Source organism: Rhodococcus sp. YH3-3, from assembly GCF_001653035.1.
GTDB classification, from domain to species: domain Bacteria; phylum Actinomycetota; class Actinomycetes; order Mycobacteriales; family Mycobacteriaceae; genus Rhodococcus_F; species Rhodococcus_F qingshengii.
On the sequence record NZ_BCWH01000002.1, the window covers coordinates 1 to 56,705 of the forward strand.

58 protein-coding genes (1 of these 58 running past the window's edge) are annotated in these 56,705 nt (G+C 62.1%); 33 read left to right on the plus strand and 25 right to left on the minus strand.

Going from position 1 to position 56,705, the window contains the following annotated elements:
• From YH3_RS12645 to YH3_RS12655, 3 genes are all read right to left on the minus strand, one after another.
• Positions 1-572: ABC transporter substrate-binding protein (locus YH3_RS12645; protein WP_154100295.1), on the minus strand; the 572-nt coding region annotated here is incomplete at its 3' end.
• 60 nt (positions 573-632) lie between these two features.
• A complete protein-coding gene (locus YH3_RS12650; protein ID WP_037126877.1) occupies positions 633-1,406 on the minus strand; it encodes an ABC transporter ATP-binding protein in 774 nt (257 codons plus the stop codon).
• Between the two features lie 11 nt (positions 1,407-1,417).
• Complete coding sequence (locus YH3_RS12655) at positions 1,418-2,290, minus strand: ABC transporter permease (RefSeq protein WP_064443518.1); 873 nt, start codon at positions 2,288-2,290, stop codon at positions 1,418-1,420.
• Between the two features lie 234 nt (positions 2,291-2,524).
• Here YH3_RS12655 and YH3_RS12660 point away from each other — a divergent pair, with 234 nt between their 5' ends.
• The 3 genes from YH3_RS12660 (at position 2,525) to YH3_RS12670 (ending at position 5,385) form a co-directional block, all read left to right on the plus strand.
• On the plus strand, positions 2,525-3,415 hold the full coding sequence (locus YH3_RS12660; RefSeq protein WP_030537156.1) for a LysR family transcriptional regulator: 891 nt from the start codon (positions 2,525-2,527) through the stop codon (positions 3,413-3,415).
• Positions 3,412-4,338, plus strand: coding sequence for a LysR family transcriptional regulator (locus YH3_RS12665; RefSeq protein WP_030537157.1), 927 nt, complete (start codon positions 3,412-3,414; stop codon positions 4,336-4,338). The genes YH3_RS12660 and YH3_RS12665 overlap by 4 nt, the downstream gene beginning before the upstream one ends.
• Before the next feature lie 186 nt (positions 4,339-4,524).
• A complete protein-coding gene (locus tag YH3_RS12670) occupies positions 4,525-5,385 on the plus strand; it encodes an acetylxylan esterase (protein WP_030537158.1) in 861 nt (286 codons plus the stop codon).
• Between the two features lie 60 nt (positions 5,386-5,445).
• On the opposite strand, the gene YH3_RS12675 is transcribed toward YH3_RS12670, so the two are convergent.
• Together YH3_RS12675 and YH3_RS12680 are read right to left on the minus strand one after the other, a co-directional pair.
• A complete protein-coding gene (locus YH3_RS12675; protein ID WP_030537159.1) occupies positions 5,446-5,934 on the minus strand; it encodes a hypothetical protein in 489 nt (162 codons plus the stop codon).
• A 67-nt stretch (positions 5,935-6,001) separates the two neighbouring features.
• Positions 6,002-6,901 (minus strand): LysR family transcriptional regulator, encoded by a 900-nt coding sequence (locus tag YH3_RS12680; RefSeq protein ID WP_047272478.1) that lies wholly within the window; start codon positions 6,899-6,901, stop codon positions 6,002-6,004.
• Positions 6,902-7,020: 119 nt separating this feature from the next.
• Here YH3_RS12680 and YH3_RS12685 point away from each other — a divergent pair, with 119 nt between their 5' ends.
• Positions 7,021-8,247, plus strand: a complete 1,227-nt coding sequence (locus YH3_RS12685) for an MFS transporter (protein ID WP_064443519.1) — start codon at positions 7,021-7,023, stop codon at positions 8,245-8,247.
• A gap of 39 nt (positions 8,248-8,286) precedes the next feature.
• Positions 8,287-9,750: an amidase gene (locus YH3_RS12690; RefSeq protein ID WP_064443520.1), complete on the plus strand. Its 1,464-nt coding sequence runs from the start codon at positions 8,287-8,289 to the stop codon at positions 9,748-9,750.
• Position 9,751: 1 nt separating this feature from the next.
• Here YH3_RS12690 and YH3_RS12695 read toward each other — a convergent pair whose 3' ends face one another.
• A complete protein-coding gene (locus YH3_RS12695) occupies positions 9,752-10,168 on the minus strand; it encodes a VOC family protein (RefSeq protein WP_003943122.1) in 417 nt (138 codons plus the stop codon).
• Positions 10,169-10,491: 323 nt separating this feature from the next.
• Between YH3_RS12695 and YH3_RS12700 the strand changes: the two genes are divergently transcribed.
• The 8 genes from YH3_RS12700 to YH3_RS12735 all read left to right on the plus strand — a co-directional run bounded on the left by YH3_RS12700 (position 10,492) and on the right by YH3_RS12735 (position 22,519).
• Positions 10,492-13,830: a DUF4132 domain-containing protein gene (locus YH3_RS12700; protein ID WP_193777161.1), complete on the plus strand. Its 3,339-nt coding sequence runs from the start codon at positions 10,492-10,494 to the stop codon at positions 13,828-13,830.
• Positions 13,827-14,915 (plus strand): AAA family ATPase, encoded by a 1,089-nt coding sequence (locus tag YH3_RS12705; RefSeq protein WP_003943024.1) that lies wholly within the window; start codon positions 13,827-13,829, stop codon positions 14,913-14,915. Before YH3_RS12700 ends, YH3_RS12705 begins: the two co-directional genes overlap by 4 nt.
• Positions 14,870-17,122: a DUF5682 family protein gene (locus tag YH3_RS12710; RefSeq protein ID WP_154100296.1), complete on the plus strand. Its 2,253-nt coding sequence runs from the start codon at positions 14,870-14,872 to the stop codon at positions 17,120-17,122. Before YH3_RS12705 ends, YH3_RS12710 begins: the two co-directional genes overlap by 46 nt.
• On the plus strand, positions 17,119-18,336 hold the full coding sequence (locus YH3_RS12715) for a VWA domain-containing protein (RefSeq protein ID WP_003943008.1): 1,218 nt from the start codon (positions 17,119-17,121) through the stop codon (positions 18,334-18,336). Before YH3_RS12710 ends, YH3_RS12715 begins: the two co-directional genes overlap by 4 nt.
• The gene (locus YH3_RS12720) at positions 18,333-20,258 is read left to right on the plus strand and encodes a hypothetical protein (RefSeq protein ID WP_064443522.1); all 1,926 of its coding nucleotides are present in this window, start codon (positions 18,333-18,335) and stop codon (positions 20,256-20,258) included. The genes YH3_RS12715 and YH3_RS12720 overlap by 4 nt, the downstream gene beginning before the upstream one ends.
• Before the next feature lie 198 nt (positions 20,259-20,456).
• The gene (locus YH3_RS12725; protein WP_003943230.1) at positions 20,457-20,975 is read left to right on the plus strand and encodes a MarR family winged helix-turn-helix transcriptional regulator; all 519 of its coding nucleotides are present in this window, start codon (positions 20,457-20,459) and stop codon (positions 20,973-20,975) included.
• A gap of 121 nt (positions 20,976-21,096) precedes the next feature.
• Positions 21,097-21,597, plus strand: coding sequence for a hypothetical protein (locus tag YH3_RS12730; RefSeq protein WP_064443523.1), 501 nt, complete (start codon positions 21,097-21,099; stop codon positions 21,595-21,597).
• Between the two features lie 10 nt (positions 21,598-21,607).
• Positions 21,608-22,519, plus strand: a complete 912-nt coding sequence (locus YH3_RS12735) for an NmrA family NAD(P)-binding protein (RefSeq protein WP_238592606.1) — start codon at positions 21,608-21,610, stop codon at positions 22,517-22,519.
• 42 nt (positions 22,520-22,561) lie between these two features.
• Here the strand turns inward: YH3_RS12735 and YH3_RS12740 are convergent, their stop codons facing one another.
• On the minus strand, positions 22,562-22,810 hold the full coding sequence (locus YH3_RS12740) for a DUF3253 domain-containing protein (RefSeq protein WP_064443525.1): 249 nt from the start codon (positions 22,808-22,810) through the stop codon (positions 22,562-22,564).
• Between the two features lie 105 nt (positions 22,811-22,915).
• Between YH3_RS12740 and YH3_RS12745 the strand changes: the two genes are divergently transcribed.
• Positions 22,916-23,542, plus strand: coding sequence for a class I SAM-dependent methyltransferase (locus YH3_RS12745; protein ID WP_193777162.1), 627 nt, complete (start codon positions 22,916-22,918; stop codon positions 23,540-23,542).
• A 128-nt stretch (positions 23,543-23,670) separates the two neighbouring features.
• Positions 23,671-24,138 carry a hypothetical protein gene (locus tag YH3_RS12750; RefSeq protein WP_058227801.1) on the plus strand — a complete coding sequence of 156 codons (468 nt, stop codon included), beginning with the start codon at positions 23,671-23,673 and terminating at the stop codon, positions 24,136-24,138.
• Between the two features lie 18 nt (positions 24,139-24,156).
• On the opposite strand, the gene YH3_RS12755 is transcribed toward YH3_RS12750, so the two are convergent.
• The 3 genes from YH3_RS12755 to YH3_RS12765 all read right to left on the minus strand — a co-directional run bounded on the left by YH3_RS12755 (position 24,157) and on the right by YH3_RS12765 (position 26,294).
• Complete coding sequence (locus YH3_RS12755) at positions 24,157-24,594, minus strand: SRPBCC family protein (RefSeq protein WP_007735601.1); 438 nt, start codon at positions 24,592-24,594, stop codon at positions 24,157-24,159.
• A gap of 96 nt (positions 24,595-24,690) precedes the next feature.
• Entirely contained in the window at positions 24,691-25,377 is a 687-nt protein-coding gene (locus tag YH3_RS12760; protein WP_064443526.1) for a hypothetical protein, read from the minus strand.
• The gene (locus tag YH3_RS12765) at positions 25,374-26,294 is read right to left on the minus strand and encodes a LysR family transcriptional regulator (RefSeq protein WP_050654943.1); all 921 of its coding nucleotides are present in this window, start codon (positions 26,292-26,294) and stop codon (positions 25,374-25,376) included. The genes YH3_RS12760 and YH3_RS12765 overlap by 4 nt, the downstream gene beginning before the upstream one ends.
• A 95-nt stretch (positions 26,295-26,389) precedes the next feature.
• On the opposite strand from YH3_RS12765, the gene YH3_RS12770 reads away from it, so the two are divergent.
• Genes YH3_RS12770 through YH3_RS12780 form a run of 3 tightly spaced genes read left to right on the plus strand, consistent with a single transcriptional unit; the run spans position 26,390 to position 29,367 of the window.
• Complete coding sequence (locus YH3_RS12770) at positions 26,390-27,592, plus strand: YbfB/YjiJ family MFS transporter (RefSeq protein ID WP_064443527.1); 1,203 nt, start codon at positions 26,390-26,392, stop codon at positions 27,590-27,592.
• 45 nt (positions 27,593-27,637) lie between these two features.
• Positions 27,638-28,666, plus strand: a complete 1,029-nt coding sequence (locus YH3_RS12775; RefSeq protein WP_064443528.1) for a nitronate monooxygenase family protein — start codon at positions 27,638-27,640, stop codon at positions 28,664-28,666.
• The gene (locus YH3_RS12780) at positions 28,663-29,367 is read left to right on the plus strand and encodes a hypothetical protein (protein WP_064443529.1); all 705 of its coding nucleotides are present in this window, start codon (positions 28,663-28,665) and stop codon (positions 29,365-29,367) included. Before YH3_RS12775 ends, YH3_RS12780 begins: the two co-directional genes overlap by 4 nt.
• A gap of 55 nt (positions 29,368-29,422) precedes the next feature.
• On the opposite strand, the gene YH3_RS12785 is transcribed toward YH3_RS12780, so the two are convergent.
• Positions 29,423-31,258 carry an acyl-CoA dehydrogenase gene (locus YH3_RS12785; RefSeq protein WP_064443530.1) on the minus strand — a complete coding sequence of 612 codons (1,836 nt, stop codon included), beginning with the start codon at positions 31,256-31,258 and terminating at the stop codon, positions 29,423-29,425.
• Positions 31,259-31,655: 397 nt separating this feature from the next.
• Positions 31,656-32,678 carry a zinc-dependent alcohol dehydrogenase family protein gene (locus tag YH3_RS12790; RefSeq protein WP_054188331.1) on the minus strand — a complete coding sequence of 341 codons (1,023 nt, stop codon included), beginning with the start codon at positions 32,676-32,678 and terminating at the stop codon, positions 31,656-31,658.
• A gap of 134 nt (positions 32,679-32,812) precedes the next feature.
• Here YH3_RS12790 and YH3_RS12795 point away from each other — a divergent pair, with 134 nt between their 5' ends.
• Positions 32,813-33,709 (plus strand): helix-turn-helix transcriptional regulator, encoded by an 897-nt coding sequence (locus YH3_RS12795; RefSeq protein WP_029256657.1) that lies wholly within the window; start codon positions 32,813-32,815, stop codon positions 33,707-33,709.
• A 27-nt stretch (positions 33,710-33,736) separates the two neighbouring features.
• Here YH3_RS12795 and YH3_RS12800 read toward each other — a convergent pair whose 3' ends face one another.
• Positions 33,737-34,945, minus strand: coding sequence for an MFS transporter (locus YH3_RS12800; protein ID WP_064443531.1), 1,209 nt, complete (start codon positions 34,943-34,945; stop codon positions 33,737-33,739).
• A gap of 178 nt (positions 34,946-35,123) precedes the next feature.
• Here YH3_RS12800 and YH3_RS12805 point away from each other — a divergent pair, with 178 nt between their 5' ends.
• Positions 35,124-36,209, plus strand: a complete 1,086-nt coding sequence (locus tag YH3_RS12805; protein WP_064443532.1) for a sorbosone dehydrogenase family protein — start codon at positions 35,124-35,126, stop codon at positions 36,207-36,209.
• Positions 36,210-36,318: 109 nt separating this feature from the next.
• Positions 36,319-36,723, plus strand: coding sequence for a DUF4259 domain-containing protein (locus YH3_RS12810; RefSeq protein ID WP_003942974.1), 405 nt, complete (start codon positions 36,319-36,321; stop codon positions 36,721-36,723).
• A gap of 25 nt (positions 36,724-36,748) precedes the next feature.
• On the opposite strand, the gene YH3_RS12815 is transcribed toward YH3_RS12810, so the two are convergent.
• Positions 36,749-37,432, minus strand: a complete 684-nt coding sequence (locus tag YH3_RS12815; protein ID WP_007735616.1) for an SDR family oxidoreductase — start codon at positions 37,430-37,432, stop codon at positions 36,749-36,751.
• A gap of 77 nt (positions 37,433-37,509) precedes the next feature.
• Here YH3_RS12815 and YH3_RS12820 point away from each other — a divergent pair, with 77 nt between their 5' ends.
• A complete protein-coding gene (locus tag YH3_RS12820) occupies positions 37,510-38,118 on the plus strand; it encodes a TetR/AcrR family transcriptional regulator (RefSeq protein ID WP_238592608.1) in 609 nt (202 codons plus the stop codon).
• Between the two features lie 94 nt (positions 38,119-38,212).
• Here the strand turns inward: YH3_RS12820 and YH3_RS12825 are convergent, their stop codons facing one another.
• Entirely contained in the window at positions 38,213-39,178 is a 966-nt protein-coding gene (locus tag YH3_RS12825; protein WP_064443533.1) for a hypothetical protein, read from the minus strand.
• A gap of 283 nt (positions 39,179-39,461) precedes the next feature.
• On the opposite strand from YH3_RS12825, the gene YH3_RS12830 reads away from it, so the two are divergent.
• Entirely contained in the window at positions 39,462-40,358 is an 897-nt protein-coding gene (locus tag YH3_RS12830; protein ID WP_064443534.1) for an SDR family oxidoreductase, read from the plus strand.
• A 39-nt stretch (positions 40,359-40,397) separates the two neighbouring features.
• Here YH3_RS12830 and YH3_RS12835 read toward each other — a convergent pair whose 3' ends face one another.
• Positions 40,398-41,024, minus strand: a complete 627-nt coding sequence (locus YH3_RS12835) for an FMN-binding negative transcriptional regulator (RefSeq protein ID WP_064443535.1) — start codon at positions 41,022-41,024, stop codon at positions 40,398-40,400.
• Between the two features lie 79 nt (positions 41,025-41,103).
• Here YH3_RS12835 and YH3_RS12840 point away from each other — a divergent pair, with 79 nt between their 5' ends.
• Positions 41,104-42,438: an aminotransferase class I/II-fold pyridoxal phosphate-dependent enzyme gene (locus YH3_RS12840; protein ID WP_225320193.1), complete on the plus strand. Its 1,335-nt coding sequence runs from the start codon at positions 41,104-41,106 to the stop codon at positions 42,436-42,438.
• Between the two features lie 108 nt (positions 42,439-42,546).
• On the plus strand, positions 42,547-43,251 hold the full coding sequence (locus YH3_RS12845) for an SDR family oxidoreductase (RefSeq protein ID WP_042448150.1): 705 nt from the start codon (positions 42,547-42,549) through the stop codon (positions 43,249-43,251).
• Positions 43,252-43,301: 50 nt separating this feature from the next.
• On the opposite strand, the gene YH3_RS12850 is transcribed toward YH3_RS12845, so the two are convergent.
• Positions 43,302-43,670, minus strand: coding sequence for a hypothetical protein (locus YH3_RS12850; protein ID WP_064113535.1), 369 nt, complete (start codon positions 43,668-43,670; stop codon positions 43,302-43,304).
• 25 nt (positions 43,671-43,695) lie between these two features.
• A complete protein-coding gene (locus YH3_RS12855) occupies positions 43,696-45,042 on the minus strand; it encodes an APC family permease (RefSeq protein ID WP_064443536.1) in 1,347 nt (448 codons plus the stop codon).
• Positions 45,043-45,188: 146 nt separating this feature from the next.
• Between YH3_RS12855 and YH3_RS12860 the strand changes: the two genes are divergently transcribed.
• Positions 45,189-45,860 carry a DNA alkylation repair protein gene (locus tag YH3_RS12860; RefSeq protein WP_030537444.1) on the plus strand — a complete coding sequence of 224 codons (672 nt, stop codon included), beginning with the start codon at positions 45,189-45,191 and terminating at the stop codon, positions 45,858-45,860.
• 162 nt (positions 45,861-46,022) lie between these two features.
• Positions 46,023-47,075, plus strand: a complete 1,053-nt coding sequence (locus YH3_RS12865; protein ID WP_007735664.1) for an ABC transporter substrate-binding protein — start codon at positions 46,023-46,025, stop codon at positions 47,073-47,075.
• Positions 47,076-47,083: 8 nt separating this feature from the next.
• On the opposite strand, the gene YH3_RS12870 is transcribed toward YH3_RS12865, so the two are convergent.
• On the minus strand, positions 47,084-48,028 hold the full coding sequence (locus tag YH3_RS12870; protein WP_064443537.1) for a GlxA family transcriptional regulator: 945 nt from the start codon (positions 48,026-48,028) through the stop codon (positions 47,084-47,086).
• Positions 48,029-48,233: 205 nt separating this feature from the next.
• On the opposite strand from YH3_RS12870, the gene YH3_RS12875 reads away from it, so the two are divergent.
• From YH3_RS12875 to YH3_RS12890, 4 genes are all read left to right on the plus strand, one after another.
• Complete coding sequence (locus YH3_RS12875) at positions 48,234-48,908, plus strand: DJ-1/PfpI family protein (RefSeq protein WP_064443538.1); 675 nt, start codon at positions 48,234-48,236, stop codon at positions 48,906-48,908.
• Positions 48,909-48,942: 34 nt separating this feature from the next.
• Positions 48,943-49,413, plus strand: a complete 471-nt coding sequence (locus tag YH3_RS12880) for a DUF2269 family protein (protein WP_003943264.1) — start codon at positions 48,943-48,945, stop codon at positions 49,411-49,413.
• A gap of 82 nt (positions 49,414-49,495) precedes the next feature.
• Positions 49,496-50,161, plus strand: a complete 666-nt coding sequence (locus tag YH3_RS12885; protein ID WP_185744475.1) for a HEAT repeat domain-containing protein — start codon at positions 49,496-49,498, stop codon at positions 50,159-50,161.
• 13 nt (positions 50,162-50,174) lie between these two features.
• On the plus strand, positions 50,175-51,209 hold the full coding sequence (locus tag YH3_RS12890) for a HEAT repeat domain-containing protein (protein ID WP_042922925.1): 1,035 nt from the start codon (positions 50,175-50,177) through the stop codon (positions 51,207-51,209).
• A 44-nt stretch (positions 51,210-51,253) separates the two neighbouring features.
• On the opposite strand, the gene YH3_RS12895 is transcribed toward YH3_RS12890, so the two are convergent.
• Positions 51,254-51,625 carry an SdpI family protein gene (locus YH3_RS12895; RefSeq protein WP_064443539.1) on the minus strand — a complete coding sequence of 124 codons (372 nt, stop codon included), beginning with the start codon at positions 51,623-51,625 and terminating at the stop codon, positions 51,254-51,256.
• A gap of 375 nt (positions 51,626-52,000) precedes the next feature.
• Between YH3_RS12895 and YH3_RS12900 the strand changes: the two genes are divergently transcribed.
• Positions 52,001-52,477: a hypothetical protein gene (locus tag YH3_RS12900; RefSeq protein ID WP_082920584.1), complete on the plus strand. Its 477-nt coding sequence runs from the start codon at positions 52,001-52,003 to the stop codon at positions 52,475-52,477.
• A 133-nt stretch (positions 52,478-52,610) separates the two neighbouring features.
• A complete protein-coding gene (locus YH3_RS12905; RefSeq protein ID WP_064443541.1) occupies positions 52,611-53,105 on the plus strand; it encodes a DinB family protein in 495 nt (164 codons plus the stop codon).
• Positions 53,106-53,202: 97 nt separating this feature from the next.
• Here the strand turns inward: YH3_RS12905 and YH3_RS12910 are convergent, their stop codons facing one another.
• The 5 genes from YH3_RS12910 to YH3_RS12930 all read right to left on the minus strand — a co-directional run.
• Positions 53,203-53,655: a DUF6389 family protein gene (locus YH3_RS12910; protein ID WP_054826715.1), complete on the minus strand. Its 453-nt coding sequence runs from the start codon at positions 53,653-53,655 to the stop codon at positions 53,203-53,205.
• A 19-nt stretch (positions 53,656-53,674) separates the two neighbouring features.
• Positions 53,675-54,391 (minus strand): NUDIX domain-containing protein, encoded by a 717-nt coding sequence (locus YH3_RS12915; RefSeq protein ID WP_064444184.1) that lies wholly within the window; start codon positions 54,389-54,391, stop codon positions 53,675-53,677.
• 159 nt (positions 54,392-54,550) lie between these two features.
• Complete coding sequence (gene dmpG, locus YH3_RS12920; protein ID WP_007735683.1) at positions 54,551-55,579, minus strand: 4-hydroxy-2-oxovalerate aldolase; 1,029 nt, start codon at positions 55,577-55,579, stop codon at positions 54,551-54,553.
• Positions 55,576-56,520, minus strand: a complete 945-nt coding sequence (locus YH3_RS12925) for an acetaldehyde dehydrogenase (acetylating) (protein WP_003943168.1) — start codon at positions 56,518-56,520, stop codon at positions 55,576-55,578. The genes dmpG and YH3_RS12925 overlap by 4 nt, the downstream gene beginning before the upstream one ends.
• Positions 56,517-56,705 carry the 3' portion of a 2-keto-4-pentenoate hydratase gene (locus tag YH3_RS12930; RefSeq protein WP_007735684.1) on the minus strand. It continues 639 nt past the right edge of the window, so only the last 189 of its 828 coding nucleotides appear in the window; its start codon lies beyond the right edge, outside the window; its stop codon occupies positions 56,517-56,519. Before YH3_RS12930 ends, YH3_RS12925 begins: the two co-directional genes overlap by 4 nt.

Below are 56,705 nucleotides of genomic sequence, written 5' to 3' on the forward strand. Positions count from 1 at the left end.
CCTCTCGTGCTCGCGGCTTGACTGTTAACTTCCTGAGATGTCTTTCGTGCGAGTGGTATCTGACTCGCGGTGGGTGCCGCTGCGATGAATTGCACCGTGGAGGCGTCGATGTTTCGTTCTGCGAGAAGCTGATTGACGAATTGCTCGGCCGCGCCGCCACGTGACGGTATGGCGATCCGCTTGCCGGGCAAATCCTCGATGGTGGTGATGCCGCTGTCTTTCGTCACGGCGATGGCAAGATCGATCGACCCGTAGGGGGACAGTGGCCGCAGACTCTGCCCTTGCTCTATGGCCGGCACGACGGTTCCGGGTGCACCGACCGCGAGATCGGTTGTGCCGCCGATGAGACCGCTGATGAGTTCGGGCCCGTTCTTTCCGTCGATGAGCTCGACGTGGAGGCCTTCCTTGTCGAACATTCCTTGTTGGACAGCGACGTAGACAGGCAGGGACAAAGCACTCGCAGGGTAGACCCCGATGGCGACGCTACCGTCGTTCGGACGCCCTCCCCCTCCACACGCGGAAAGCAGTAGGGCCGCTGCAATGACTGTGCCGACAAAAGGTCGAAGTTTCATGGGATTCCTGTTCCTTGATGGTTGGGCGCATCAGAAATCAAGCTGAGTTGGCTGGGCACATCAGTGGTCGAGCTGACCACGCAGCCGGTTGAAGATTTCGATGTATCGAGGTTCGGCGGTGAGGGTTTCGAGTTCGCGGGGGCGTTCGATGTCAATGCTGACGTCGTCGATCACCCGGCCGGCCCCGAGCAGCAGAACGCGGTCGGAGAGACAGATGGCTTCGCCGAGGTCGTGGGTTACGAAGATGACCGTCCGGCCTACCTGGGATTGCCAAAGCTCGAGGAATTCTCGCTGTACTTCGACTCGGGTTTGCGCATCGAGGGCGGCAAAGGGTTCGTCCATCAACAAGATGTCCGGATCCAGTGCCCACGTTCGGGCCAACGCGACACGCTGGCGCATCCCTTGGGAGAGTTGCCAAGTCCACAGCCGTGACGCCTCGGACATTTGAACGGCTGCAAGCCAGCGCGCTGATTGAGTTCGTCTCTCCGCCTTGGGTACTCCCCTCAATTCGAGACCGTACTCCACGTTCTTCTGCGCTGTTCGCCACGGGAACAGCGCATCTCGGGCCATCATGAAGCCCATCCGAGAACGAGCGTCGAATGGTGTTGTGCCGAGGACCTCAGTCTTCCCTTCTGTTGCGTCCACCAATCCAGCGAGCGCGTTGAGCAGAGTGGTCTTTCCGCAACCGCTCCTGCCGACCAAGCTCACGAACTGTCCGCGAGGGATGGTGAGGTCGAGATTGTCGACCACAGTTTTCGTCGACCCGTCGGGTGAGGGGAAGGATATCGTCAGTCCGTCGAGTTGTACGGCGGGTGTAATCACGTTGGTATCCATGATGATTCCTGTCATTGTCGAGCCGGCGGCTGCCACCGAAGGAGGTAGCGCTCGGCGAAGTTCATGACCTGGTTGAGGACGACTGCGACGATTGCGAGAAGTATGAGGATCGCGTAGACCGCTTCCATCCGGAACTGGGCCGAGTAGATCGACACAAGCTGGCCCAGCCCGTCCCGTGACGAGATCAGTTCCGAACCGACAACGCCAAGTAGCGAATAGATCAGCCCCAACCGAAGACCGGCAAAAATGCCAGGTGTTGCGACGGGGAGGAGGATGTGCCAGAACACCTGTGTCTTACTGGCATTCAGGACAGTGGATAGTCGGAGCCATTCGTCGTCCACCGACTTCACACCGGCTCGTGCACTCGAGCAGACGATGAAGAAGACGAGTGTGAACGCGAGAGCGACCTTCGCCGTCATCGTGATCCCGAAGATGACGATAAGCAGAGGCGCCAGCGCAAGACGTGGCATGGCATTCGCCGCATCCAGGAACGGACTCATGATGCGTTCGAGGGTCGGAAGCAGTCCGAGAGAGAGTCCGACCGCCACCCCGACTGCGCTAGCGAGGATCCACGCGATCACGACGGCAGTCATCGTGGCACGCAAGTTCGACGAAATCTCGCCCGACTGCACCGCTGCGGTGAAGTAGGCCCAGGCCTCGCCTGGCGTTTTGGCCAGAACTGGCTCGATCCAACCGTGCGATGCGACGAGCTGCCACGCTCCGAGTAGGACCAGAAGCAGCGCGACCTGGGCCAGTCGTACCCCGATGGTGAGTCGCGTACCGGATCGACGCTGTCGAGCGGGCTTCGGCTCAGAGCGCGCCCGCCTCACGGAACGGGGTGACGTAGCACCGGATGGCGAACTTGCGGTGATGGTTTCGGTCATTTCGGCGCCTCCTCCGTAGTGCTCGCAGGCGGCGATAGGTGCTCGACAAAAGCAGACGGGTGCCTCTGGTCGAAGCTCCCCGGGTTGTTGCTCACTGCGTTCATATGTGAAGCAGATCACGGGATTCTTCTTCCCGTCTACGCCACATTCGAGAGGTATGCCATAGGGTTTCCCTATGTCTGACGGGCGCAAAATCGGGCGCGCGCGAGGACTGCCAGGAGAAGGGAACCCCGAATGGACCGGCGTCATCTGGAATACTTTCTCGCCCTTGCTGATCGGGGCAGCATTTCCGCTGCGGCTCGCGGACTGGGGGTCAGCCAGCCGACGATCTCGGAGGCTCTGGCCAGGATGGAGAAAGAGTGCGGCCTGACGCTCGTCCGCCGTGGCTCGCGGGGAGTCACCCTGACCGACGCTGGACGCGATCTCACAGGTCCGGCGGCCCAAGTACTTCGGGCATACCGGGATTTGGATCACGCTTTGCATCCATTGAACGTCGTGCAGCGGGGTCGGCTGACGGTCGTGTGTCCGCGAACACTGGCGCGTGATCCAGCGGCCACGGCCCTGGGTGCGTTCAAAAGCAAGTTTCCGAACGTTGCGGTGACGATGCTCAGCAACGACACCGACGGAATCGGAACGGTGGTCGCCTCGGGTCAGGCTGATATCGGCCTCGGGGTGGACGAGGTGTTCGACGAGGGTGTTGAACGTATCCTTCTCGGCAGGCAACAAATCGTTGCGCTGGTGCCCGCCGCACGAAGTGAAGGCGAGGGGGTAGCGACGTTGACGGATCTGTTGCGAATCGGATTGATCACCAGCCCGCGTGACGATGTCACTCGGCGACTGTTGGCGGAACGCCTGGGCGAAGGCACTGTGGACGAGGCGGTGGTTGCGGAGACTATCTCTGTGGCCTCGATGATCCCACTGGTACGCGCGGGAGTCGGCGTCGCCTTCCTTCCCGAATCTGTCGCCGATACAGTCGGAGAAGGTGTGGTGCTGTGTCGTACTCGGCCCCCACTCACTCGTGATATTTGGATGTTCCACGGTTCGACGCCATCGCCTGCGGCACAAGCGTTTATCGAGACGACCAGCCGATTACGTGACGAAGGTGGGATGGGGAACGCTGGATGAGCAACTTCGGAGAGTCCGCAACCCCGCGAATCGATCCGCGGCAGCTACAAGACTTCCTTGCCGTCGTCGAACACGGCAGTATCACGGCGGCAGCGGCAAATCAGTTCACGGGAACATCGAGCGTCTCTCAATCAATTGCGCGGCTCGAAAGACGCGTCGGAGGACGGCTTTTCAATCGAGGCCGGACCGGCGCGACGCTGACGGCGCGCGGACGGAATCTCATCGATCCAGCACGCGAAGCGCTGGCCGCGCTCGACCGATTAGTGGTCGACAGCGAGTCCTTACTGCCAGCAGTCCCCCGCCTCAGTGTTGCCACGACAGCGAGCCTTGCGGACGATCCCGCAGCGGTACTGCTCGGAGCGCTGCGCACGGAGGTGCCGAACCTGAGGATCACTATCTCGGATCCGCCTGGGTCATCCGTGGCCGATGCGATTCACCCGGTCATGGCAGGCACCGCTGACGTGGCAATAATGGAGTCGCCGCCCACCGGTGTTCCCGGGACGCGCACGGTGCGCCTTCCGGACCACAAGTTGCGGCTCGTCTGCCCGCCCGGTACCCCGTCACCGGTGGACGGGGTATTCATCGGCGAAGATCTCATGCGCATCGGCTTGGTTGTCGCACCACGGTTCGAAACTTCCGATGTCTATCGCCATCTGCGGTCGATCGAACCGCGAATCGACCACGCATTCATGATGAGGTCACAGCACCGCGATGCCTTCGCGGATTTCGCGTACGAAGGGATCGGTGCTGTCATCCTCGAACTCTCCAGTGCCGAGCGAGCATCCGAACGCGGGTGCACTGTGGGCGAGATATTCGAACTGCCCCCACGGAAGATCGCAGCCGTGGCAAGGGACGGCCAGAACACGCAGATCGTCGAACATTTCCTACGGCTGTGTGCCGAGCAATCCGCGCGGAAGCCGTAGGCCGAGGCGATCTCGACCTTGCGCTCTGGGTATTCGCGTCGCCCGGGCATCCACCGAGAACGATGATTTTGTCCACAGACACAACACTTCTGGGATAGTCCGTTTCCTGAAACAAAGCCGACGGGTTGCCTTCCCGTGAATATGTAATACACGTCACTCCGGATCAACTTCGAAAGGTTGACTTTCATGCGAAAGTCTCTGAAACATTTCGTGAATGCTGCAGCGGCGGTTGCGTTGTGCGCGACGCTAGGACTCACGGGCGCAACCGGAACAGCGGCTGCCGATGCGCCCGGCATCCCGAGCGTCGGGCACGATTGGGCGAGTGCAGGGCCGTACACGCCGAACGTCTCGATCGGGCTGGTGCACACTCTGTACTACCCGCGCCAGCTCGGCGCGCGCGGCGAGAAGCACCCTGTTGTGATCTGGGGGAACGGGACCGGTGTGCTCCCCGGTGCGTACACCTCCTTGCTCCGCCACTACGCCAGCCACGGATTCATCGTGGTCGCCGCCAATACACCGGCAAGCAACTTCGCCATCACCATGCGGTCGGGAATCGACCTCATCGCGGACAAAGCGGCCAACCCGTCGAGTGTCTTCTACGGCAAAGTCGACCTGGAACACATTGGTGCGGTGGGGCACTCGCAGGGCGGGTCTGCGGCGATCAACGCGGCGATCGACGACCGCGTCGACACTGCCGTCGCGATCCAACCAGGCCCGCTCAATGATGTCGATCTCATCGACGAGCCGGTTCTCTATCTGGCCGGCCAGGCCGACGCAATCGTTTGGCCGGCGATCGTGCGGGCGATGTACGAGGACGCAGACCACGTGCCTGCCGAGTATCTGGAACTGCGCGGCGCCACGCACTTCGGTACGGCGATCAACGGCGGCGATATGCGCGGGCCGAGCACGGCGTGGCTGCGGTACTGGCTACTCGACGATCCGAACGCTCGCACCGAGTTCTTCGGAGCGAGCTGTGGATACTGCACTGACACCCAGCAGTTCTCCGACTTCGACCGCAACGATCTGGCCCGGCAGATCCCGGGCTGACGGTAAGTCGGGAGTCGAAGACGAACGACCTGTCTGTTCAGATCGGCGGAGTTGCGAAGCTCAAATGACGACGTAGCCGTACATTCGTTCGCCCTGAGCCACAGCTCTGGTCGCTAGTTCGACGAAGGCGGTCAGGAACGGCACTGAGTCCTCCGACGGTTCACTGGTCTCGTCGATCGCCCAGGCGGCCGCAGCGGCCGCGACGCCTTCTGCGTTCAATTCCGCTAGTGCATCACGCAATTCGTCGGTAACCGTGAGCACGAGGGTGTCGCCGTCGTCGCTCATCGCGACGAGTTTCCCGCAGCGTGGACCTTTTGCAACTTCGTCGTAGGGGCGAGCGGTGAGGGCTGCTTCCAGTCGGCCGAGCGCGACAACTGGATCGACGCCTTTCGCCTGCAGAACTGGAGTCCCACTCGCAGCCAACTGGATCCGCGGGCGAGAAGCTGCGTTCGCCTCCATCACCTCTGGTTCCAAGTCGACGAGTCCCTCGAGGGCAGAGGTGGCATGTTCATCCGTGCGCGCGGTGAAGTAGTCGGTGATCGCAGACATGGCGCGATCATCTCACACACGATGCATCTCAACGCCCCGGACTCCTTCCGCGACTTACTGATCGACGTCAGGAGGGACAGGTGTGTGCTTCCTCGATTGCTTTCGCGAAAGCGCGAAGTCGTGGGCTTTCGAGATCGGTACGCCACACGAGACCCAAAGCAGATTCGGGTAATCCGTTGATCGGTACGAATGTGATGTCCGAGCGCTGGCTGTATGCAGCGGTTGCAGCGCAGAGGATGAGGCCGACCTGACTGAATGCGACCTGCGATAGGCCTTCCTGAACGGTGCTCGCCCCACCCTGCGTGGGAATCGTGGCTCCGCCCGGCGTCGTGCTCGGGGAATTCACACGCTGCCAATAGTCGGGGGCGGGGCCGGTGATGGGTACCAGGCAGATCTGCGCCAACTGCTCGGCGTCGATCACGCCCAGTTCGCTGAACGGGTGATGGACTGAGACGGCGAGGGTCTGGGGCTGTCGAGAAAAGACGAGCCCGGTTGTCAGTTCCGGCTCATCTACGGGGAGAAGGACCACTGCCGCATCGATTCGCCCGGCGAGTACATCACTGAACGGATCACCCAGGGGTAATTCTTTGATGGTCACGCATGTTTGCGGATGTTGTATTTCGAAACGAGAGACAGCAGCCGCGATCGAATCGTAAATTGCTCCTTGGAAACCCACCCGAAGCGGCGCCGGCATGTTCCGTGCTCTTGACTGAGCGTCCTCGATTACTCCGACAAGCGCACGATGCGCGGGAGCCAACGACGCAAGAAAATCGGCACCGAATTCAGTCAGGTGCACGCGGCGACTGGTCCGCGCCACCAGGCTGGTGCCGATACGACGCTCCAACGCGCTGATCAGCTGACTCACTCGGCTCTGGGAGATGAACAGCCGCTCGCCGGTGCGACCGAAGTGCAGTTCTTCAGCGAGAACGAGGAAGCACTCGATCTCACGCATCGGGGGCTCCGACATTTTCACTCCGACCCTGGACTCATTCGACCACTCCATCATGGCTCATCGATGAATTGAGCTAATGGTTGGATGAGCGATTCGCCGTTGATCCATCGGCGTGCAGGAGCTTCTCTGGTTACATGCCCCACTCCGCATCTGCACAGAACAGCCCTGCGTCCACGTCCTCAACCCACGCACACACCATTGAGAACCACTGGGCTGCGGTCGCGCTGATCGCAGCGTCCACCTTCATCGTTGTCGCGGCAGAGATGATGCCGGTCGGGCTACTCACCCCGATCGGTGCTGCTCTGGTGGAAAGTGAAGGGACCATCGGGCTCTCACTGGCCATTACCGGATTGGTGGCAGCGGCCACTGCCCCGTTTGTGCCCATCGTGACCCGGCGCTTCGATCGTCGGTCGACGCTTATCGTTCTGATGCTTGTAGTCGCCGCGGCGAACGCCCTCACGGCCCTTGCTCCGAGCTTCGTTTTCCTCGCTGTGGCTCGCGTCCTTCTAGGCGTGAGCATGGGTGGAGTCTGGGCACTCGCAGCTAGTCTGGCACCCAAATTGGTGGGTTCCAGATCCGTCGGGTTGGCGACCACGATCATCTTCAGCGGAATCGCTGTTGCCTCAGTTCTTGGTGTCCCTGCGGGGACGTATATCGGGGCAGTCGCCGGATGGAGCGTGGCGTTCTGGACTCTCAGCTGCGCGGCGACGCTGATCGCGATCGCCATGATCGCTGTCCTACCCACGATGCCAGCTGATCGGGCCTTGTCGCTCGGGAGTCTCGTGGCGGCCTTTCGGAACCCAGGAGTCCGGGTCGGATTCGCGATTACCGCGCTCATCGTCACCGCTCATTTCGCGGCGTACACCTATGTGCGTCCGGGGCTGGAGTTCTTCGCGGGGTTGAACGCTTCGCAGGTCGGCACAATGCTCCTGATCTACGGTGCATTCGGTGTCGTCGGCAACTTCATCGCCGGGCCGTCCGCTGCAAAGTCCCCGAAGGCGGTGGTCGTCAGCCTCAGCGTGGGAATAGCGGTCACACTCGCCCTGTTTCCGATCTCGGCTACCACCTTGATCGCAGCTGCTCTGCTCATGGCGGCTTGGGGCCTCTTCTACGGTGGTGCATCGGTGAGTACTCAAACATGGATTGCACAAGCAGCTCCCGTTCACCGCGAGGCCGCTTCTGCTCTATGGGTTGCAGTCTTCAATGCAAGCATCGCGCTCGGTGCGTTCGCGGGCGGACGCATTCACGACCACTCCGGTTCCGAAACGGTCTTCTGGACAGCCGCGGGAATCGCAACTCTCGCAATGCTGCTCGCGACATTCCGCAATCCCGTCGTGGCAAAGCATGAACTGACAACCTAGCCGCCTACACAAAACCTTCATAGAGGCAGGACAACAGATATGCACCAGATACCCGCTTCGGCATTCATGGATGTGGCCGAGTTGCTCGAACGCTATCGGGACAAATCGCTTTCTCCGGTGGACGTGCTCGAGTCCACCATCGAACGTATCGAGGCGCTCAACCCGACCTTGAACGCATTGGGACACACTTTCTTCGATACTGCACGAGCACAAGCGAAGTCAGCGGAACGCCACTACGCCCGCGGCTCGGATGTCAGCCTTCCGCTCGCCGGTGTTCCCGTTGTGGTGAAAGAGGATGAACCGGTGCAAGGACAACCCTGGACTCAAGGGTCCAAGGTCTATGAGGATGTGATCGCCACTCACACTTCCACTTTCGTGCAGCGAATCATCGACGCCGGTGCGATCGTCCACGCGCGATCGACGGCGCCCGAATTCTCCTCGGCCGCGTTCACACAGTCCGAGTTGTGGGGCGTCACTCGCAATCCGTGGAACACGAAATACTCCTCCGGCGGGTCTTCCGGTGGATCGGCAGTCGCACTTGCCACGGGGATGACGCACTTGGCTACCGGTTCCGATGTTGCAGGATCGATCCGAACTCCGTCGTCGTTCAACGGAATTGTCGGGTTCAAGCCACCACACGGCCGTGTCCCGGTCGATCCTCCCTTCAATCTCGATCGCTACTGCCACTGCGGTCCGATGGCGCGCACCGTAAGTGATTGCCTCACACTGCAGTCGGTCATCGCGGGACCGAGCTCCACTGACATTGCCTCGCATGTGCCGGCATCGCCGCTGCCCGGCCTCGCAACGCATTCGTTGACAGGAATGCGTATCGCCGTGATCCCCGCGTTGGGTGACTGGCCGGTTGATCCGGACGTTGCCGCCAACACCGCCAAGTTGGTGGACACCCTCACTGCGCTGGGCGCACGCGCGGAGATCATCGAAGTCGACTTGTCACGCGCTGCAATCATGCGTGCGGCCGCCATTCACTACGACCACGTGTTCGGTGCTTCGATCTCTGCCGAAGCGTCCGCGCACCCCGACAAGGTCACGGAGTACGCGAAGGAACTCGCGCGATGGGCACGTCGCACTCGTGGTGATGCGACTTTCCTCGACGGACTCGCGATCGAAACCGAACTGTATTCGTCGATCGGATCCCTGTTCGACACCTATGACGCGTTGATTACTCCGGCAGTGGCGACGGAGGGCTTTCTTGCCGGCGACGACTACGTGGGGCACGGAATCAATGTGGCTGGAACAGAATTGGAGTTCTACCTCGAGGCTGTACCGGCCATCACCTTCAACATCCTGAGTAGCTGCCCGGTGCTGACAATCCCCACAGGTTTCGCTCGGAACGGAATCCCCACGGGCACACAGATAGTTACGCGACCGTACGACGACCAGACGGCCTTTGCGATTGGGCTCGCCCTCGAGAAGGTCCTGCCGTATCCCGGCAATCACCCGGATTGTCATGCCTTCTCGCGAGAATTTCGGGCAGGCGGGTGAATCACGCCACGCAGAATTCGTTGCCCTCGGGATCGGCCATGATCACATGGTGACCCTCGAATCTTTCCAATTCTGATGCGCCCGCGCGTAGTAGCCGTTCGACCTCGCGAAGGATTGTCGCCCACTTCTGAGTCGGGGTTCCGTCTCCGGATACCCGGAGATCGAGATGTAATCGGTTCTTGGCCACCTTGGATTCAGGAACCTGTAGAAGGCAGAGGCGAGGAGCCACTCCGAGCGGGTGGTGCAACCAAGCTCCGCCCATCCCGTCGTCTTCGTCGTCGAAAGTGGCAAGCCACTCCTCGCGAGTCGAAAAAGGCTGCGGTGGTGGCTCATCGACGTATCCAGCGGCTATCTTCCAAAACGTAGCCAAGCGGTCAGGGTCTGTGCAATCCATCGTCAGATCGACGCGAGTGAGCATCTGTCGATGTTAATGCCCAAGGCAATCGAGTGCCGGGAGGGAGGAAGCTTGCGGCATTCTTCGGAACCAAGCTGCTCGCCGCTATTTCCGCGTGCGACGTGGGCAGTCCACCGGTCCGTCGGCTGCTCGATTGTCAGCAGCAGCAGATACTCGACCAGTCGCTTGTAGCGTCGATCCCGTATTGGGCCCTGTGCCAATGTGCAGGAGGACGTCACCGCAACCGCTGTCGGGGGCCGCGTTCGGGAATGTCGAACAAGCCGATCGTTCGGATCGCTATCATTCTGGCTACGCCCGCCGACCGGGCCGGGATCTCGAGGAGACGCGTGAACCACACCACGACCGAATCTACTGCCGTGCCGCCCGCGTCATGGTTGCCGATGAAGTACCCCCGGCGCGGCGGTTTTGCCGCCGACGTGGCACCTGTCGATCCCGCAGCCGGTGCCGAACTCGACCGACAATTCGACAGCGACGACCAGTTTCGCGAATTCAGTTCGGCGTATTTGGTCAATGATCCTGATCCTGACGAGCTCACCCTCGCCGCCCGGAAGTATCAAGCCGGTGAGATCTCCGCTGTCGGTGCAGCTGCTTTGTACTGCATACTCGGCCGCTACGCAGATAATGACCGGCAACAATCGACAGTTCTCTTGGACGGGTTGGTGGCACGGCACGGGTTGGTCTTCGCGGTCGAAGCACTCTTGGAATGGGCCGACCTGCGGTTCGTTCATGTTTCGGTGCCTGTGTCAGAGCTGGGACCCGACGCGGTAATTGTAGTGGCGAACATCGGCGGTGAGTCGCCAGCTGCGGGATACAAGATGCCTGAGTATGTACTGCGCGAGCAGCTCGGGCGGACGGACGAACCTGATGCGCAAGTGGTCCGAGAGCACATGCTCGACCGTATGCGCGGCCTGTTGGCGACAGCCTCTGACGAGGACTACGCCGCAGCCCGAGAGGTGGCGTCGTCGATGCGCACCAACAGCACCCGCCGTTTGACGGCGTCGTACATCTTTCCGACCGAGGAAGGGTGGTCGGAAGAACTCATCATGGGAATGCGCGCTCGGTGGTATCACTGGAACACTCAGCTGACGGTTTCGTCGAACACGGTGCAGCAGCTCGAACGGGTGACCGACTCACACGCAATGCGCAGTTGGCTCGAGGACGAGGCGATGATTGCCGCAGTAGTTGACGGCATAGGTGCAGGTCTTACCGGACTGTTGGTCGATGCGTTCGACAAACCAAACCAGTACGGACACATGAGGGACGAGGCGACACTGCTCCGAATCCTCTGGGCGCTCTCGGCGATACCCACCGACGAAGCGTTCACTGCTCTGGTTGAACGTCGCCACGTGAAGAGTGCGTTGCCCGCGGTCCTACACGCAATGCAACATTACCCACGTCGAGCATTGAAGATATTGGCAGAGAGGGATATCGACCTGTTGGACCGTCACGTGCGGGCGAATCCCGACATCGCCGCCGAGCTGTCGCCTACACTTCCCGAGCCTGCACGGCGAAGGATCGCCGAATTGTCGACGCCGACGCCCGAGGCCACGGATCTTCCGCCCATTCTCGTCGCGCCGCCGTGGTCGAACAGAAAGAAAGCGCTCGACGTCGCGGTGATCGGTGATCTCGTTGCTCCTGAAATCAGCCGAATAGTCTGGCTTCCAGGTGAACTCGAACAAATCAAGAACACTCCGAGCGACTACTCCTACACCACGTGGGAAAATTACAAACAGTATGTGCAGGATGTATCACCGCGTTCCACCCATGACTGGAACACCTGGGTGATTTTTCTACTGGCCCCAGACGAAATCGCGCGCCCGTTCCTGACGGACTGGCCCGGAACCTCGCTCAAGGATCCACTTCGGGTTGTCGCTCGCTACGAACTCGATGCGCTGCCGCTGATGCTTCGCTTCACGCGCGCTCATCCAGGTGCCGCGGCGCCATACTTGATGCCATATGTCGATATCGATGTCGCGCGCGTGCATGCGACGATGTTCGCCACCAGGAAGAATCTCCGCAAACCTGCGATGGCGTGGCTGGTTCGACACGCTGAAGATGCAGTGGCACTACTCGTTCCAGACGCAGTGGGTCCGGCAGGTGCTCAACGTGATCATGCTGCCGCCGCCCTGCGTGCGCTCGCCAGAACAACCTCGCGCGAGACAGTGGTCGACGGAGCGAACCGGTACGGCCCCGAAGCCGGGCAGGTAGTCGCCGGCATTGTCGATCTCGACCCGCTCGAGATGTTGCCCAAGCGGATACCGAAAACTCCGGTTTGGGTGGATGTCTCTTCACTTCCGCTGATTCTGAACGAGAATCGATCAGCCGCACTGCCGACGTCGGCGGTGTCGACGATCCTGACGATGTGCGCAATCGGAACCGCGGACGCTCCTTACGCCGGACTCGATGTAGTAACTGCGTATTGTGACCGATCGTCGCTCGCCGAGGCCGCGTGGGAACTATTCGAACGATGGTGGGGTGCCGGCGCTCCGTCGAAGGACAACTGGGTGATTCTTGCGCTGGGTTGGCTCGGCGACGATTCGACAGTGGCAAGATTGGCACCCCTCGTCAGACGGTGGCCAGGTGAGAATGGTGCAGCACGAGCACAACTCGGTCTCGATGCACTGGCTGCACATGGGTCAGCCCGCGCGTTGACAGAACTCGATCACATCTCCCGAAAAATGAAGTTCAAGTCGTTGAAGAACGGAGCGGCACAACGCGTCGCAGAGTTGGCCGACAGTCTCGGGCTCGATCGAGAACAGCTGGCCGACCGGATCGTTCCTGATCTCGATCTGACGCCGGACGGCACTATGAACTTCGACTACGGGACGCGGATGTTCACCGTTGGTTTCACGGAGGCTCTCGTGCCTTATGTGCTCGACGGAGGAGGTAAGAAGACGTCAGGACTGCCCAAACCCACCAGAAATGACGACGTTGTTCTCGCCGAGAGTGCGAAGAAGCGATTCACCGAGCTTAAGCGAGAAACGAAAGCTGTTGCTGCCGAGCAGATCAAACGCCTGAACCGTTCGATGGTTACCGGGCGCCGCTGGACTAGGACAGAATTCGACGACTTCGTGCTCGGCCATCCGCTGCTGATTCACGTTGCACGGCGACTGCTGTGGGCATCGTTCGATGACAGCGGTCTGCCTACAGTCGTGTTCCGGGTCGCGGAGGACAGTACCTTGGCCGACATCGACGACCAGACCGTCGAGCTACCTGAGGGCCGTATCGGGCTAGTACACCCCGCGCACATACCCGATACGGTGGGCGCGTGGTCCGACGTGTTCGCCGACTACGAAATCTTGCAGCCTTTCCCACAGTTGGGTCGTGCTGTCCACGATCCGCTACCCGATGACGTCGACGGGAGTGGACTGAGTCGATTCACCGGAGTAACCGCCAGCCCCAGTCAGGCACTGCGGTTGACGTACAGAGGATGGGAACCGGTGTGGGAGAACCCAGCTTCCTGGGGACAAGGCCTGCTGTACCAGCTCAGCGATGACGTGTCTGTTCTGTTGGGGTTGGAGCCCGGGATGGGGACGGGAGACCCTTACAACGGGTACCCCGATCAGAAGCTCGTTTCGGTGGAACTCCGTGGGGGGACTTTGAACGATGTCGATCGTGCGACGGTCTCCGAACTCATCGCAGACTTGGCAGGGTTCGCCTCGTGACTTCACGAGTCCAGCGCCCACCGGCTGAGGAGCGGTTTGCCGAGGAACTTGCGCGTTTGGCCGAAGAAGACACTGGGCCGCGACCACCGGGGTGGCGTCTAACCCTCACGTCGGCGCGGACGTTCGTCATGGGCGACGTCGAGCTGGGAATAGCGCCGAAATACGTAGGCAACGCATCGCTCGTCGAACGCTCACTCGTCACCTTGGCGACGACACGTGGATTGATGCTGGTCGGAGAACCTGGTACTGCCAAATCGCTACTGTCAGAGCTCATCGCCGCTGCCGTGAGCGGGGATTCGACCCTCACGATCCAGGGCGGTGCCGCCACGACCGAGGATCAGATCCGGTATTCGTGGAACTATGCACTGCTCGTCGCGGAAGGCCCCTCGACTCGATCGATGGTTCCAGCGCCGATGATGCGTGGAATGGCCGAGGGACGCGTCGTGCGGTTCGAGGAGGTCACGCGGTGTCCGCTCGAAGTGCAGGACACTCTGTTGTCGTTGCTGTCCGAACGGGTGCTGGCAGTCCCGGAACTTTCCGGAGACGACGCAATGGTCTATGCCCGTGAGGGTTTCAATGTGATCGCCACCGCAAACACCCGCGACCGTGGCGTCAACGAGATGAGCGCCGCACTCAAACGGCGCTTCAACTTCGAGACCGTGCACCCGATCGCCGATTTCGACACCGAAGTCGAACTCGTGCGAACAGAATCGGCGGCCTTGCTGCGTGCTTCCGGTGTAGCTGCAGAACAAGATCCGGCAGTGTCCGAGTTGTTGGTCACGCTGTTTCGTGACCTACGTACAGGATTCACCGCGAACGGATCGCCGGTCGAGCGACTGTCATCGGTGATGAGCACGGCTGAAGCGGTGTCCCTTGCGCATGCCACCGGTATTCGTGGGTGGTTCTTGCGAGGAGACGCCGGTACCGTCACCGACCTCGCCGAGTCCCTGGCCGGTACGGCGACGAAAGACAACAGTGAGGATGCTGCCCGGTTGCGCCGCTACGTCGAGAAAGTAGGGTCGCAGCGGACGAGTGCGGCATGGCAAGAGCTACGCCGGGCGCACGCACGTCTGACCGGACCGTGAGCGTCGCTGTGGTGGACGCTGGTCGCGACGTCGTGGTGATCGGGATTCGGCACCACAGCCCTGCGTGTGCTCGGATCGTGGCGGAGACCATTGAACGCCTGCAGCCGACGCATGTCTTGATCGAGGGACCCGCAGACTTCACCGATCGAATCGATGAACTGAGACTCGATCACAAGTTGCCGATCGCGCTGTACTCCCACGTGCGACGAGGAGCGCACACGCGCGTGACATGGGCTGCCTTCACCGATTGGTCTCCAGAATGGATCGCCCTTCGGTCGGCCTCCAAGGTGTCGGCGGAGGTTCGGTTGATCGATCTTCCCGCCTGGCACCCCGCTTTCGACGGGCCGCCGGACGAGTACAGTGTGGCTGCAACAGTATTGGCGGCCGGACTGGGACTGGACACGGTCGACGCGATGTGGGATCACGTCGTCGAGTCGCGCGCCGATACGCTCACTGTCGAGGAATTGACTGCCGTCCTCGACGACTACTTCGATGCGATCCGGGTCGGTGACGCCACAGTATCCGAGCGCGAACAGTACATGGCATCGTGGATACGGGCCGCTCGAGAGCGCCCCGGAAGCGGTGCGGTCGTTGTCGTCTGCGGCGGGCGTCATCGGCCGGCGATCATGTCCGAACTGGCTCGCGGTAGACCGACCGACGGATTCTGGCCCGCCGTTCCGACCGCGGGCCCTGATGTCGACATCGGCAGTTACCTGGTCCCCTATTCCTACAGTCGTCTCGACCTGGAATCCCCATGGTGGTACGAGAAGCTCTGGCAGAAAACGACATCGGCCGGGGAGGTTGCAGCCGCGGCGATCGTCCGTGATTTGCGATCCCGGAATCAACGCGTCTCGACAACGGATTTCATCGGATTCCGTACGCAGATCCTCGGACTCGCCGCTATCCGTGGTCACGCGCTGCCGACGCGACGAGATGTATTAGATGCTGCAGCAAGTACATTGGTGGGTGAGGCGTTGGCGTCGCCGCTGCCTTGGACACTCGCAGGGGAACCTCTGGGGCCCGAACCCGACCCCGTCATCTCGGCCTGTATGCGCACGATGCGAGGTGATCGGCGGGGCACGCTACACCCTGATTCACCGGTACCGGGATTGGTTTGTCACGTCGATATGCTCCTCGAGGAGTTCGACCTCTTGCCCGGCCCTGTTGCACTCGACTTGGCCGACGAGCGTAGTCGTCAGCGTAGTCGTGCACTACATCAGTTGCGTGTGCTGGGAGTGCCAGGATTCGAGCGAACTGCAGGTCCAGGCAGTGGTTCTGCAGTGGTGTCGACAGAACGGTGGATGATTGTCGACTCCGCAGACCGCCTCCCGGCGCTGGTCGAGGCTGCAGCCAAAGGCCATACTCTGGTAGAGGCAGCTGGGGCCACCCTGGAATCTTCGCTGACTTCGGCTGCGGCTGATGTCGAGCGTCTTGCACACATTCTGTTCGATGCAGTTCTTTGTGGACTCGACTCGGTGGCTGACCGAACCGAGTCGATCGCATCCGAATCATTGAAGGGCGTAGGAGATCTCGGGGGCACAGGCCTGCTGCTTCGAGCCGCTCTGGACCTGTGGCGGCACGACTCACTCTTCGGGAGCCGAGGGTCCACACTGCTCGGGGCGATAATTGATTCGGCGTCCTCGCAGGTCGTTGCGTTGGCGCACCGAGTTCGGGCCACGACCGGTGGCGCTGATCTCCTCCGGATATCAGCTCTCGCAGCGTTATCCGATGCGATGGAGTATGCGACGGAGATCCTCTCGACTGATCCGGCCGACGACCTGACCGCTCTGGCACGTGACAATGGTGCCGCGGTCGACATCAGGGGATCGGCCCTGGGAACGTCCTGGGATCGAATTCCCCCCGATGCAGCAGTCGACGCCGTTCGATTGATTCCTGCAGAACACCTCGGTGATTGGTTGTGCGGACTGTTCGGAGTAGCACGTGAGCGTTTTCTGGACGCGGAATCCAGCGACACAGTGTTGACCGCCGTCGATGAAATCGTGAGCAGACTGTCCGAACACGAGTTCCTGACAGCACTTCCCGCGCTACGGCAGTCCTTCGAATTCTTCCCTCCCCATGAACGCGACATCATCGCGCGCCGCCTGACAACGTCGACACCAGAGGCTGCAGTCGTGAACTCCCTGGATGTCGGAAGGCAGCTCGACGCCCGGGTGGACGACGCGCTTGCCCAGATCGGTATGCGATGAACATCGAACGATGGCGGCTGATTCTGGGTGATGCGTCGGCCGGAGTACTCGGTGATCCAACGGGCGATGCGGCTGAACGCGACGATGCGTTGGAGTGGCTGTACGGCCGTGACCCGGCTCGCAGCGCGCAGGGCGTTCGCGCTGGAACTTCCCGACTGCAGGGGACCGACTCCGTAACGACTGGAGACAACCCGGGTGGCGGAGATACGCCCGGTTCCCCGGGTGCGGTTCCGCCGAGTCGCAAGGATGGGCGGTATCGCCCCAATGGGCTCGGCGAAACGACGGTGACGGCCGTGGACTGGCTCGACGACATCCACCGTCTTTTTCCTCGCGAGACAGTTCATCGACTCGAACGCGACGCCGTGGAGAAATACGAAATCACCGAAGTGGTGACAGATTTGGAAGCGTTGCAGCGTATCGAGCCCAGCGTGACTCTGCTTCGAGCAGTGCTGCGTACCAAACACCTGATGGATCCCCGAGTTCTGGCGATGGCAAAAAAGGCTGTCGACAATGTCGTACGCGAGTTGATCGAGAGGCTCTCGGTGGACGTCCGCAGGACCTTCCACGGCAAACGTAGCCGACACAGAACAGCGTTTCGTAATTCGCGCAATTTCGACTTCGAGGCAACGGTTCGCGCCAATCTGCAGCATTGGTCACCGCAAACACGCAAGATTGCTATCGAAAAGCCTTTGTTCACTTCGCGAACTCGTCGGCACACGGATACGTGGACGTTGATTCTGTTGGTCGACCAGTCCGGATCGATGATCGACTCTGTCATCCACTCGGCGATCACCGCTGCATGTTTCTGGAATGTCCCCGGATTGAGGACTCACCTCATTGCATACGACACCAATGTCGTCGATCTCACGTCCGAGGTTCTCGACCCGGTCGAGCTCTTGATGAGCGTCCAATTGGGAGGCGGGAATGACGGTGCAAAGGCCGTCGATTATGCCGCGCAACTGGTGGATACGCCGCAACGAACGATTGTTGTCATCATCTCCGATCTGTACGAAAGTGCACCGGATCGGTTCGTCCGGAGCGTTGCCGGTCTCACGGACAATGGTGTGCGTGTCCTGGCGCTTGCTGCGCTCGACGATGCTGGTGACCCTGATTACGACCGTGAAATTGCCCGTCGCTTGACGCGACTGGGTGTGCACGTCGGTGCGATGACTCCCGGAGGGCTGGCCGAATTCGTGGCCGGTTGTATTCGATGACGTCCCGGCCTGATCTGGCTGCGCTCACCGACGATGCGCTTGCGCTGGTCGCCAATCGCGGGCTCGTCAAGCGAGCCGCGCGTATGTTCGCCGAGGAAACGCCTGAACTCTTGGTGACGAGCGAACGGATCCTCGTCAGGTACGGCGACGGTGTCGAAACCAGTCTTCCTGCCGGCATTCCATTCTCGGAAGCGTCGTGCACGTGTGGCGCAAGCTCGGTGTGCCGGCACCGTGTCGGTCTCGTTCTCGTTTATCGGGCGAATCACGGGTCGAGCTTCGATCACATAGACTGGACGCCAGGGGAATTCGATGACGAGGCGCTGGAGGCATTCCTCGGAGGGGCGGTACTGGCACGGGCGAATCGGACCAGGCTGCAGGGCTACCAGGCAACAGTGCATCGAGCTCGAGGTACAGATCCTGTTGTGCGAGTCGAACTCCCGCATTGCACGGTCCGGTTCTTGGTCCCACACGAACTGAGTCACGCCCATTCTTCGGCATCTGCGCACACGACGGCAGAAGCGATAGCACTTGCCGTGTGGGCGGTTCGGGCGGCGGACGAATCCGGAACCGACCATGTGCACGTGGGTCGGAGTTCAGTCGTGCGAGATGCTGATCGAAGTGCTCTGGCAAGGGCCTTGGCGCGGACGATCCTCGTGGACGGTCTGTCCACCACAACGGCGGTGCAACACGCCACTGCCGTCAGAGACACCCGCACCATTGAGGCAGGTTCCGCAATCTGGTTGGCCGATGCGTGCATAGAACTGACCGACCAGATCGAGGCCTATTCGATGCGGCATGCCGGGCACAGTCGCACACGAGTGGCGATGATCATCGCCGAGATTCATGCGAGGGTCGAACTCGGTGAATCGGTCGATTCATCGCTTGCCGGGACAGCACTGGGGACCGAGACTCCCGGTGAAACTCCGCTGCGTCGTTCACGTCTGATCAGCCTCGGCGCGAGGGTGACGGCGACTGGCGATTCGACTACCGCCGATATCTACTTCGCCGAACCAGATTCGGATGCAGTCTTTCTCATGAGTCACGATTGGTCGAGTGAATCCGACGAGGCACTCTCCGGGTATGCGATCTCGACTCGCCGAATTGCCGGTTCGACGGTCGCCGCTTTGGCTTCATCGACAGTGCTCACAGAATCAGCGGTTCGCCGTGCCAACCACAGAATCCGCCTCGGGCGTAAAGGGATCGGGCGGACTTCCATTCTCCCTCTCGGCGTCGACGCGTGGGAAAAATCGATTGACGTGGTGGACGATTACGCCGAGATGCATCGCCGGTTCATCGAGCGCCCGCCGTCGTTTGCCCGAGCCCGGCTGACTACCGATGGCGTCGGTGTGATGCGAGTAGATTCTGTAATCAGCACCGATTACGCTCCTGCAGAACAGATATGGACAATGCGGGTCGGAGATGGGCGTGGCAACCTGGCGCAGGTGAGCGTCGTACATCGAGCGCAAGCGCCCGGTGCAATCGACGCGATGGTCCGGGCAATGTCGGCCCGGCCGAGGGCCGTGAGCGGTCGGCTGACTGTCCGTGCCGGTGCGTTGTGGATGACACCATTCGCTGTTGCATGCGACCTCGGCGTCATCGTTCCCGATCTCGAAGAAGGCCTCGGCAGTGCGACGATGACTCGCGCAGTCACGACGGGCGGTGTGGACGCCATCGACAGTGCGCTGGAGGGAGCTCTATCCGTACTCGCGGACATCGCTCACCGCGGGCTGAGAAATGCGGCTGAGCCTACTATTTCTGCGCTTCGTCGTTGTGCAGCAGGGGTAGTCATGGTCGGTATGGATTCAACGGCGCGAGCCTTGGAGTGCGTAGCCGATGCGATTTCGTTCGGTGAGCTGGAGACGTCGGCAGATGCGTGGGTTCATGCTGTGATCCGGATCGTCACGGCCATCGAATCACGTTGAGACACCCGGCTTTGCAACCCTTCCAGTGATCAGCCTGCCTGCAGGCTTCAATTCTGACGGGCTGCCAATGGGTATACAGGTTCTGGCTCGCAGTCATGCCGATCTGGACCTGTTGCAACTCGCGCACGGCTTCGGCAGCGTTGACACTAGCTCTGGTGGAGGGTTGACCAGAATGTAGTTAGGTGCCATATTAGTTGCATGGCAGTGGACGGAACCGATCACGACTCACCCACTTTGGATCAGGCGCGGCGGCAGTTGGAGCATTACGGCCTCGGGTCCGATCCGCAGGCGGTGCTGGTTGCGGTGCGGTTGATCTCGGCGGGCGCGCGGCTCGGTCGAGCGACTGAGGTTCACTTCGCGAGGTATGGACTGTCGACCGGCCGTTACCGACTGCTTGCGGATCTGGAAGACCACGACGGGGAGAAATCTCCCTCACGTCTGGCGGCTGATCTCGGCGTCTCGCGAGCCACGGTCACCGGCTTGGTCGATGGGCTCGAGCAGGAGGGTTTGGTCGCTCGACGTCCGTCCGCGGAGGACGGGCGTGGTGCGGTGGTCGTCCTGACTGCTCGTGGCGCTCAGCGGTTACGTGACATGGCGCCCGAACACTTTGCTCGTCTCGAGGAAATGGTCGACGAGCTCACTGTCGACGAGCGAGCGGTTTTTTTGGATCTGCTCTCGCGGGTCGTTCGCGGTATCGGTGCGCTGACTGCGGAGTAGTCGGCTGGGATTCCAAGTATTCGCGTAGCGATTCGAATCGTCGTCAATTCTCGACAGAGACTTCTCTTTTCATACCCAAATAGTTAGTCACCTAATTATAATCGGAAAGTTGGTCTCCTTCATGTCCGGACTCACCCCGCCGATCCGTCGCGAAAACAAAAGGGAGATAACCGATTCCAATCGACGCGTCCCGGTTGCCGATCGTCGCGCCGCACGACCTTTCATCCTGTGGAGAGAGGTGCTGGTCGCCTACCTTGCCCCTGCGCTGATGGCGGGTGCGGGCGGAGTCGCATCCGGCCAATCGGGCCTCACGATGGCGGCATTTACGTCCATTGCGGGCACGTCGGCAGTGGTGGCGTTGCTGATCGGCTCCTGGCTGCAGCGTCGCGGGAGGTCACGGCCGTGGACCACGGCCCTGCCTCGCATCATGGTGGCGGCAATTCTTGCCGTCGGAGCCGCTGTGATTGCTGGTCTCGTCGGGTGGTTCGCCTCCCGTTGGCTACCAGCTCACACGAGCGTGGTCGACACTGCTTGGCTTGCTCGCCTGCAACTCGATCTACCGATATCTGCCGCTGTCGCTGCCGTCATCGTCAGCTGGCGATGGCGCCGTCAGAATCCCTGACAGACAACACATGTCAACGATCCCCGGCTTCCCGGGGAAGACCGAAAGGAACACGATGATCGTCATCATGGGAGCGTCCGGAACCACAGGCGGCGCGTTGCTACGCAGTCTCGCATCCTCGGGTGTGCCGAGCCGAGCGCTGTCCCGCGACCCGGACAGGCTGAGCGCCCACCTCGGCGATTTGGCCGACGGTTTGGTCGAAGTAGTGCCGGCCGATGCCGCAGACCCAACTTCGCTACGGACGGCTTTCAAAGGGGCCGAACAACTTTTCCTCGCCATGGCCAACGGACTCGAACAGGTCGAGCTCGAAACGCGTGTGATCGACATAGCCGCCGAGAGCGGCGTCGAACACATCGTCAAGATCTCCGACCCCGCCGCCGCGGCCGACTCCCCCATCGCTCTCTCCCGCGGCCACCATGCCGTCGGCGAACACCTGCGTGCATCCGGGATCCGCCACACTCTGCTCCGCCCTTATGCGTTCATGCAGAATCTGTTGCTCCTGGCTCCGGCGGTGGCTGCGCAAGGGGTGATTCTGGGCGCGATGCGGGACGCGCCGTGCAACTGGATCGACTGCCGAGATATCGGTGACGTCGCCGCGGCCGTGCTCACACGCGCCGACCTCGCCGGCGGCACCTACGTCCTGACGGGCAGCGAGGCAGTCGGCTACGGCGGCATCGCCGATTCTCTGACCCGCATGCTCGATCGCCCCGTCCAATATATCGACCTGCCACCGCACGAACTTCGGCAAGACCTCGTCGATCATGCCCACATGCCTCCGTGGCTGGCCGAGCACATTCTGGAGATCCAGCAACTTGCCGTCTCGCGCCCGGAGTCACCCACCGACACGGTGGCACGTGTCCTGGGGCGTGAGCCACGAAGCCTGGATGCGTTCCTGCGTGAGCATCTGGACCGTTTCCGCTGATTCACGCTGCGAGAGCAGTGCCGCCAGCAGTCATGCGGTTGATCAACGAGCCCACCGAATCCTGATCGGACCTCGTACGGATTCCGGGTCGACGACTTCGCCGCCCTGGGTGATCTGCACTTCGCCGTGGGCCACCATGTGGCGGGCAGCCTCTCGGACGGGTTCCATCAGCGGACGCCAATTGTCGGGTGCCGCTGCGCGGGCCACGTCGGAGGGGCAGATGCTCGACTCGGCCGATCGGGCACTGAGTAGTTCGCGGATCTTCGCCGCCAGTTCTTTCTCTTCCACCATATGACCTCAGTTTCCGGACGTGACCGTAGGCCTTCAACAGAGTATGAACCTTCGGTTCGGCGAGTTGTGGCGAAGGAATGGTGCACATCGATAATCATTGACGGCGTGGAGAATTCGAGTGCAACGCGCCGCGACGTAGTCCGAGAGTCGTATTCGGCCAGATCCCAGGAGTACACGGACCTCTTCGGCTCGATGGATTCGACGCACGTATCTGATCGGGCCCTGGTGACCAGCTGGGCTGCCACTTTGACCGGCCCCGTGCTCGACGCCGGGTGCGGGCCGGGGCAGTGGACAGACTTCCTGGCCCAGAGCGGGCTGGCTGTGAGCGGGATCGATCTCGTGCCCGAGTTCGTCGAACGAGCCCGCACCCGATACCCGGATCTTTCCTTCGAGGTCGGGGGCTTCGAGGCATTGGACGCGAAAACGAATTCACTGGGCGGCGTGCTGTCCTGGTACTCGCTCATTCACCATCACCCGCAAGATATCGAGGCACCGCTCGCTGAATTCGCGCGCGTGATCCGCCCAGGTGGTGGGTTGCTCGTGGGCTTCTTCGAAGGCACAACGGTAGAGCCTTTTGATCACGCCGCGACGACTGGTTATCGATGGCCGGTGACCGAACTGGCCCAAATGCTGGTCACAGCGGGTTTCGACGTGATCGAGACCCATACCCGGACGGGGAGCGGCTACAGGCCGCACGGCGCAATCACTGCCAGCCGGCGCGGCGTCGAATAGCGGATCGAGACAGCGGATCGAGACAGGGCGAGCAATTCTCTTTCATTCATTTCGTGTGAGTGGTGTGCTGGATGAGTCACTCCCCGGCTTTTTCAGCACCGGATCATCCACAGTTGAAAGAAGGCGCCATGACTACGATTCATCTTCACAAGACGACCACTGCGACGCCCGAACAGGTCCTTGCCGGCCTGACCGACTTCGGCCCGGGCCGTGAGGAAATCTTCGGCCGCAGTGCGGACAGCTACCTGAAAGTGCACCAACAAGGACCCCACGATGCTGATGTCACCGAGGGCTCCAGTGGTATCTGGGAGCGTCTGCACTACGACTGGACCGACCCGCACCGCGTCGTGATGACAACCACCGACTCCAACCTGTGGGGCGGGGCGTCGAGCCATACCTACACGCTGACCCGGCAACCGACGGGTCTGACCGATGTCGACGCCGTCGTGGTCCGGGACGGCAAGAACCTCAAGGGAAAGCTCCTGGCGTCGGTACTCGGACTCGTCGGCACCCAAGTGCTGGGAAAGTCGTTCACGAAGTCCATCGATGCCATCGAAGCTCGCAACGGTGGCGCGGGCGGCGGCAACACACAGTGACAAGAACCTGACGGATTGTCAGAGCGCTTCGAGGGCCTCCGTCATCTTCTTCACCGTCTCCGGTGCCACTTTGGCTTCGAATCCCGCCTTCAGGAGAGGCGACGCAATCTTGGCGGCACCGTTGAACTCGACGTTCGCGTGATACTCGATCTCGGTCGAGTTCGGACCCACCGAAGTCAAGGTGATGTCGTCGGTACTGGTGGCAGTCTTGTTCTTTCCTTCGAGAACAACGTGATTCAGCTCGTCGGTCACCAGCGTGTACGTCAGTTCCGTGGTGACGCCGAACAGCTTCGACACGTTGTGCCATTGGGTTCCGACGCCGACAGGACCGTCGGAGATCTGCGTGCAACTCTCGGTGCCCGGATCCCACGTCGGCGCATTGGCGAAGTCGCGGAGAAACGCCGCAGCCTTCTCGATCGGTACCTCGGCGGTGAATTTGCGGGTGACGTCAACCATGCGGTGGGCCTTTCGGTTCATTTTTCGGCGGTAGTGCCGAGGCGAGACTTCGTTCCGACGCCCGGGCTACCCAAACTCGACGAACGGTAACCGCCTTCAGAAGACTGCGCGGTCCAGTGGACGTGGAAGCGGATCGAGTGCGCCGGTCTCGCGCAGGCGCTCGTACGCCCGAACGACCCCATCGACGGCCCCGATCTGTAGCAACACGCCGCCCGGTAACGCGGCAACGCCTACGGCCAGGTCATCCGGGATCGCGTCAGCGCGAGCGGACGAGAGGTAGCCGACGCGGCCGATCACGGGATCTCCGACGCGATAGTCGGACTCGTCTTCGAGAGCGTCGAGGATGTTGTCGTCGGTGACGTCCCCGAAGTCCGGTTCCCACACCGCGGCGAGCATCCGAAGTAGTTCTGTCTCAGGAACTTCGGCGGCGTCCGGCGCGCTGACAGCGAGAATCATCGACTGTAGGACGATTTCCGGTTCGCCGCCGGCCAACCCTGAGAGTTCGAGCCCCCATTCGGGCCCTCCGCCGGATGCGAGCCTCAACCCGATTCCCAGACGATCCGACCAGTCTTCGGCGGCCTGCGCGTTCTCGAGCACGTGTGCCAACTGGTCGACGGTCACGGCAGTAGCAGGTCCAGCGGAATGGATCTGTTGCCACGACCCGCCGACCACCTCGGGCAACAGGAATTCGACTTGCTCCAACGTCCGACGCCACCGGGAGGCCACGGCCTGCACCGATTCCGGCCGTCGTCCCCAGAAAACTCGAATAGCGCGTCGTGTCATCGAGTCCTCCGGTAAGGATCGTCCATGGGTAGCCATCTCCCGTCCTCGTGGATTCCGAGATCAGTGACGCCGCGGGTGAGAGCGTCGACGGCCGCGAGAACGGCAGGGCGCGTTTCGTTCTCACGACACAGGAGTGACCACGTCCAGATTGCCGCCGGGTCGATCATCGGGCGTGCCGTGAGATCGCTCGGCAGCGTGATGGTCTGCCCTTTGGGCGAGTTGACGACCGGACGGCCGACGGCACGGACGTGATCGAAGAATGCCGGGCCGGTGATACCACCGTCGTTGATGCGCATGATCTGTGCGCCGGTATCGCGAGCGAATTCTTCGGCGAAGACGTTCCACGAATACCAGGAGGTGGTGTCGTCGTCGACGAGCACGACGACGTCGCGTGCCCGCACCGGTGTGGTGTCCTCTCCGGTGGAGACGGCGTAGAGCCGATCCGCACCGAGCAGTCTGGCGTTCAAACCGTTTTGGGCGACATCGTATTTCCGTACCCAGGCGATCGCCAGATCGAGGCTGCCGTCTGCCACCCGCGCGGCCTGTGCGTGTGATGGCACCACCCAGGCGTCGACGTGCAGTTGCGCGACCCCTGAAGTGCGCGCGATCAGATCCGTGGGGAGCCAATTGACGTAGCCGATCCGGACGGGCTCCGCTCCGGACAGACGCTCCGCGCGGCGCCGCAGATTCTCGGCATTCTCGAGTAGCGCACGGACATCGGGGAGCAGCGCCGCGCCGGCTGGCGTCAGAGCGACGGAACGGCGGTCGCGGACGAACAGCTTGACGCCGAGATCGCGCTCGAGTGCCATGATCTGCTGCGACAATGACGGCCCGGCTATCAGTAGTCGTGCCGCGGCTCGGCCGAAGTGCAGTTCCTCGGCGACGACCTCGAAGTATCTCAGCTGACGCAGCTCCACGATCCTTCATGCTACGTGCGGTGGGAGGTTGCGCCTATCAGTCAGGAGCAAAGCGGTCGTGGCGGTCCGGCGCGGCCGGGGCACACGATAAGACCATGAGCACAGTCCACAACGGCGTCTCCCCACGAGCGCACGCTGTCCAAGCTGCCGCTGCGCTGGCGGCGAGCATGGGAATCGGTCGATTCGTGTACACACCGATTCTGCCGTTGATGCACACGCAGGCCGGTCTGTCCGCCTCGCTTGGCGCAACCTTGGCGACAGCGAACTACCTCGGGTACCTCATCGGCGCGCTCGCGGGAATCCTCATTCCCGGCGCGGTGCGCTCGGCAGCGGTGATGCGCACGTCGTTGGTGGTCCTCATCGCGACTTTGGCGCTCATGCCCACTACCCACGACGGATCCATCTGGTTCGCCCTGCGGCTCATCGCAGGCATTGCCAGTGCCCTCGTCTTCATGATCGCCGTCAGCGCTTTGCACGCGCACCTTCGGGGGCAGTCCCAATTCCTGGCCGGATGGGGATTCGGCGGAGTTGGGCTGGGTATCGCCCTGTCCGGGGTCCTCGTGTTCGTCGTCCGCGTCATCGGTACCTGGAGTACAGCCTGGCTGGCATCTGCGGCCCTTGCAGTGGTGTGTGCGGTCGCAGCCTGGGGATTGACGCCGGAACCGCGTCCGACCATCACACCGGACGCGCCGGGAACTCCCAGTTCCCAACGCGGGTTCACTGCCTTGTTCATCAGTTACTTCCTGGAAGGCATCGGCTACATCATCGCGGGCACGTTCCTAGTTGCCGCGATAGATCTGGCCGCTCCGCAATGGGTGGGCAGCGGTGCCTGGATAGTGGTCGGGTTGGCCGCATTTCCGTCATGCGCCCTGTGGGCTTGGCTCAGCCTGCGTTGGTCGAGGCCGACTCTGCTTCTCGTTGCCCTGTTGATTCAGGCGGTGGGCATAGCGCTTCCTGCTGTGATCGGAGGCGTCGGCCCCGCACTGATTTCAGCTTTCCTGTTCGGTGTCACCTTCCTCGGTATCGGGTCAATTGTGTTGGCAATCGGCGCGCACCTGCAGTTCCCACGCGCCGTGGCGTTGCTGACCGCTGGATACAGCGTCGGTCAGATTCTCGGCCCACTCGTTGTCACTCCGTTGCTGCGAGACGGGTATCGCGACGCTCTGCTGTTGGGTGCGGCCGTCGTTCTGGGCGCGGCAGTGGCCGCCGCGGTTTTGCGGTTCCGATTCCCTTCCGATCTCGATGCGGACCCTCGGACAGCCACCTCGACTGAGGAGGTAGTTTTTGATGTCAGATGACGAAACCGCCGGAGCACTACCCGACGTAGGACTGGAGATGTTCGAATGAGCGCACTCACAACCGATCTCGACCTGAAGGTCCCTGTCATCGCAGCCCCCATGGCCGGCGGCGCTTCCACACCGGCACTTGTTGCTGCTGCCTCTCGCGCAGGCGGTCTCGGATTCCTCGCCGCCGGGTACAAGACGCCTCAGGCTCTGTCCGAACAGATCGACGCCGTGCGCGCCGAGGGAGTGTCGTTCGGTGTCAACGTTTTTGCGCCCAACCCGGTGCCTGTCGATGTCGATGCCTACCGTGCCTATGCCAGGGCGATCCAGGTCGAGGCGGATCGCTATGGCATCACGCTGGCTGACGGTGAGCCGGTCGAAGACGACGACTATTTCGCGGACAAGATCGACCTGCTTCTGGCCAGCCCGGTTCCGGTAGTGAGCTTCACCTTCGGCATTCCCAGCCCTGTCGTCGTCAATGCGCTGCGCGCTGCCGGTTCGCTGGTCGTGTTGACGGTTACCTCAGCGGCAGAAGCGCTCCTTGCCGTCGAAGCCGGTGCCGATCTGCTTGTCGTGCAATCGTCAGCTGCCGGTGGTCACTCCGGAACGCTCACTCCTCTGGAGGTTCCGGCAGAAACACCGATCACCGAACTGATCGCACAAATCCGTCATCGCACCTCTGTTCCGCTATTGGCGGCCGGTGGACTGGCGACCTCCGCCGACGTCGCTGCTGCCTTACGTGCCGGAGCGGACGCGGCAGTGGTCGGTACTGTGCTGCTGCGCACCGAGGAGAGTGGTGCCTCGGCTCCGCACAAGGCAGCTCTGGCCGACACGTCCCGCGGGAACACGGTCGTCACAAGAGCTTTCACGGGACGTCCTGCACGGGCGCTTCGGAACGAGTTCATCGATCGCTACGACGCACAAGCGCCCATCGGGTACCCGGCCATCCATCACCTGACCAACCCGATGCGCAAAGCCGCTGTTGCGCAGGCAGATCCCGAGCGAATGCACCTGTGGGCCGGTACTGGCTATCGCCACGCGACGGAGGAACCAGCCGGGGTAGTGCTTTCGCGATTGGCTAACCTGTGACGGCGCGGACACCGGAAGCCGGATTGCCGGAAGTAGTGACATACGACGGGTTGCCCGGGTCCGCCGGTGGTGCACACTCGCTTCGAGTCAAGCGTCCCGATGTTGCATTTCAGCGGCTGCAGACATTTCTGGAATCCTGCACCGAACCAGTGTCGTTGCCGTCGTGGACGTTCGAGATCTACCAGAGTGGGCCATCCGAGCCGACCGCGCAGTTGTCATCGTTCGCTACCGAACTCTTCGGTGGGCCCCGCTACAAAGCGCAAACCCATACTGAATGGAACGTCCCACCTGGTTCTGTCAACGAAGCGCTCGATGCCCTCGTTGGTTGCGATGCGGTCACAACCCACGGACGTTCTGTGGCGGCGCTGACCTGCAGCGCGCCCGTACGCCTGATCGACCCCAACGCCCGCGCGCCGTACCCCGACATCACCCCCGACACGTTCGGCCGTTTTGCCGTGGATGGATACGGCCGGATTCTCGGCGAGTCAGGCATACGCGCAACCCTCGGCAACGCCGCATCCTCACTGTCCCTGTGGCTCAACCTGCCTGCAGACGAACGGTTGTCGTCCGGTGCTCGTCACCTACAAGACCATCTCCCGTTCCGGCTGTCCGCGAAGCACTGGCGTCTCTGGCGGCCGAACCGGAGCGCAGACTCTTATCGTTCCAACAAGATTCCGTCGCCGGTTCACGACCACGTTTGAATCACGCAGCAAGCATTCCGAGTTGCGCACCACCCATACCGCGCATGGCACGTTGTCAGAATGCGTCTTCCTCGAGTTCCATGATCTCGTTGTCGAGGGAACCCAGGATTTCTTTGGTCGACGCCAGGACGGGCAGGATGTTCTTGGCGAAGTACGACGCGATCACCACCTTGCCCCGATAGAACGACCGGTCCTTTGCCGACGCGTCACGGTCCAAGGCTGCCAACGCGACTTCCGCTTGCACCAACAGGCGCCATCCGATGAGCAGGTCGCCTACCGCGTTCAGAAAGCGCACCGAACCGAGGCCTATCTTGTACAACTCGGAGGGTTGGTCCTGGGAAGCCATCAGATACCCGGTGAGCGTCCCGGCCATCTCCTGCACGTCGGTCAAGGCGATCTCGAGCAGGACTCGCTCGGCCTTGAGTCGACCGTTCCCGGCCTCACTGTCGATGAACTCTCGTATGCGACCGGCTACGTGAGCGAGTGCAACGCCGCGGTCGCGTGCGATCTTCCGAAAGAAGAAGTCCTGCGCCTGGATTGCCGTGGTGCCCTCGTACAGGGTGTCGATCTTGGCATCGCGGATGTACTGCTCGATGGGGTAGTCCTGAAGATAACCGGAGCCGCCCAGGGTCTGCAGGCTCTCGGTGAGCAGTTCGTAGGCCTTTTCGGAACCGACGCCCTTGACGATCGGCAGCAGCAGATCGTTGACCCGCGCCGCCAGTTCGGCATCCGCCCCCGAAACCAACTCGGCGACATCGGCATTCTGGTGTGCAGCGGTGTAGAGGTAGACCGCTCGGAGGCCTTCGGCGTAGGCCTTCTGCATCGCCAGGCTGCGTCGGACGTCGGGGTGGTGCGTAATGGCCACGCGGGGCGCGGTTTTGTTTGTCAGCTCGGTAAGGTCTGCACCTTGAATTCGTTCTTTCGCATACTCGAGGGCGTTGAGATAGCCGGTGGACAGTGTTCCGGTAGCCTTGGTGCCCACCATCATTCGAGCATTCTCGATGACCTGGAACATCTGGGCGATACCGTTGTGGACATCACCCACGAGCCAGCCGACGGCAGGAACGTCCGTCGCTCCGAAGGTGAGCTCGCAAGTTGGGGAAGACTTGAGGCCCATCTTGTGCTCGACGCCGGTGACGTAGACACCGTTGCGCTCTCCCAGTTCAAGTGTGTCCGAGTTGAAGTGGGACTTCGGAACGTAGAACAGGCTCAAACCTTTGGTTCCTGGACCGGCGCCCTCGGGCCGGGCAAGCACCAAGTGGAAGAGGTTCTCGGCCGTGTCTCCGACGTCGCCGCCGGAGATGAACCGCTTGACGCCCTCGATGTGCCAGGTGCCGTCGTCCTGCGCGATTGCCTTTGTTCGGCCTGCGCCTACATCGGATCCGGCGTCTGGTTCGGTGAGCACCATCGTTCCGGCCCATCCGCGTTCGAATCCTTCTTTGGCCCAGTGTTTTTGCTGTTCGTTTCCGATGGTGTAGAGCACGCTCGCCATCAGTGGACCCATGTTGAAAAAGCTTGCGGATCCGTTTGCCGCGACCAACATTTCGCCGATCGCCCAGACCAACGGCGCCGGAGCAGGAACACCACCCATGCCTTCTGGTAGGCCGAGTCGCGACCAACCGGCCTCGTTCACCGCCTCGACCGTCTTGCGTAGAGGTTCCGGGACCACAACGGCGTGATTGGGTGCGTCGAATTCGACAGGGTTTCGATCCGCGTCGGCGAAGGACGCGGCGACCGGGCCTTCTGCCAGCCTCGATACTTCCGCAAGAATGTTGCGCACAGTGTCGGTGTCGAGGTCCCCGTAAGCGCCGGCATCCAGCAGTTCGCCGATCCCGAGTACCTCGAACAGATTGAACTCGATATCACGCACGTTGCTTTTGTAGTGACCCATTGTTCTCCGACCTTGGTTCGTCAGCAATACGGTTCGTCAGCAGATACGGCTTGTCAGCAGTACACAAGAAAGCCTGCCCCACAAGGAATTCAGTACGCAACCGTAGGTAGAGACGAGTTTCGTTGCTACAAAGTAGCGCCGAGTCGCTCTCATTGAAACATTCACTCGTACAATCGGTTTCCGCTGGTGGGGGTGCATATCAGTCGCGTAGCATCCTCTTGGATCAAAGCGGCTGCGCACCAATAGAAGTACCCATCCTCACCTTCGGCGTCATACGCATTCGCTGTGATCAGTGAACATGCTGCTCGGTAAACCAAGAGCGCCTCTCGTTGGTAGCCGAGACGTTCCTCGATCGGCGCGGAGAGCCCAGTTCTGACTCGTGAGCCTTTGGTATCGGTCAGAGGGTGAGTAGCACTTTGGTGGCGCGCCGCTCGTCCATCGCCTGGTAGCCGGCGGCGGCGTCCTCCAACGGGAGAGTGAGGTCGAAGACGATGCCTGGGTCGATCTGGTCGGTCATGATGAGCTCGATCAGTTCGGGTAGGAATCGCCTGACCGGCGCGGGACCGCCGAGCAGGCTCACCGTCGCGAAGAACAGGTTCATGCCGTCGAGTTCGACGCCGTGGGATACCCCGACGTAGCCGACATGTCCGCCGGGGCGGGTAGCTCCGATAGCCTGCATCATCGATTCTTGGGTGCCTACGGCTTCGACGGTCGAGTGGGCGCCGTAGCCGCCGGTGAGTTCCTTGATCTTCGCGATGCCCGCGTCGCCCCGCTCTTCGACGATGTCGGTGGCGCCGAATTGTGTGGCGAGTGCCTGCCGGTCGGCGTGACGTGACATGGCGATGATCCGCTCGGCGCCGAGTTGTCTGGCAGCGAGGATCGCCAGGAGTCCGACTGCGCCGTCGCCGACGACGGCGACTGTTTTGCCAGGTCCGGCTTCCGCAGCTACGGCGGCGAACCAACCGGTGCCGAGTACGTCGGAGGCTGCAAGGAGGCTGCGAGCCTGCCGCTCGGTCGGCTCTCCGCGGACAGGGACGAGGGTGCCGTCCGCGAGCGGGATGCGAGCGTATTCGGATTGGGTGCCGACCGAGCCCATCATGACCTGGTGGATACAGCGAGACTGAAAGCCCGCCTCGCAGATTTCGCAGGTGTTGTCCGACGCGACGAACGAGCCCACGACGAAGTCCCCAACTTCGATGTCGTTGACGTCGGGGCCGACCTGTTCGACGACGCCCACGTATTCGTGTCCCATCGGCGTCGGGCCATTCAGCTCTTCGATGCCGCGATACGGCCAGAGGTCGGAACCGCAGACGCAGGTGGCTGTAACGCGAATGATCGCGTCGGTCGGTTCGACGATCACCGGCGCATCGATCTCTTCGACCCGGACATCGCCGGGGGCATGCATGACGACAGCGCGCATGACGTGGCTCCTCACCATCGGTTTTCTCGTGTCACTTCAACCTGATCACGATTTGGCGGCGTGCGGGAGTCCCGCGCGATAGTGGTACTGCGAGGGACTCCCTCGCTACCGGTCACTGACTTAGGCTCGATGGCATGGACGATCGAGCGCAAGTACGCGAATTCCTGACCTCGCGGCGCGCCCGAGTCACGCCCGAACAAGTTGGACTTCCGGCCGGATCGAACCGCCGCGTGGACGGTCTACGTCGAAGTGAAGTGGCAACCCTCGCCGGCGTGAGCGTCGAGTACTACACGAGGCTCGAGCGCGGAGCGATCAGCGGCGCATCGCCGGGTGTACTCGACAGTATCGCGAAGGCCTTACGACTCGACGACGCCGAGCGCGCCCACCTTTTTGATCTCGCGCACGCGGCAAGCCCGGTAGCCAGGCCCCCGCGTCGGCGAAATGCGAAGGGCTGGAAGCCCCATCAGAGCCTGCAGTGGGCGCTCGATGCAGTCACCGCGGGACCCGCTTTCGTGCGGAACGGTCGCATGGATCTTCTTGCTGTCAACCCACTCGCGCGTGCGTTTTACAAGGACCTGTACGACATGCCGGGGCAGCCCCCGAACATCGCGCGCTTCACGTTCCTCGACGAAAGGGCTTTCGAGTTTTATCCGGACTGGAACGCGTTTGCCGAGGTGACCGTCTCGATTCTGCGAACCGAGGCTGGGCGAGATCCTCACAACAAGGAATTGCACGATCTGATCGGTGAACTCAGCACTCGGAGTGAGGAATTCCGGCGTCGGTGGGGCGCGCACGACGTCCGCCATCACGGCACCGGATTCAAGACTTTTCACCACTCCGCCGTGGGGGAGCTGACGCTTGCCTTCGAAGGTTTGGAGATGGCCGCCGAGCCGGGGTTGACGCTCACGATCTACACCGCAGAGCCGGGATCGCCGTCCGCGGAACGGATGCAGCTACTCGCCTCGTTGGCAGCCAGTGAGAATGCGGACTCTGCTCCTCACGTGTCGGAGCGGTCGCTGACGGACGGCTGACGAACTGCGCGACGGTTGATCGGGTCGTCAGTTGACGACTTCGACGGTGGTGCGCTTCGTGCGTTCCTTGCGCAACAGGATCATCAGCGGCAGAAAGTAGAGAGCGGCAACGCCGGTGCCTACCAACACCGGCCCAGTGGCACCGAGACTCGAGGCGAACGCAAACCCGGCGATCCAGGAGCCGACCGCCGTGCCCAGATTGAACGACGAGGTGCTGAGAGCAGAAGCCATCGTCGGCGCCTGATCGGCATAACGCACAGCCATCCCGATCAGGATGGGATTGGTCGACATGCCGAACAGTCCCAGCATGACTACGAGAATCACCGTCACGATCACGTTGTGCGAGAAGAGGCAGAGCGCCCCGAGTACGAGAAACGTCATCGCTGCCGAGACGAACAAGACCCCGTACTGATGCTTCGCACCGAGTCGACCGCCGAGATTGGAGCCGACGAACGCACCGAGTCCGTAGCCGACAAGCACTAGCGGCACTGCCGACGCAGCAAGTCCCGTGTTCTCGGTCAACAGCGGAGAGATGAAGCTGTACGCCGCCAGCGACGACCCGCACACGACGGCGCAACCGGACAGAACGAGCCAGATGCGTCCGTCCCGTAGGCTCGCGATCTCCGCTCGCCAGGACGGCACCGCACCGGAGTCGGTGTCGGCGGGTACCAATCGGTGGACGACGGCCGCGGCAACGAGTGCGAGGGCGGCGAGGGCCCAGAAAGGACCACGCCACCCGATGCTCTGACCGGCCAGAGCGCCGAGCGGAACACCGATGACGTTCGCGAGCATGCCTCCACCCAAGACGATGCCGAGCGCGCGCGAGGAAGACGCCGGGCCGGCCGCTTTTGCCCCGACCACTGCAGCGACTGCCCAGAATGCGCCCGTCGCCACGGCTGTGAGGAAGCGGGCGCCGAGAATGAGTCCGAAGTTGGACGAGAGCGCAACGATGACGTGTCCGATCGCGAAAACAACCAGCGCCGAGCTCAAGGTCACGCGTCGAGGAACCCTGAGTGTCAAGATCGCCATCGCCGGCGTGCCGACAATCATTCCGATCGCGAAGACGGTGATCATCAGGCCGACGTTCGCGATCGACGTACCGAGGTCACCCGCGATCTCGGGAAGAATGCCGGCGACGACGAATTCGGTTGTACCCATCAAGAAAACTCCGACGGCCAGCACGTAGATCACGAGCGGCAGGCGGCCGGTTTCTTCGACGGTCGGGGCGGAAATCATGAGGTGGTCAGTTCTCTTTCTGTTGACGACGCGTATGTCGTGGCGCACCCGTCCAGGGCATCACGCCCGTCGCCTGCGAGGGAGTCCCGGTCGTTGGGGGTACTCGAAGGGACTCCCGGTGTGGCCGATTGCGCGCTACCGTCGGCGCAAAGACTGCCTGAACCCGGGAGGCGCGCCCATGACACGACGACAGATCCGAGGGCTTGGCGCCGCCGTGCTCCTTTCGGCCTTCCTGACGGCCTGCGGTAGCGAGGATCCTGAAGGGCCCGGTCCACAGGCAAGCACGACAACACGATCGGCGCCCGCCGCGGCCTTCGGTGAACCCGAGACCGTCGCCGACGGCTTGGACGCGCCCTGGTCGATCGCATTCCACGGCGATACACCACTAGTCAGTGAGCGCGACAGCGCGCGAATCCTCGAACTCGACGCCGGCGGAAACAGCCGCGAGGTGGGAGTCGTCGACGGCGTCAGCCCAAGAGGTGAGGGCGGTTTACTAGGGATCGCAGCACGTGAAAACCGCCTGTACGCGTACTTCACCGCGAACGGGGAGAACCGGATCGAACGCTTCGACATCATCGGTGCTCCGGGGGAATTCGCGCTCGGGCCGGCCGAGACGATTCTCGACGGGCTCGCTTCGGCCAACTACCACAACGGTGGTCGCATCGCGTTCGGCCCGGACGGGATGCTGTACGTGACCGTCGGTGATGCCGGTAGTCGAGACAGAGCTCAGGACCTCGACTCGATGTCCGGGAAAATCCTTCGAATGACTCCGGATGGTGATGTGCCGCAAGATAATCCGTTTCCGAACTCGTTCGTCTACAGCTACGGCCACCGCAACTCCCAGGGCATTGCCTGGACCGAGGACGGCACGATGTACGCCAGCGAGTTCGGGCAGGACACCTGGGACGAACTCAACCGGATCGAAGCCGGCGGAAACTACGGGTGGCCCGAGGTCGAAGGGATTGCGGGGGAAGACGGATTCATCGACCCGCTCCAACAATGGTCACCGGATGATGCCAGCCCCAGCGGAATCGCCATCCACGACGGCACGATCTACATCGCCAACCTTCGTGGTGAGCGACTCCGCACGGTGCCCTTGACCGATCCCGCGACCGCCGACGAGCAATTCGTCGACGAATACGGGCGCCTCCGTGATGTTGTATTCGCACCGGACGGGTCGCTGTGGATACTGACGAACAACACCGACGGTCGTGGCGACCCCAACCCCGGTGATGACCGCATCCTTCGCGTGCCGTTGCGCTGATGTCGATTTCCGGCGAACGCAGTACTTCCAGCCCGAGGGTCCTGGCCGAAGCCTGTGATTCACTAATATCTTTACGACAGGTGCGCCGGGTACGGATCGGAGAGACAGCATGGGGACTTGGGGTTCAGGACCTTTCGACAACGACGTAGCGGGCGACCTGCTCAGCGCAGTACAGGCGGGTGACTACGACATCGACGATTACGCTAGCCACCCCGATGGCGGTTATCTCGATGCCGATGATGCTCAAACAGCAATCGCCGTCGCCGAGATTCTTGCGGTTGCGCACGGCGTTGCGCCGAAGCCTGTGCAGCTGGATGGAATTGACGCCGCCGGGTACGTCAGCACCTTGAGCCCGGAGCAGAAGAGTTGGGTCCTCTCCGCACTCGAGCGTGCAGTTTCCGACAGCGACACTTCGGAGTTGTACGAGTTGTGGGAAGAGAACGGTCCGGAAGACCTCGCAGCTTGGCGGGCACCGATCCTGAGCAGATTGGCCAGCCTCAAAACGGTGGGGTAAGCGTCACTCGTCTGCAGTCCCTTGCTTACTCGGAGTTCGACGAGGACAGACTCCCCTTGACGTACCGGGTGGTGTCGTCAGCGAGGATCTCGGCGAGCCCGCTTTCGATACCGTCCAGTGCTTGCGCGGCGACGTCGGCAGGATCGATCTTCTGTTCGGCGGGTACGCCAGCGGCCATGTCGGTATCCATGTATGCGACATGCAGTGCCGATACGGAGATTTTGCGCGGCGCAAGTTCTTCTCGAACGGCGTCGGTCATCGCCCAGGCCGCTGCCTTCGACGACGCGTAAGACCCGAGCGCGGCTGGATGGAACCAGGACAGCACCGACAGAACGTTGAGTATTGTTCCGCCGTCGTTGTTTTCGATGACAGGAGCAAACGCCCGGGTCACGGCGAGCGGGCCGTAGAAGTTGACGTCCATCTCTCGTCGAATGTCATCGATGTCGCCCCCGATCAAGGGCGCCGAGGTAGAAATACCTGCGTTGTTGACCAGCAAGGTCACATCCGATGCGATTTGCGCGGCGGCGGTTATCGATTCGGCGTCCGTCACGTCCAACCTCAGGGGGATGACGCCGGGTAGATCGACAGTTTCCGGATTGCGCGCAGCCGCGTACACCTTTGCGCCGCGCTCGACGAGTCCCGCAGCCAGATGGCGTCCGAGCCCGCGATTGGCTCCTGTGACGACCGCAACCGTCTTGTTCAGGTCCATGATTCTCCCAGTGTTGTGATTGCTCGTGACGTTTAGATTATGAATCAAATCTAAGTGTCGGCTAGGATAGATGTCAAGTGAAATCCAAACTGGAAGGCGTTGTGATGGGCCGCGTATCGCAGCAACAAGCGGAAGAGAACCGTCGGCGCGTCGTGGAAACCGCAGCCCGACTGTTCCGAGAGAAGGGCACTCACCTCAGCGTCGCCGACCTGATGAAGGCGTCGGGGCTGACCCACGGTGGCTTTTACAAGCAGTTCGCGTCCAAGGACGCTCTCATCGACGAAGCGACCACCCACGCCTTCAAGGAACTGGCTCAGCTGCACTCTGCGGGACTCGAAGAGCATGCAGGGCAACGTGACTCCGCCCGAAAAGCTTTGATCGATACCTATCTCTCGGTGGCGCATCGCGACAACCCGGCAGACGGATGCCCCGCTGCTGCGCTCGCCGCCGACATGGCGCGCGAGCCTGCAGACAGCGAGGCCCGTCGGGTTTACACGGAGGGAGTGGGGGATTTTGCCGCAGCTCTTGCCGACGACGAAGCTGTCGGTCTCCTCCGGCTCTCCACCATGCTCGGTGCACTGGTTCTTTCGCGAGCTACCAAGGGTTCCCCGCTCTCCGAGGGAATTCTCGATTCCGCGCGCGTCGAACTGATCAGAGGGCTTCGAGAGCCGCTGTCATCTTCTTGACGGTCTCGGGTGCCCCTGGCCGCGAATCCCGTTTTCACGAGGTCCAGTGCTCGCGATTCCGAGAGTCGGACTCTCGATATGTCGATTGAACGCTCTAGTTGATTCCGACGACTTCCTGGGCGATCGCTGCGAGTCTTGCCTGGGCAGCGGATACGACGCCGTGTCGGTTCTTGTGCGCTTCCTCGTACGCAACGATGTCCCGCACCTGTGCGGCGTCGGTCAGTTCCTTCACGGCGGAGACGGCTTGGGTGACGTTGAGTTCGTCGAAGTCTTCGATGGGAAGTTCAGTGGGGTCGAGTAGCCCACTCGACTTCCGTACCGAACGGAAGACGTCGGCGGCACCGTCAGCACCTTCTCGGCGAGTGACCTTCTCAGCCGTGGCGATGGCCGCATCCCTACTGGCCGAGAGTGTTTTCACAGTCACGTCACCGGCATATGCGCCCCAGCTGATCAGCTCACCCAGTACCGGCGGTGAGGTGCGAACAGCGTCGATGGCACGGTCGAGACTGCGGGTCGACCAGGAGACCGGAACGTTGACCAGCCGTATCGCCGCGCCGGTGGCAGCTTGCATCGGTGTGCGGCGCAAAGCTGCCGGTCCACCGAGTGCCTCTTCGGCCAAGACAGTCGTGAGCCAGTCCACGGTCGCGGAGTGTGCAGTGATGAGGCGGTCGGCCAACGCCGCGACGGTCTGATCGCCGCCGGCAGTGGCCAGGGCCTTGAGGTAGCGGGAACGGTCGAGGAGTTGATGTTCGAGCGCAAGGTCTCCCAATACCGCTTCGTCGAAGGGCTGAGCCTGTTCGACCATCGCTTTCACTCCGGCTGTCGCGCGTCCGATGAACGGACCGACCAATTCCGGCACGCCCCCCAGATCGCGAATCGTGGACTCTATGGAACTCGCCCTTTCACGGCCGTTCTCTGCGTTTTCCGTCAATTCGCGTCGAACAGCCTCGGTTCTGGCCTGTGCGACGCGCGTTTCGGCGACCTGGATCTCGGTGTGCGTCAGACCGAGGAGCATGCGTAACTGGGTGATCAAGGCGGACGTGGTTTCGGAGTTGCTCATATCGGGGTCGTCCCTTCGTCGGTGCGTGCTTTACGTGATGTTCAGCTTCTGCTCGACGAGTGCTCCGCGGGTCGCGGAGCCACCGCCGCTACGCGGGCTACCCCGACCTACCGCGTAGTAACCACAACGAACAAGTGGGATCGACGCACCGAGATCGTCGGCGCCAGGACGAGTGAGATCCCGGCCACCCCGAGGTTTCGATTTCTATTCGGCGGGAAGGAGGCATGTGCAGTGCATCCATCCAGAAGCCCACGAGAAACTGCGTCACCTGAGGAGTATCGATATGCCGGACCAGTACGCAATGCAGGACCCGACCACGCGGTTCCCCGCTCCTGTGCGTGAGCGGCAGGCGGAGATCGCACACCCCGGTCTCACCGCAGACATGATTTCTCCTCCCGACCACGGTGAAAACACCTATCGAGGGAGCGGTCGACTCGAAGGAAGGCGTGCGATTGTCACCGGAGCAGATTCGGGCATCGGACGTGCGGTCGCGATTGCATTTGCCAGAGAAGGCGCGGACGTTGTCCTGAGTTATCTCGACGAGGAAGAACAGGACGCTCGGGAAACCGCTCGCTGGGTCGAGGAGGCAGGTCGCAAAGCCGTCTCGGTGCCGGGAGATCTCCGAAGCGAGGAACATTGTTCTGCTTTGGTCGAAACCGCGGTGCGTGAACTCGGCGGACTCGACATCTTGGTGAACAACGCCGCGTTTCAGATGGTGCAGATGGGCGGCATCGCCGATATCACCACCGAACAATTCGACCGTGTGATGAAAACCAACCTCTACGCACTATTTTGGCTCTCCAAAGCAGCGATCGCGCAGATGGAGCCCGGATCGACGATCGTGAATACCTCGTCCATCCAAGGTGCGTCCCCGTCGCCCGAGCTGCTCGATTACGCCACGACAAAGGCGGGCATCATCGACTTCACCAAGGGGCTGGCCGCCGATGTCGCACGGAAGGGAATCAGGGTCAATGCCGTTGCACCTGGACCGATTTGGACGCCACTGATTCCGGCGACGATGCCCAAGGAGAAGTTCGAGACGTTCGGGGACGACGTTCCGCTCGGGCGGGCAGGTCAGCCGACCGAGCTTGCTCCCGCCTATGTATTTCTCGCCTCTGGCGAATCCAGTTACACCACTGGGGAAGTCATCGGCGTGACGGGTGGAAAACCGCTCACCTGAATGTGCGACTAGACAAGGCGTACGACGACGGCGTAACGGTCAACCGTTGTCGAGGCCGGCGGCGACCATCGCTGCGGCGGTCTCTCGTTCGGAGAATGAGCCCTTCTCCAGACCCCGGATGACGCCGGAGCGATCAGCGGGGGAACGGTTTTGGTTCAACTTCGCTTTTCCGTAGACACGGGCCACGTGCAGTTCGATCCCCACAATCCCTCGCAGCTGCGCATCGATGAACTGCGGCGGCGCGTCGGTGACCTTCCATTCGTTCTCACGGCCGGATTCATGTCGAGCTGTCAGTGCGGTGACGTGCGCACGCAGCCACTGCTCGTCGTCGTGCGCAACCAGTTGGCCGTAGACGTAGAGAACTTCGTAGTTCCACGTCGGGACAACCTTCCCGTGGACGCTCTTGCTCGGGTAGAACTCGGGGCTCACGTAGGCGTCGGCGCCGGGGAGGATCACCAGAGACTCCGATGTCCCGGTGTATCGCCAATGCGGATTCGTCCGGGCGAGATGCCCCTCCAACACGTTTCCTTCGGCGTTGTACAGCAGTGGCATCGACGTGACTTCGAGGGTCTCGGGGCCCGGTGTGACCAGGTGTCCGAATCCGCCGGCGTGGAGAGAGTCGGCGACCGCGTCATCGGAGAGGCGGAATTGTCCGGGCAGAATCATGTGTCTCCTCACAGATTTTTTGTCATGTGACAATGTGTCACAGCGTGGAGGTTTTGTCATGTGCTAATAGAGTGAGCCTGTGACCAGCACTGTGGCGGACCAGGTGAGGCTCTATGTCGTCCGCGGGACAGCGGGCGAGATTTCCGAGGGCATCCGCAATCTCATCAGTGCTGGGGTACTGGCTCCAGGGGATGCGTTGCCGCCCATACGGGCCTTGGCCGACGATCTCGAGGTTCACCGGAACACAGTTGCCGGAGCCTATCGCTTGCTCGTGGCGGCGGGAGTTGTGGAGACACAGGGCCGGCGCGGCAGCTTCGTGCGAGCCATACCGTTCCTGGAAGGAGAAGGCGGTATCGCTCTTCCTGGCAGCGTGGATCTCGCCAGCGGAAATCCTGATCCGGCATTGCTGCCTGATCTCAGAGCCTCGTTGGACCGGACCACTTACACGCCCCGGTTGTACGGCGCCGCAGCCACCGAGCCTCTACTCGATTCCTGGGCACGTTCCTCGATCGAGGACGAGGTTCTAAGGCCGTGCTCGATCACCATCACCAACGGTGCCGTTGACGCGGTCGAGCGACTGTTGACCGCTCATTTGACCCGAGGTGACGCCGTCGCGATCGAGGATCCGTGCTTCCTGGCGAGCATCGGAACGCTCAAAGCCAACAGCTTCCGAGCGGTACCGATGGACATCGACACTTCGGGTATTACCCCGCAAGGGCTGCTGCGTGCTCTCGAAAGTGGTGTGCGCGCGATTATTTGCACCCCTCGTGCGCACAACCCCACCGGGGTCAGCATGAGCGCCGACCGAGCGGCGATTCTCGGAAGCATCCTGGCCGAGTTCCCTCACGTTCTGGTAATCGAGGACGATCACTTCTCTGCCGTGTCCAGCAATCGGTACTGTCGGCTCGCTCCGATGAGCACGACGCGGTGGGCGCTTGTTCGTTCCGTGTCGAAATTTCTCGGGCCCGACCTGCGCGTGGCAGTGGTCGCCTCGGACCTCGACACCGGCATTCGGCTGAGCACTCATCTCCGGTCGGGCGCCAACTGGGTCAGTCACCTGCAGCAGCGCTTGAGTGCTGAACTGCTGAGTGATCCGACGGTGATCGACGGCCTCGCCAATGCTCGCGCTGTCTACGAGCGCCGCCGAACCCTTCTGAAATCTGCACTGTCAGAACATGATATCGAGGTTCCTGACACTTTCGACGGACTCAATGTCTGGGTTCCGCTGGATCGGGATTCCGAACCGATTGTCGAGCGACTCGCCGAGTCTGGCTGGCTCGTGCGGGACGGAAGTCAGTTCTCGGCGACGCCGGGTCAGTGCCACCGGGCACTTCGTGTGACCGCCTCCACCATCACCTCTGACCAAGCACGCGAGTTCGCCAGTGCCCTGGCTGAAATATTGGCGAGCCCGTAGTTGTCCAGCTGCACTACGGTGCGAATCTGAGTCTCTCGCTTCTCGACGAAACTACCGGCGACGGCTGGATCGATAGGATCGGTTCGAGCGACGACGAAGGGTGTAATTGTGGCGAGGGCGGTTGTTGTCGGTGCGAGCCGAGGTCTTGGTCGTGCTTTGATCGAGGGTCTGAGGAGCGATGGCGACGAAGTTCTCGGCATATCGCGTCGGCGTCCTGACGGGTTCGACGTCTCCGAGTGGATCGAAGCCGACCTGACCGATCCTGTTACGGCAGCGAATTCGATCGATCAGGAGCTTGTCGGTGGTGTAGATACCCTGATCTGCAACGTCGGAATTTGGGAAGGGGATGCCTTCACTTCCGATTATGCGTTCACAGATCAATCCGATGTCGAAATGCTCGAAATGATCAACGCCAACATCACGGCCACAATTCTCCTGCTCAAGCGCCTGATCCCGAGAATGATCGGCCGTCCTCGACCTCGGATCATCTTGACCGGGTCCACCTCGGGACTCCCGCGAAGCGGTAGGCCGGAGGTTGCGTTCGGTGCATCGAAGTTCGCGATCAACGGCATTGCCGACGCGTTGAGAGAGGGCTATCGGAAGGACAGACTCGCAGTGACTGTCCTTCATCTCGGATATCTCAATACAGAAGACGGACTCGACGTGCCCCGAGACGTCGCTGCCGCCAGGGGAGAGGGATCTCTGGTCCCGGTACATGACGTTGTGGATACGGTGCGCTCGATCTCGAGTTTGTCGTCTTCGACGTCAGTGCGGGAAGTAGTCCTCACTGCGATCGACGATCCGCGATTCTGATTTGCGGCTGTCGACTCAATCTGGTTGCTGAACAGATGTATTCAGAGAATCTAGACCCCGATCAAGAAGTAAGCTCCGGTCAGATACGTCAGGGTGAGGCCCGCCAAGGCCCACGCCATGTACGGCCGGATGTAGAGGCGCCGCAGGCGGTGCAATCGCAGGGAGGCTCGCAAGAACGCGCCCACGGTCCCGAGCAGCAACATCAGGCTCGGGACGAAGACCGCCAGTCGGCGATCCTTCTGTGAGCACAGCAAGGTGTCGGTACCGAAGCATTCGCCCCGCCGGGAGCCCAACCACACGATCGCGATAACCAAAACCGTGGTAGCCAGAACGACTGACACGCCGTACGTCAGGGTTCGCCTGTTGATCTTTCGCTCTCGACGCTGAATTACATCTGACGCGTCAGAACTGTCGGTCATCACACCGGCTCCTGTACATCGCACCTCACTTCGTGGATCGGCGGTGGGAGAGGGCGTACAGCACTACTCCGACGGCCAAGAGTAATGATGCGCGTAACCACGTCGCAGCGCTCTGCTGGGTGAGCAACGCAACGCACGTACCGAGAGCGAGGATCGGGAAGATGATCGGCGTTCGGAAGTGTTTGTGTTGCACTGCGTCACGGCGCAGAACCAGGACGGCGATGTTGGTGCTGATGAATACGAAAAGCAGCAGGAGTACCACCGTCTCCGCCAGGGCTGACAGCGATCCGGTGACGCAGAGAGCCATGGCAACTGCTGTGGTCGCGATAATCGCCACCCAGGGGGTCCGTCGCTGCGGCAGTACCCGAGCGAAGACGCTCGGGAGCAAGCCTTCCGATGCCATCCCGTATGTCAGCCTGCTCGCCATGATCATTGTCAGCAGTGCGCCGTTGGCGACGGCGACCAACGCGATCAGGCTGAACAGGCGAGGCGGAACGCCGACGTCGGCAGCTGACACAACTTCCAGCAGTGGCCCGGAGGATGCGGCAAGTTCGTCGGCGGGCAGGACCACCGAGACAGCCAGGCCGACAAGGACATAGGCGGCGCCGGCTGTCAGTAATGCTCCGAACAGTGCGCGTGGGTAGACCTTGCTCACGTTCTTCACTTCTTCGGCGACGTTCGCGGACGTTTCGAAGCCGACAAAAGAGTAGTACGCGAGGAGTGCCGCAGCCAGCACCGCGAGTGCAGGCGATCGGCTGTCGTCGAACTCCACGACGCGGCTCAGGGTTCCGTCGCCGCGCCCGAGAACTATGCAAGCGAGGACGACAACGAGGACGAGCCCGGTGACCTCCACGACTGTCATGACGACGTTGGCGCGCATCGACTCCTTGATGCCTCTGGCATTGAGAAGTCCCACCACGAGCAGGAAGACGAGCGCCGCTGGAACGGTAGGGACGTCGATGAAGGCTTTGAGATAGTCGCCCGAGAAGGCGAGGGCGAGTCCCGCCGCACTGGTTACGCCGGCCGCCAGCATCGAGAAGCCGACAAGGAACGAGATCAGTGGTTTCCGATACGCCCGTTGGGCGAAGACGGCTGCGCCGCCCGCTCGCGGATATTTGGTGACCAGTTCGGCATACGACGTTGCTGTCAGCAATGCCATGACGAGCGCTACGAGCAGTGGTACCCAGACGGCTCCACCAACTTCACCGGCGATGACGCCCACCAACGCGTAGATACCGGCGCCCAGAACATCTCCGAGGATGAACACGAAAAGGAGTGGGCCGGTTATCGCCCGGGTCAGAGTGTTCGTACCGCCGCCTTCGTCGCGGCGTGCGGTTTCGTCCACGTTCTCGGCCCTCGCGGCGCGTCGCATGTGCAAGGTTCATCCTGTCTTCATGGTGACGTGCCGCCACCTCAGGAGCAGTCATGTACCCATTGACCGAGGTTTCAAACGTAGGTCGCCCGCCTTCCCGTGCTTTGCTTGTAGGGGAATCGCAGAAGTAGTGACTGGAGGACGAAGTGGCCGAAACGACGGTTGCCGCGGTGATGGACGAGTTGGCTGCTCTCGAGGATCCGAAGGCGCGTGCGGTGAACGAGAAGCACGGTGACGATCACGGTGTGAACCTCACAAAACTGCGCGCTGTTGCGAAGCGATTGAAGACTCAGCAGGAACTCGCACAACAGCTTTGGGCGACGGGCGATACCGCGGCGCGATTGTTGGCCCTTTTGATCTGCCGCCCGAAGGCGTTCGAGCGTGACGAGTTGGATGTCATGTTGCGAGAGGCCCGCACTCCGAAGGTGCAGGACTGGCTCGTCAATTACGTGGTGAAGAAAAACCCGCATGCCGAGGAGTTGCGGGTGGCCTGGACCGCTGACCCTGATCCTGTGGTCGCTAGCGCCGGGTGGGCTCTGACCACCGAACGTGTCGCGAAGAAGCCCGAGGGACTTGACCTTTCAGGGCTACTCGACGTCATCGAGGCGGAGATGAAGGATGCTCCTGACCGCCTGCAATGGGCGATGAATCACTGCCTGGCTCAGATCGGGATCGAACATGCCGAGTACCGCGCCCGGGCAATCGAGATCGGTGAGCGACTGCGGGTGCTCGAGGATTACCCGACTCCACCGAACTGCACCTCGCCGTTTGCGCCCATCTGGATCGCGGAGATGGTGCGACGACAGAGGGCAAAGTAGAGCGCACGACAACTGAGGATAGGGTTACCTTCGTGCTACGTTAGGCGCCGTCACCCGCTCGGGGTGTCTGAGCAGGTCGATCGACCGGGAGGTCCTGGCGTGGCGAGAATTTTGGGACGAGGGCTGTCAGAGCGACGAAGTGGTGGCAGCCGTGTCCGCCGGATGGTAGCCGTCGTGGCGGCGTGCGGGCTGGCGGCCGGAATGGCGGCCTGCAGCAGCAACGGCGACAAAGACAGCACCGACGACAAAGACAGCACCCGGACTTCATCCGCAGTCGACGCCGCGTTCCCGGTGACGATCACGTCGGCCCTCGGCACGGCCGAGATCAAGGAGGAGCCCAGGCGGGTCGCAACCTGGGGATGGTCCAATCAGGACGCCCTCCTGGCGCTCGGTGTCGTCCCGGTCGCGATGCCCACTTTCTCCGGACCTCAGTACGGGGCCGACGCGCAGGGCATTCTGAAGTGGGACGCCGAGGCACTCGACAAGCTCGGTGGCGAGCAGCCGATCTTGTTGTCGGGTGACGGAACGGGCGAAGCACCTGTCGAGCAGTTCGCCAAGGCTGAACCAGATCTCATCTTCGCCCCGTACTCCGGGCTCACTCAGCAGGAATTCGACGCACTGTCGAAGATCGCGCCGGTGGTTTCCTTCCAGGACGAGCCGTGGACCGCGTCGTGGCAGGACCAGGTGACCATCGCTGGTCAGGCGCTGGGTAAACAGGCCGAGGCCGGCACGCTCATCGACAAGACCAACGCCGCGATCAGCGCGACGGCTGCGAAGAACCCTGCGTTGCAAGGTAAGACCGTCACCATCGGACTCCCGAACAGTCCGAGCACCTTCGCGGTGAGTAAGAACGCCGACGTGCGTGTCGAGTTCCTCGAGCAGCTGGGTCTGAAGAACGAGCCGACGATCCAGCAGGCCGATCCCGCCAAGGATCCCGAGGCCGTGTACTTCGAGCTGAGCACCGAGCAGGCGCCGCTGATTGCGTCTGACGTGCTGTTCGTGGTGGCCTACGACAAGGACTCTCTGAACGCGTTCCTCGCCGAGCCACTGGTGGCAGCTCAGCCGGTGATCGTCGATGGGCGTACGGCATCCACCAAGGACTTCAGCGTCGACAAGAACTTCGCGTTCGGCGGACTGACGGTCCTGACCATCCCGTACATCCTCGACGACGTCGCCACAGTTCTGAACACCGCTGCCGGCAACGTCAAGGGCTGACCGGCCCGCTAGCGGGAAGTTCGAAACTGTGTCCGGTACCGCTGTGGGCTGGTGCCGACCAGGTCTCGGAAGCGTTCGCGGAACGTGGTGACGGCATTGAATCCGACTTGTCCCGCAACACGTTCGATCGAGTGGTCGGTAGTCTCGAGCAGAAATTGCGCTTGGCGGAGCCGCGCGTGATGGAGCCACTGCAACGGCGTCGTACCGATTTGTTCCTGGAATCGGCGGTTGAGCGTGCGAGTGCTCATCGTTGCCTTGGCCGCGATTGTCGTGATGTCGAGTTGCTCCCCGAGGTTCTCTTCCATCCAGTTCAGTAGCGGCCTGAGGGTTGTCCCGCTGGGTACGGGAGGCTCGTGAACGATGAATTGTGCTTGCCCTCCGGCACGTTCGAGCGGCATCACACTCAGCCGCGCCGTGTCGGCGGCGACCGCGGACCCGTAGTCCTGACGGACCATGTACAGACACAGGTCGAGTGCGGCCGCGGCGCCGGCGGAAGTCAGGACGTGCCCGTTGTCTACGTAGAGAACGGCGGCATCGACGTCGATGGCCGGGTGCCGACGCGCCAACTCCGACGCAGCCGCCCAGTGCGTCGTCGCGCGAAGTCCGTCGAGCAGGCCTGTGTCGGCGAGGGTGAATGCGCCGACGCACAGTGATGCGATGCGTGTGCCGCGATCTGCGGCTGATCTGAGGGCGTCGATGATCTCGGCGTCGACCGGCACGTCGAGATCGGCGGTACCGGGGACGATGATCGTGCTGGCCTGGGCGAGACGTGACAGTCCGTGCGGTACTCGCATCGTGAACGTTCCGGTCTCCACCTCCTCGGTGAGCGCGCACACGGCGGTCCGGTACGCCGGTGCGCCTGAGGGAAGCCTGCATCGTCCGAAGACTTCGAGGGGTGCTGCCAGGTCCATCGGCACCACTCCGGGCAACGCGAGAACTGCAACGTCATGCATGTCTGAAACGTAGCGTATGTGGCGCGAGATTCTGCGATCTCGTGTCGTGAAATATCCTCTCAACTGGTATTTCGCAGAATATGTGAGGTTGGCTGAAAGCCGTCGAAGGTTGGCTTTCAGCCGTCGCCGCAGGGGTCAACTTCCTCCTACTGTCGTAGGAACAGCGAAGCGCACAGGAGCGCGTCGCACAAAATCGGAGGTTGCAGTGCACGCGCAGATCGTGTTGTTCGACGGATTCGATCCCATGGATGTCGTGGGTCCGTACGAGGTGCTCTACGCCGGGGGTCTCGCCAGCGGTGGGGCGTTGAGTGTCGAACTCGTCAGCGCGGAGGGGACTCGGACCGTCCTGAGTGGAAGTGGTGAACTCGCTATGACCGCCACTGCAACCCTCGATGTCGAACACGCGGATCTGATCATCGTTCCCGGAGCATCGGGTCTCTTCGAACCCGATGCGGACCAGCCGGGCACCAGTTTGCCGGAAAGACTCGCGGCCACAACGGAAACCGAACTGCCTGTCATGATGCGGCGTGCACTCGACGATCCTGGTGTTCTTGTTGCGACCGTCTGTGGAGGATCTTTGGCGCTGGCGATGGCGGGGCTTCTCGAAGGGCGCCGCGCCGTGACGCACCATCTTGCCGTGGACGCACTGGCGGCCGGCGGCGTTATTCCGATCCAGGCGCGAATCGTCGACGACGGTGACCTGATCACCGCCGGCGGTGTGACATCCGGTCTCGACCTTGGCCTGTACCTGTTGGAACGATGCCTCGGGCCCCGGATAAGTCTCGAGGTCGAAGCGCTCTTCGACTACGAGCGTCGTGGAACGGTGTGGTCGGCCAAGGGCGCCGAGCCTGTAATCACCTTCGCCCCGGACGCTGCGTGAATACGCTTGTGCGTACCGAAACGCGAGAAATCCCATGACCGGAATCCTGCTGTCCCTCCACGTGATTGCGGCCATTCTTGCCATCGGCCCCGTCGCTGTGGCGGCGAGTATGTTCCCGGTGGCGAGCCGCGCCGCGCTCGCCGATCCGGACAGCGCCAGTGTTGCGACGACGGGCATGCTGCATCGCATCGTTCGGGTGTATGCCACGATCGGCGTTGTCGTTCCGATGCTCGGTGTCGCCACCGCCGTCAATCTCGGAGTGCTCGGTGACCTGTGGATCCTCACCTCGATCGCACTCACCGTCGTTGCCGCCGTGATACTCACCGCGGTCGTGCTTCCCGCCCAACGGCTGACAATGGCGGCGATCGAAGGAACCGGGTCCGTTGTGGATGTCGCAACGCGGCTCACCCGTCGACTGGGCACAGCGACGGGGATCTTCAATCTGCTCTGGGTCGTTGTCGTCGTGCTGATGATCTTTCGGCCAGGATCGACAACCGGCGTGTGATCCGAGGCGATATTTCCCGTGTCGGAGACAGCGACGCTTGACCTTGACACAGTGACAAGGACTCCAATGGTCGACGAAGGAGGTGGTTGTCGTGAACACAACCAACCATGGTGGGCAGAATGCTCACCTCGTCGACGCATTGGCCGCGGCTGATCCCTCGGTTCGGCTGCGCGCCGCGCTCGCTGTCGGCACGCGCCCGGACCCTGAGCTGACGGATGCCCTGATCGATCGGTGCGCCGTCGAGCCGGACTTCTTCGTCCGCGACATGCTGACCTGGGCATTGTGCCGCTTGCCGGCCGAAATTACGGTGCCGAGGCTGATCCGTGAGCTCGGGTCCGATGGTTCGCAAGCCCGCAGTCAGGCGCTCCACACCTTGTCCAAGATCGGCGATCCGATCGCGTGGCCCGAGGTCTCTGCGCTGGTGCACGACCAGGACGACGAGGTCGCGCGCAGTGCGTGGCGCGCCGCAGTGGCACTCGTGCCGGCAGGAGTCGAGGGTGCACTCGCAGCGGATCTGGCGACCGAACTCGGGCGGGGCGAACTGCAGATGCAGCTCAGTCTGAGCCGTGCTCTGACCGGGCTCGGCGAGGCTGTACTCCCGGTGCTCGACGCGGCCGGAATGAGCCCGAATCCGCGTGCCCGGGCGCATGCTGATGCTACAAAGCAACTCTGGCACGACCCCGACGGTGGGTTCGCACTCTCACACGAGTTGGCGAAGCGCGTCGCGGCAATCGGCCCGGACGCGTAGGAAGGGGAGACGGATGTTGATCGGCGAGGTCTCGCGGCGTTGTGGTGTCAGCACACGGATGCTGCGTCACTACGACACCTTGGGACTGGTGAAGCCGACGGGCCGCACGTCCGGCGGTTACCGGGAGTACTCCGCCGACGACATCCGTCGACTCTTCCACGTCGAGAGCTTGAGGACGTTGGGGCTCTCGTTGAACGAGGCCAAGCGTGCACTGGACGAACCCGACTTCGCGCCGGCCGATTTGGTGGGTGAACTCATGCAACACACTCGGCAACGGATCGCGGCGGAGGAGGAATTGCTGACCAAACTCGAAAGGGTCGATGCCAGCGCCCCTTCGGAGTGGGACGACGTCCTACGCATGGTCTCACTGTTGCGTGCACTCGAATCCGAGTTCGCTGCCCATCGTCAGCAAGCGATCCTGTCGCAGGAGCTGAATGCGGCGTTGCCCGTCGACGCACTCGTCGAGGCCATCCTGTCGGAGAAGGATGCCAACGTGGCCGGAGCGTTGCAGTGGGCGTTGGCGAGGACCGAAGGTGCGGGCCTTGCAGGTCTCACGAAGGGGCTCGAATCGGAGGACGTCGAGGTTCGACGCCGCGCGACGTCGGCCATCTCCGGGATCCACACCGAGGAAGCAACTCGGGCGCTGAAGCGAGCTCTCGATGATTCGGACGCGATAGTCCGCGCTGATGCCGCTCTCACCCTCGGATCTCGCGGAGAGGCCGTCTCGATGCCCGCTCTCCTCGAGATGGTCGCCGACGGGCGACGCGACGTCGAGGCCGGAGAGGTGCTCGGTCTTCTCGCGGAGCACTCACCGACAAGCGGTGAGGTCGTCGATGCCGTGCAGGCAGGGCTCGACGGCACTGACGACGCCCCGACGAGGTTGCGAATCACGCAGGCACTCGCTGAGATTCCCGGCGCGGCGGCCCGGGAAGCGCTCGCCCGGCTGACACGCGACGACGACAAGACGGTCGCGTCCACGGCAGCCGCGATCCTCGAGATGCGGGACCGTGGACCACGCCGGCGCGAACGACCGCGTATCGGGAACTGAAATCGGAGAACTAGGGCACCTCTGACAAATGCGGGCCCGGGTGGTCAGCGCCGTAACGATTTTGCCGCGGCGTTGCCCTTCAACGCTGCACAGAGCAGGACAAGGAGCACCGCTAGAAACACGACTGTTGAGGCGACAGCCGACACCACAGATCCGAAACCTGTCACGACACCGATGGCGACCTGCATGCACAGTCCCACTACGGCTGTCCACACCGTCCGGCGTAGAAGGGGCCACGCAATCCGATGGGCCAATTGCCACGCCTCGGGGCTCGAGATCGTCGCCTTCGTGCGTATGCCGACAACGGGATTCGGTTCATCACCGACGAGTCGCGGCATGAGCCCAGCAACGAACGCGAGGATAAGCGTCGACGACGTCAGTGAGACCGTCAGACCCAGTAAGTCAGGCGATTCCATCCGTCCAGCCCCCAATCGGCAGATGTTGACGCAGCGGACATTCCAGTCTGGGGTGCCGCTGGGACACATCCGACTGTATGCGAACGAATGTATGTACTGCTGATCGGGTGACGCACTTTCAGGCTTTGTCGGATGAGCAGTGGACTCGATCTCGGACTAGTTTTCAGTCAAGCCCTAGTGTGGATTGCCTAGGCAGAAAAGGTTTCCCGCCGGATCTGCCAACACGTGCCGGATGATCCGCCCGAATCAAGTCGAGGTGAACCGTATTCCTTTGGCTGCGAGCCTGATCGATCTCAGGCAAAGCCTCGAAGCTGCTGCGCACCCGCTGCGCGGTGATCAACGGATATGGTTTCTCACGTGGTGGATCAACGGCGAATGAGTTTGCGACGCAGGTACCTGAGCCTCGGTCTTGGCGAACTGGCGGCCGCGGCCGTATTTGCCGCTGTGGCTGTCGGCGTCGTGATGCCTCGGCTCGAAGGTCCGAAAGACTCCGCTGCGTTGTGGTCGGCGCTGGCCCCACTGCTCGTGGTTCTCGTACAAGCAGGTGTCTACTGGCTGCTTGCCCGAGGCTGGGTCGAGCAGGCACCGATGCCGGCCCGCCTCGCAGCGCTCTACCGCGTGTTTCGGGTCCTCGATGTTCTCTTGTTGGCGATAGCTCTTCTCGGCGTTGTCATCTGGCTACCAGATCACTCCGGCGCGGCCGTGGGCGTGGTGGCGGTGTGGGCTTTCGGCGTCGCCGAGTACGCCAACTACTTCGTGGCTCGTCTCGCCTACCCGCTGCAGCGGTGGCCTTTCGAGGTCGGCAAGTTGCGGAGGCCCCAACTTGTGCACGACCTGCATTCGGCGCGGTGATACCGGCGATGAAGCCTGCCTTTGCCGCAACGGCAAAATTTGATGCGGGATCGGAGTGAATTCGTAAGGATCGGTTCTGCCCACCCAGGAATGAAGCCTCTATGTCGTTCTTCACCGAGTAAGGAGAACCACCATGGCAGCGTCGCGTCGCAGCCGCCGTGATGCCCCACCACCCCGGTCCGGAAATAGCGAGGTCGATACGCTACGCGCGTTTCTCGACTACTTGCGTGATTCGATCGCTGCCAAGGTCGAGGGTGCTCCGGAACCTCAGGTGCGCACCACAATTGTTCCGTCTGGGACAACCTTGCTCGGGCTGGTCACTCACTTGACCTTTGTCGAACGATCGATGTTTCTCGCAGAAAACGTGACGGATTGGAAAGCGACGTTTCAGCCGTCATCGGAAGACAGCGTGGACGGTGTCGTCAGTCGCTATCGCGAGACGGTCGAGCGTGCCAACGCAGTTCTCGACGGATGCACAGATCTTGCCGCGCCCATCCCGCGACCGGGGGCGAAACGACCCGCTCCCAGTGTCCGCTGGGCGCTCGTGCACATGATCGAAGAGACCGGACGCCATGCCGGGCACGCTGACATCCTCCGCGAACTGATCGACGGTGCGACCGGCCGGTGACATCGCAACAATAGTTAGAATCCGTCGGTGCAAGTGGCGGATCCTGGACGACAACCGTGGCGGTGAGGTCTTCCATCTCGCCCACAGCTTCCGCGATTCATCGAGGCAGATGTCCACGACCGCCCACTGGTACAGCGTCGACAGTTCCGTCGGGAGTCGTTACTTCCCAAGCTAGTCCGGTGGCGGCCGAGGGAATGAGCCCGTCGATCCATTTGGCCACGACACCGACGACAACTTTCTCGAGTTCCATACGTGACCACTTTCGCGGTCGATGCGGAACCGGCGGTTCCCAGCCTTCCTCGCCCCAGATCACGCCGAATAGCTCTCTCTCGTCACCGATTTGCTGATTCAGGCTGAATGCGTCAGGACCCTCGAATCGTGCCCATACGCCGAATGTTCCCTCGCCGTCCTGATCGACCGAGACATCGATGACGATCCCTTCGGTGCGCGGGGTTGCCGCGTGGTGAATCGCAGCCAGTCGATCGCTCACTACCGCCGACACGGTATCGAGGACAGACCTCAGCGCGTCGCTGTACTCAGCAGGTTCCATCGGCACAGGATATAGAAATTCAGGCAATCGACTTCGAAGTCAGTGCCCTCGACATGGCCGCCCATTGAAGAAGAATAACCGTCTTACCGTCGACGATTTCTCCGCCGGAGATCATGTCGTGTGCCGTGTCGAACGGCAACTCCAGGACTTCGATGTCCTCGCCTTCGTCTGGCACCCCGCCACCACTGCCGGTTCTGTCCGCCGGGCTGTATCGGCCGGCGAAGAAATGCACTCTCTCGGTGACGGATCCGGGGCTCATGTACAGATCGAACAGATGCTGCACCTCACCGATCGCGACGCCGAGCTCTTCGCTCGTCTCTCGCCGAATGGCTACTTCCGGCGTGTCGGCATCGAGCAAACCGGCTGCGGTCTCGATCAGCATTCCGTCGGGGTGTGCGTTGACGTAAGCGGGAAAGCGGAATTGCTTCGTCAACAGGACGGTGCGCCGTTCGGGGTCGTACAGCAAGATCGTCGCGCCGTTCCCACGGTCGTAGGTTTCTCGTTGCTGTGTCTCGAGAGTGCCGTCCCTTCGCCGATACGTGAAGGTGCTGCGACGCAACACATGCCAACCGTCTGAGGTGACCTCGACTCGTTCGACCTCGACGTTCGGATTACCGTGCAGCCCGAGACCTGTTCGGTCGAGGCCGGTGCGACCCCGGCTGTCCGGAACGTCGACGCCGGCACAACCCGCCGTTGCAGTCGGGTGTATCAGCTTGTCGCTGTCAGATTCGGTCATGTCATCCACCGTAGCGAAGATCGGCACCTCGCCGTTATTGGGCAACAACAGCTTCAGCGTTGAGCGGCGTCGCGGTGGAAACTCTCAGTCCAACTGAGAAGTCCCGCCCCCGTCCGGAGACGGGAGCGGGACTCGGGTGTCAGCGAACTCGGCAGCGCGTCAGACTGCTTCCTTTGTCGCCTGCGCTGCGAGGGTGAGCGCGATGTCGACGATCATGTCCTCCTGACCACCCACCAGACGGCGGCGTCCAGCTTCGAGCAGCAGTGTGCGAACGTCGATTCCGTAGCGCTCCGACGCAGCTTCGGCGTGGCGCAGGAAGCTCGAGTACACGCCGGCGTAGCCGAGAGTGAGGGTTTCGCGATCGACGCGGACCGGCCGGTCCTGCAGCGGTCGGACGATGTCGTCGGCGGCATCCTGCAGGGCGAACAGGTCGCAGCCGTGCTCCCACTCTTCGATGTTGGCGACGGCGATGAAGGCCTCGAGGGGGCAGTTGCCGGCACCGGCGCCGTGACCGGCAAGCGAAGCATCGACGCGGGTGACGCCGTTCTGCACTGCAACAACGGAATTGGCAACCGAGAGCGAGAGATTCTCATGGGCGTGGATACCGATTTCGGTGCCCTCGTCGAGGATGTCGCGGTATGCACGAACACGATCCGCGACGTCGTTCATCACCAGACGTCCACCCGAGTCGGTGACGTAGACGCAGTGCGCGCCATACGATTCCATCAACTTGGCCTGCTTGGCCAGTTCCTCGGCAGGCGCCATGTGGCTCATCATCAGGAAGCCCGAGACGTCCATGCCGATCTCGCGGGCGGTTTCGATGTGCTGCGCGGAGACGTCGGCCTCGGTGCAGTGCGTGGCAACGCGAACCGAGCGAACACCGAGGTCGTAGGCATGCTTGAGTTCACTGATCGTGCCGACACCCGGAAGTAGCAGCGTGGTGAGACGAGCGTGCTCGAGTACCTCGGCCGCTGCTTCGATCCATTCCCAGTCGGTGTTCGAGCCGGGGCCGTAGTTGAGCGAGCCGCCGGCGAGGCCGTCACCGTGTGCTACTTCGATCGCGTCGACGCCGGCAGCGTCGAGAGCTGTGACGATCCGCTTGACGTCGGCGGGCGAAATGCGGTGGCGGACAGCGTGCATGCCGTCACGAAGGGTGACGTCCTGGACGAAGATCTTGCGGTTGCTCACTTGGTTGCTTCCTTCTGCTGGGCGATGCGCTCCGCGATCTGCATTCCGGCGGACGTCATGATGTCGAGATTGCCGGCGTACGCAGGCAGGTAGTGTGCCGCGCCCTCGACCTCGAGGAACACCGACACCTGGTGGGTGGGGCGATTGCCGTCGACGAGCAACGTCTCGACGGGCTGGTCGGCCGGGATCTCGGTGATCTGGACTTCCTGCTTGAGCCGGTAGCCGGGGACATACGCGGACACGTCGCCGACCATCTTCTCGATCGACTGACGGATCTCGTCGTGAACAGCCGGGTCCGGTGCGTCGACGAGGCAGAAGACCGTGTCGCGCATGATGAGCGGCGGCTCAGCGGGGTTGAGGATGATGATGGCCTTGCCGCGACGAGCGCCGCCGACTGCCACGATCGCCTCGGACGTGGTCTCGGTGAACTCGTCGATGTTGGCGCGCGTTCCGGGACCGGCCGACTTGGAGGCGATGGACGCGACGATCTCCGCATACGCCACCGGGACGACCCGAGAAACAGCGGCAACCATCGGGATGGTGGCCTGGCCGCCACACGTCACCATGTTGACGTTGGGTGCGTCCAAGTGCTCGTCCGCGTTGACGGCCGGTACGACGTACGGTCCGATCGCGGCAGGCGTCAGGTCGATCATGCGCTTGCCGAGGGGAGCCAGCCGCGCGTTGTTGGCCACGTGAGCCTTTGCCGAGGTGGCGTCGAAGACGATCTCGATCTCGTCGAAGTTCGGCAGACCGACAAGGCCTTCGACGCCTTCTGCCGTGATCGGCACGTTCAGACGCGCGGCGCGAGCGAGGCCGTCGGACGCGGGGTCGATACCGACCATCGCGCCCATCTCCAGGTAGTCGGAGTTACGCAGCACCTTGATCATCAGATCCGTGCCGATGTTGCCCGATCCGATGATCGCGACCTTGACCTTGCTCATGCGTTGTCCTCTTCGCTGGAGAAACTGGTGGTGACGGAACCGAGCCCGGAGACGGTCACGGTGACTACGTTGCCTGCGGTGACCGGTGCCATGGGGCCGAGAGCGCCGGACAGGATCACCTGCCCTGCGGTCAGCGGCTGCCCCAACTCACGTGCAGTGCGGGCGAGCCAGACGACGGCTTCGAT

Coding starts and splice junctions, on each gene's coding strand:
- YH3_RS12650 (WP_037126877.1), bottom strand. CDS start 1,406: ATGGATACCAACGTGATTACACCCGCCGTACAACTCGACGGACTGACG.
- YH3_RS12655 (WP_064443518.1), bottom strand. CDS start 2,290: ATGACCGAAACCATCACCGCAAGTTCGCCATCCGGTGCTACGTCACCC.
- YH3_RS12660 (WP_030537156.1), top strand. CDS start 2,525: ATGGACCGGCGTCATCTGGAATACTTTCTCGCCCTTGCTGATCGGGGC.
- YH3_RS12665 (WP_030537157.1), top strand. CDS start 3,412: ATGAGCAACTTCGGAGAGTCCGCAACCCCGCGAATCGATCCGCGGCAG.
- YH3_RS12670 (WP_030537158.1), top strand. CDS start 4,525: ATGCGAAAGTCTCTGAAACATTTCGTGAATGCTGCAGCGGCGGTTGCG.
- YH3_RS12675 (WP_030537159.1), bottom strand. CDS start 5,934: ATGTCTGCGATCACCGACTACTTCACCGCGCGCACGGATGAACATGCC.
- YH3_RS12680 (WP_047272478.1), bottom strand. CDS start 6,901: ATGTCGGAGCCCCCGATGCGTGAGATCGAGTGCTTCCTCGTTCTCGCT.
- YH3_RS12685 (WP_064443519.1), top strand. CDS start 7,021: ATGCCCCACTCCGCATCTGCACAGAACAGCCCTGCGTCCACGTCCTCA.
- YH3_RS12690 (WP_064443520.1), top strand. CDS start 8,287: ATGCACCAGATACCCGCTTCGGCATTCATGGATGTGGCCGAGTTGCTC.
- YH3_RS12695 (WP_003943122.1), bottom strand. CDS start 10,168: ATGCTCACTCGCGTCGATCTGACGATGGATTGCACAGACCCTGACCGC.
- YH3_RS12710 (WP_154100296.1), top strand. CDS start 14,870: ATGGCAAGAGCTACGCCGGGCGCACGCACGTCTGACCGGACCGTGAGC.
- YH3_RS12715 (WP_003943008.1), top strand. CDS start 17,119: ATGAACATCGAACGATGGCGGCTGATTCTGGGTGATGCGTCGGCCGGA.
- YH3_RS12720 (WP_064443522.1), top strand. CDS start 18,333: ATGACGTCCCGGCCTGATCTGGCTGCGCTCACCGACGATGCGCTTGCG.
- YH3_RS12725 (WP_003943230.1), top strand. CDS start 20,457: ATGGCAGTGGACGGAACCGATCACGACTCACCCACTTTGGATCAGGCG.
- YH3_RS12730 (WP_064443523.1), top strand. CDS start 21,097: ATGTCCGGACTCACCCCGCCGATCCGTCGCGAAAACAAAAGGGAGATA.
- YH3_RS12735 (WP_238592606.1), top strand. CDS start 21,608: ATGTCAACGATCCCCGGCTTCCCGGGGAAGACCGAAAGGAACACGATG.
- YH3_RS12740 (WP_064443525.1), bottom strand. CDS start 22,810: ATGGTGGAAGAGAAAGAACTGGCGGCGAAGATCCGCGAACTACTCAGT.
- YH3_RS12750 (WP_058227801.1), top strand. CDS start 23,671: ATGACTACGATTCATCTTCACAAGACGACCACTGCGACGCCCGAACAG.
- YH3_RS12755 (WP_007735601.1), bottom strand. CDS start 24,594: ATGGTTGACGTCACCCGCAAATTCACCGCCGAGGTACCGATCGAGAAG.
- YH3_RS12760 (WP_064443526.1), bottom strand. CDS start 25,377: ATGACACGACGCGCTATTCGAGTTTTCTGGGGACGACGGCCGGAATCG.
- YH3_RS12770 (WP_064443527.1), top strand. CDS start 26,390: ATGAGCACAGTCCACAACGGCGTCTCCCCACGAGCGCACGCTGTCCAA.
- YH3_RS12775 (WP_064443528.1), top strand. CDS start 27,638: ATGAGCGCACTCACAACCGATCTCGACCTGAAGGTCCCTGTCATCGCA.
- YH3_RS12785 (WP_064443530.1), bottom strand. CDS start 31,258: ATGGGTCACTACAAAAGCAACGTGCGTGATATCGAGTTCAATCTGTTC.
- YH3_RS12790 (WP_054188331.1), bottom strand. CDS start 32,678: ATGCGCGCTGTCGTCATGCATGCCCCCGGCGATGTCCGGGTCGAAGAG.
- YH3_RS12795 (WP_029256657.1), top strand. CDS start 32,813: ATGGACGATCGAGCGCAAGTACGCGAATTCCTGACCTCGCGGCGCGCC.
- YH3_RS12800 (WP_064443531.1), bottom strand. CDS start 34,945: ATGATTTCCGCCCCGACCGTCGAAGAAACCGGCCGCCTGCCGCTCGTG.
- YH3_RS12805 (WP_064443532.1), top strand. CDS start 35,124: ATGACACGACGACAGATCCGAGGGCTTGGCGCCGCCGTGCTCCTTTCG.
- YH3_RS12810 (WP_003942974.1), top strand. CDS start 36,319: ATGGGGACTTGGGGTTCAGGACCTTTCGACAACGACGTAGCGGGCGAC.
- YH3_RS12815 (WP_007735616.1), bottom strand. CDS start 37,432: ATGGACCTGAACAAGACGGTTGCGGTCGTCACAGGAGCCAATCGCGGG.
- YH3_RS12825 (WP_064443533.1), bottom strand. CDS start 39,178: ATGAGCAACTCCGAAACCACGTCCGCCTTGATCACCCAGTTACGCATG.
- YH3_RS12830 (WP_064443534.1), top strand. CDS start 39,462: ATGCCGGACCAGTACGCAATGCAGGACCCGACCACGCGGTTCCCCGCT.
- YH3_RS12835 (WP_064443535.1), bottom strand. CDS start 41,024: ATGATTCTGCCCGGACAATTCCGCCTCTCCGATGACGCGGTCGCCGAC.
- YH3_RS12850 (WP_064113535.1), bottom strand. CDS start 43,670: ATGACCGACAGTTCTGACGCGTCAGATGTAATTCAGCGTCGAGAGCGA.
- YH3_RS12855 (WP_064443536.1), bottom strand. CDS start 45,042: ATGCGACGCGCCGCGAGGGCCGAGAACGTGGACGAAACCGCACGCCGC.
- YH3_RS12865 (WP_007735664.1), top strand. CDS start 46,023: ATGGTAGCCGTCGTGGCGGCGTGCGGGCTGGCGGCCGGAATGGCGGCC.
- YH3_RS12870 (WP_064443537.1), bottom strand. CDS start 48,028: ATGCATGACGTTGCAGTTCTCGCGTTGCCCGGAGTGGTGCCGATGGAC.
- YH3_RS12880 (WP_003943264.1), top strand. CDS start 48,943: ATGACCGGAATCCTGCTGTCCCTCCACGTGATTGCGGCCATTCTTGCC.
- YH3_RS12890 (WP_042922925.1), top strand. CDS start 50,175: ATGTTGATCGGCGAGGTCTCGCGGCGTTGTGGTGTCAGCACACGGATG.
- YH3_RS12895 (WP_064443539.1), bottom strand. CDS start 51,625: ATGGAATCGCCTGACTTACTGGGTCTGACGGTCTCACTGACGTCGTCG.
- YH3_RS12900 (WP_082920584.1), top strand. CDS start 52,001: ATGAGTTTGCGACGCAGGTACCTGAGCCTCGGTCTTGGCGAACTGGCG.
- YH3_RS12905 (WP_064443541.1), top strand. CDS start 52,611: ATGGCAGCGTCGCGTCGCAGCCGCCGTGATGCCCCACCACCCCGGTCC.
- YH3_RS12910 (WP_054826715.1), bottom strand. CDS start 53,655: ATGGAACCTGCTGAGTACAGCGACGCGCTGAGGTCTGTCCTCGATACC.
- YH3_RS12915 (WP_064444184.1), bottom strand. CDS start 54,391: ATGACCGAATCTGACAGCGACAAGCTGATACACCCGACTGCAACGGCG.
- YH3_RS12925 (WP_003943168.1), bottom strand. CDS start 56,520: ATGAGCAAGGTCAAGGTCGCGATCATCGGATCGGGCAACATCGGCACG.